At 58.8% G+C, this 55,113-nt stretch carries 37 protein-coding genes and 1 pseudogene (1 of these 38 cut by a window edge); 31 read left to right on the forward strand and 7 right to left on the reverse strand.

Translation table 11 applies throughout. The features are described 5' to 3' along the window. A protein-coding gene (locus KVT38_RS00250; RefSeq protein ID WP_217591672.1) for a stalk domain-containing protein crosses the window boundary here: on the forward strand, positions 1 to 5,220 show its 3' portion. Its footprint begins 555 nt before the window's first position; 5,220 of the gene's 5,775 nt are visible here — the last part of the coding sequence; its start codon lies off the left edge, out of view; its stop codon occupies positions 5,218 to 5,220. A 96-nt stretch (positions 5,221 to 5,316) separates the two neighbouring features. Further along, complete coding sequence (locus KVT38_RS00255; RefSeq protein ID WP_217591673.1) at positions 5,317 to 7,932, forward strand: beta-mannosidase; 2,616 nt, start codon at positions 5,317 to 5,319, stop codon at positions 7,930 to 7,932. A gap of 66 nt (positions 7,933 to 7,998) precedes the next feature. Here KVT38_RS00255 and KVT38_RS00260 read toward each other — a convergent pair whose 3' ends face one another. Genes KVT38_RS00260 through KVT38_RS00275 form a run of 4 tightly spaced genes read right to left on the reverse strand, consistent with a single transcriptional unit; the run spans position 7,999 to position 12,173 of the window. Beyond that, positions 7,999 to 9,111 carry an acyltransferase family protein gene (locus tag KVT38_RS00260; RefSeq protein ID WP_217591674.1) on the reverse strand — a complete coding sequence of 371 codons (1,113 nt, stop codon included), beginning with the start codon at positions 9,109 to 9,111 and terminating at the stop codon, positions 7,999 to 8,001. After that, the gene (locus tag KVT38_RS00265; protein WP_254638861.1) at positions 9,101 to 9,961 is read right to left on the reverse strand and encodes a D-alanyl-D-alanine carboxypeptidase family protein; all 861 of its coding nucleotides are present in this window, start codon (positions 9,959 to 9,961) and stop codon (positions 9,101 to 9,103) included. Before KVT38_RS00265 ends, KVT38_RS00260 begins: the two co-directional genes overlap by 11 nt. Further along, positions 9,910 to 11,088, reverse strand: a complete 1,179-nt coding sequence (gene alr / locus KVT38_RS00270) for an alanine racemase (RefSeq protein WP_217591675.1) — start codon at positions 11,086 to 11,088, stop codon at positions 9,910 to 9,912. Before alr ends, KVT38_RS00265 begins: the two co-directional genes overlap by 52 nt. After that, entirely contained in the window at positions 11,082 to 12,173 is a 1,092-nt protein-coding gene (locus tag KVT38_RS00275) for a D-alanine--D-alanine ligase family protein (protein WP_217591676.1), read from the reverse strand. The genes alr and KVT38_RS00275 overlap by 7 nt, the downstream gene beginning before the upstream one ends. 236 nt (positions 12,174 to 12,409) lie before the next feature. On the opposite strand from KVT38_RS00275, the gene KVT38_RS00280 reads away from it, so the two are divergent. The 10 genes and pseudogenes from KVT38_RS00280 (at position 12,410) to KVT38_RS00325 (ending at position 24,726) form a co-directional block, all read left to right on the forward strand. Next, on the forward strand, positions 12,410 to 13,573 hold the full coding sequence (locus KVT38_RS00280) for an iron-containing alcohol dehydrogenase (protein ID WP_217591677.1): 1,164 nt from the start codon (positions 12,410 to 12,412) through the stop codon (positions 13,571 to 13,573). Positions 13,574 to 13,585: 12 nt separating this feature from the next. Next, complete coding sequence (hisJ, locus tag KVT38_RS00285) at positions 13,586 to 14,425, forward strand: histidinol-phosphatase HisJ (protein WP_217591678.1); 840 nt, start codon at positions 13,586 to 13,588, stop codon at positions 14,423 to 14,425. 157 nt (positions 14,426 to 14,582) lie between these two features. Continuing rightward, positions 14,583 to 15,533: a DNA-binding transcriptional repressor DeoR gene (locus KVT38_RS00290; protein WP_217591679.1), complete on the forward strand. Its 951-nt coding sequence runs from the start codon at positions 14,583 to 14,585 to the stop codon at positions 15,531 to 15,533. Between the two features lie 20 nt (positions 15,534 to 15,553). Next, positions 15,554 to 16,263 (forward strand): annotated as a pseudogene (gene deoC, locus KVT38_RS00295) (deoxyribose-phosphate aldolase). Between the two features lie 199 nt (positions 16,264 to 16,462). Continuing rightward, a complete protein-coding gene (locus KVT38_RS00300; RefSeq protein ID WP_217591680.1) occupies positions 16,463 to 17,530 on the forward strand; it encodes an Rpn family recombination-promoting nuclease/putative transposase in 1,068 nt (355 codons plus the stop codon). Positions 17,531 to 18,043: 513 nt separating this feature from the next. Beyond that, positions 18,044 to 19,840: a sensor histidine kinase gene (locus KVT38_RS00305; RefSeq protein ID WP_217591681.1), complete on the forward strand. Its 1,797-nt coding sequence runs from the start codon at positions 18,044 to 18,046 to the stop codon at positions 19,838 to 19,840. Positions 19,841 to 19,854: 14 nt separating this feature from the next. Further along, positions 19,855 to 21,171: a response regulator transcription factor gene (locus tag KVT38_RS00310; protein WP_217591682.1), complete on the forward strand. Its 1,317-nt coding sequence runs from the start codon at positions 19,855 to 19,857 to the stop codon at positions 21,169 to 21,171. A 93-nt stretch (positions 21,172 to 21,264) separates the two neighbouring features. Beyond that, positions 21,265 to 22,188, forward strand: coding sequence for a carbohydrate ABC transporter permease (locus tag KVT38_RS00315; protein WP_217591683.1), 924 nt, complete (start codon positions 21,265 to 21,267; stop codon positions 22,186 to 22,188). After that, entirely contained in the window at positions 22,185 to 23,054 is an 870-nt protein-coding gene (locus KVT38_RS00320; protein ID WP_217591684.1) for a carbohydrate ABC transporter permease, read from the forward strand. Before KVT38_RS00315 ends, KVT38_RS00320 begins: the two co-directional genes overlap by 4 nt. A 208-nt stretch (positions 23,055 to 23,262) precedes the next feature. Next, entirely contained in the window at positions 23,263 to 24,726 is a 1,464-nt protein-coding gene (locus tag KVT38_RS00325; protein WP_217591685.1) for an ABC transporter substrate-binding protein, read from the forward strand. 301 nt (positions 24,727 to 25,027) lie between these two features. On the opposite strand, the gene KVT38_RS00330 is transcribed toward KVT38_RS00325, so the two are convergent. Further along, positions 25,028 to 25,717: a hypothetical protein gene (locus KVT38_RS00330; RefSeq protein WP_217591686.1), complete on the reverse strand. Its 690-nt coding sequence runs from the start codon at positions 25,715 to 25,717 to the stop codon at positions 25,028 to 25,030. A gap of 973 nt (positions 25,718 to 26,690) precedes the next feature. Here KVT38_RS00330 and KVT38_RS00335 point away from each other — a divergent pair. From KVT38_RS00335 to KVT38_RS35475, 3 genes are all read left to right on the forward strand, one after another. Next, positions 26,691 to 29,147, forward strand: a complete 2,457-nt coding sequence (locus tag KVT38_RS00335) for a glycoside hydrolase family 31 protein (RefSeq protein WP_254638862.1) — start codon at positions 26,691 to 26,693, stop codon at positions 29,145 to 29,147. Between the two features lie 251 nt (positions 29,148 to 29,398). Next, positions 29,399 to 30,418, forward strand: coding sequence for a zinc-dependent alcohol dehydrogenase (locus KVT38_RS00340; RefSeq protein ID WP_217591687.1), 1,020 nt, complete (start codon positions 29,399 to 29,401; stop codon positions 30,416 to 30,418). 88 nt (positions 30,419 to 30,506) lie between these two features. Beyond that, a complete protein-coding gene (locus KVT38_RS35475) occupies positions 30,507 to 31,232 on the forward strand; it encodes a winged helix-turn-helix domain-containing protein (protein WP_217591688.1) in 726 nt (241 codons plus the stop codon). A 63-nt stretch (positions 31,233 to 31,295) separates the two neighbouring features. Here the strand turns inward: KVT38_RS35475 and KVT38_RS00350 are convergent, their stop codons facing one another. Continuing rightward, a complete protein-coding gene (locus KVT38_RS00350; protein ID WP_217591689.1) occupies positions 31,296 to 32,765 on the reverse strand; it encodes a glycoside hydrolase family 55 protein in 1,470 nt (489 codons plus the stop codon). 209 nt (positions 32,766 to 32,974) lie between these two features. Between KVT38_RS00350 and KVT38_RS00355 the strand changes: the two genes are divergently transcribed. The 15 genes from KVT38_RS00355 (at position 32,975) to KVT38_RS00425 (ending at position 52,342) form a co-directional block, all read left to right on the forward strand. Further along, a complete protein-coding gene (locus tag KVT38_RS00355; RefSeq protein ID WP_217591690.1) occupies positions 32,975 to 33,658 on the forward strand; it encodes a GntR family transcriptional regulator in 684 nt (227 codons plus the stop codon). 263 nt (positions 33,659 to 33,921) lie between these two features. Then, positions 33,922 to 35,631: an extracellular solute-binding protein gene (locus KVT38_RS00360; RefSeq protein ID WP_217591691.1), complete on the forward strand. Its 1,710-nt coding sequence runs from the start codon at positions 33,922 to 33,924 to the stop codon at positions 35,629 to 35,631. Between the two features lie 79 nt (positions 35,632 to 35,710). Next, entirely contained in the window at positions 35,711 to 36,610 is a 900-nt protein-coding gene (locus KVT38_RS00365) for an ABC transporter permease (RefSeq protein WP_217591692.1), read from the forward strand. Positions 36,611 to 36,683: 73 nt separating this feature from the next. Further along, positions 36,684 to 37,511, forward strand: a complete 828-nt coding sequence (locus KVT38_RS00370; RefSeq protein ID WP_217591803.1) for a carbohydrate ABC transporter permease — start codon at positions 36,684 to 36,686, stop codon at positions 37,509 to 37,511. A gap of 38 nt (positions 37,512 to 37,549) precedes the next feature. After that, positions 37,550 to 38,401, forward strand: coding sequence for a sugar phosphate isomerase/epimerase family protein (locus KVT38_RS00375; protein ID WP_217591693.1), 852 nt, complete (start codon positions 37,550 to 37,552; stop codon positions 38,399 to 38,401). Positions 38,402 to 38,414: 13 nt separating this feature from the next. Further along, entirely contained in the window at positions 38,415 to 39,440 is a 1,026-nt protein-coding gene (locus KVT38_RS00380) for a Gfo/Idh/MocA family protein (RefSeq protein WP_217591694.1), read from the forward strand. A 34-nt stretch (positions 39,441 to 39,474) separates the two neighbouring features. Then, complete coding sequence (locus KVT38_RS00385; protein ID WP_217591695.1) at positions 39,475 to 40,602, forward strand: aminotransferase class V-fold PLP-dependent enzyme; 1,128 nt, start codon at positions 39,475 to 39,477, stop codon at positions 40,600 to 40,602. 44 nt (positions 40,603 to 40,646) lie between these two features. Further along, complete coding sequence (locus tag KVT38_RS00390; RefSeq protein WP_217591696.1) at positions 40,647 to 43,694, forward strand: FlgD immunoglobulin-like domain containing protein; 3,048 nt, start codon at positions 40,647 to 40,649, stop codon at positions 43,692 to 43,694. Between the two features lie 42 nt (positions 43,695 to 43,736). Beyond that, positions 43,737 to 44,924 carry a M20 family metallopeptidase gene (locus KVT38_RS00395; protein WP_217591697.1) on the forward strand — a complete coding sequence of 396 codons (1,188 nt, stop codon included), beginning with the start codon at positions 43,737 to 43,739 and terminating at the stop codon, positions 44,922 to 44,924. Continuing rightward, a complete protein-coding gene (locus KVT38_RS00400; protein ID WP_217591698.1) occupies positions 44,921 to 45,310 on the forward strand; it encodes a RidA family protein in 390 nt (129 codons plus the stop codon). Before KVT38_RS00395 ends, KVT38_RS00400 begins: the two co-directional genes overlap by 4 nt. Continuing rightward, a complete protein-coding gene (locus KVT38_RS00405) occupies positions 45,286 to 46,050 on the forward strand; it encodes an MBL fold metallo-hydrolase (RefSeq protein ID WP_217591699.1) in 765 nt (254 codons plus the stop codon). Before KVT38_RS00400 ends, KVT38_RS00405 begins: the two co-directional genes overlap by 25 nt. Positions 46,051 to 46,069: 19 nt before the next feature. Then, positions 46,070 to 47,092 (forward strand): Gfo/Idh/MocA family protein, encoded by a 1,023-nt coding sequence (locus KVT38_RS00410; protein WP_217591700.1) that lies wholly within the window; start codon positions 46,070 to 46,072, stop codon positions 47,090 to 47,092. A gap of 24 nt (positions 47,093 to 47,116) precedes the next feature. Beyond that, the gene (locus KVT38_RS00415; protein ID WP_217591701.1) at positions 47,117 to 47,992 is read left to right on the forward strand and encodes a fumarylacetoacetate hydrolase family protein; all 876 of its coding nucleotides are present in this window, start codon (positions 47,117 to 47,119) and stop codon (positions 47,990 to 47,992) included. Positions 47,993 to 47,999: 7 nt separating this feature from the next. Next, a complete protein-coding gene (locus tag KVT38_RS00420) occupies positions 48,000 to 50,681 on the forward strand; it encodes a glycoside hydrolase family 20 zincin-like fold domain-containing protein (RefSeq protein WP_217591702.1) in 2,682 nt (893 codons plus the stop codon). Positions 50,682 to 50,866: 185 nt separating this feature from the next. Next, the gene (locus KVT38_RS00425; protein ID WP_217591703.1) at positions 50,867 to 52,342 is read left to right on the forward strand and encodes a stalk domain-containing protein; all 1,476 of its coding nucleotides are present in this window, start codon (positions 50,867 to 50,869) and stop codon (positions 52,340 to 52,342) included. A 73-nt stretch (positions 52,343 to 52,415) separates the two neighbouring features. Here the strand turns inward: KVT38_RS00425 and KVT38_RS00430 are convergent, their stop codons facing one another. Beyond that, positions 52,416 to 53,678 (reverse strand): TraB/GumN family protein, encoded by a 1,263-nt coding sequence (locus tag KVT38_RS00430; protein ID WP_217591704.1) that lies wholly within the window; start codon positions 53,676 to 53,678, stop codon positions 52,416 to 52,418. Positions 53,679 to 53,937: 259 nt separating this feature from the next. On the opposite strand from KVT38_RS00430, the gene ypfJ reads away from it, so the two are divergent. Beyond that, positions 53,938 to 54,768, forward strand: coding sequence for a KPN_02809 family neutral zinc metallopeptidase (ypfJ, locus tag KVT38_RS00435; RefSeq protein ID WP_217591705.1), 831 nt, complete (start codon positions 53,938 to 53,940; stop codon positions 54,766 to 54,768). Positions 54,769 to 55,113: the final 345 nt, after the last annotated feature.

A 55,113-nucleotide genomic window follows, 5' to 3' on the forward strand; every position in this document is an offset into this window, starting at 1 on the left:
GCGAGCGCCCAAAATTTCGCGAATACGGTGTCCTCGCTGAACCGCTTCCAGCTGACGACGGGCGTCGCTTCGACGGGCGACTTCTTCTTTACGCCGCTTCATATCTATAAAGGCTACGCGGTCAATGAAAGGCTGCTGTCGGTCATGCCGGCTTCGGGCAATCTGCCCCAGGATTGGACGGCCGTCCTGAACGGAGGCTCCATTAAGGTCGCCGAGATGCTCAGCGCCCCGAAGCCGGACGTCAACAGCCTGAAAATCGACGCATCCGCTTCGACCGGCAGCATGACATTGGCCAAGAGCTTCGCCGCGATCTCGGGCGATCTGACAGCGGAATACAAGATTTTCATTCCCGCGAAAACGGACGGCCTCGCGGCCGAGCTCAGAAGCGGAAGTACGACGGCGATCAAGCTGTTCACCTCGAACGGGAAGCTGTCGTACGAAGCCGCCGCGGGAACGCCCGTGGAGCTGTACGACTACAAGGCGAATCTGTGGTATCGCCTGAAGGTGGTTCTGAAGCCGGCCTCGCACAAGGCCGACCTGTACATCAACGGCAAATTGCAGGCAGCGGACGTGAACATCGCGGCAGGCATCGCTTCCGTCGACGGCATCCGGTTCTCCACCTCCGCCGCGAACAAGGGCCTGATGTGGCTCGACGATATACTTGTTTATGCGAATACGCCGGAGCCTGCGGATTATGTGCCCGCGCCGGCAGCCGTAAGCACCGGCAGCCAGCTCGTCGGCGTGCAGAGCTGCCCGATGTGGCGGGAGGGGCATCATCTGGGCTGGGACGTGATCAATCCGTTCCCCGACCGGACGCCGTATCTGGGCTTCTACGACGAGGGCAATCCGGAGACGGCGGACTGGGAGATCAAGTGGATGCTCGAGCACGGCATCGACTTCCAGATGTCCTGCTGGTTCAGGCCGATCGGGGGAGAAGGCGCGCCGATCAAGGACTCCTACTTGTCCGATGCGCTGGACGACGGCTACTTCAATGCCAAGTACAGCAATCTGGCGCACTTTGCCATCATGTGGGAGAACCTGAACTCCGCGGCGAAGGACATCGCCGATTTCCGCGACAATCTGGTCCCCTACTGGATCGAATATTACTTTAAGGACCCCCGGTATTTGAAGGTAGACAGCAAGCCGGTGTTCACCATCTACAACTACGATCAATTCGTCAAACTGGCGGGCGGCACCAAAGAGCTGGCCAAGGATTTGATGGATGATCTGCGGGACGCGGCGCGCGATGCCGGCGTCGGCGAGCTAACCATCCTGAACGTGTATAACGGCACGAGCGCCCAGGATCTGCAGAACCGCAAGGCCGCGGGCTTCGACGGCGTCTACGCCTATTCGTGGGGCTCCTTCGGCGGGCATCCCGAATTCCAGAAGCTCAAGCTGACGCTGGAAAACAACGCCGGCGTGCTGGACGTCATCCCGGGCCTCAGCATGGGCAGAGACGATACCGCCTGGGGGCTGAGCTCCGGGTATTATGCGACCCCGGCCGAATTCAAGTCGCTGGCGCAGTGGACGAAGGACACTTATATTCCGTCATTGTCGGCGGGCAATCTGGGCAAGAAGCTCGTCATGCTGGACAACTGGAACGAATACGGGGAAGGTCATTTCATCATGCCGGCAGGGCTCGCGGGCTTCGGCTACGTGGATGCGATCCGAGACGTATTCGCGGGCGTCAGTACCCACACGGATACCGTGCCGACCGCAACGCAGAAAGCGCGGATCAACGTCCTGTATCCGGAAGGGCGCGTCGTGCAGAACCGGACCCTGACACCCCCGGCGATATCGAGCAATTCAGTCGCCGCGTGGGAGTTCAACACGCCGGGCGACAGCGAGGGCTGGAGCGTGCTGAAGCAGATCGACGCGGTGAGCGTCGCGGACGGCACCTTCACCGGCACCACCAACAACACCGACCCGGGCATCATCTCGGCGGACCATCTGGGGATTAAGGCGGAGGACGCGCCTTATCTCAAGATCCGGATGAAGAACAGCGCCAACGATATCGACGGCCGCGTATTTTTCACGACGGAGCTGGACGGCGACTGGAACGAGACAAAAGCGATGGGCTTCTACGTAATCCCGCAAGACAACGGGTACACGGATTATTACGTGGAAATGTGGCGGAACAAGAGCTGGACCGGCAATATCCGGCAGATCCGGATCGATCCGATCTCGGCGATCGGCACGATCAGCATCGACTACATCCGGGCGGTCGCCGACGATTCGACGGACATCAAGCTGTATATCGACGGCAAGCGGAAAAACTTCAGCCAGCCGGCGCTCGTGCAGGACGGCGCCGTCATGGTGCCGATCAAGGACATCTGGCTGCAGCTTGGCGTCCGGTCCGAGTGGGACGCGGCCAATCAGAAGTTTATCGCCGTCAAGAGCGGCAGCGTCTACGAATTAACGGTCGGCAGTACGACGGCGCTCAAGGACAATCAGTCCATTACGCTCGAACATGCGCCGACGAAGCTGACCAACGGAACGGTGCTCGCGCCGCTCTCCTACCTCAAGCAAGCCTTCGGAGCGACCGTGAAGTGGGACACGTCCGCGCAGAAGATCCAGATCTATCCGTCGGGCGTCGTCTGGGACTTTGAATTCGGAGACGGCTGGACGGCGAACGGAAGCATCTCCGGCGGGCAGGCGCTGGGCGGCCGATTCAGCGGTACCTCCTTGGGCGTATCCGGCGGGGTAGAACCTGCGGTCGAATCGCCGGATCAGTTGGGGCTGGACGCGTCCACGATCAAGCGGGTTCGCGTGCAGCTCGGCAACCAGACGACCGGCTCGCAAGCGAAGCTCTATTATACGACGGACGCCGATCCCGTATGGAATGCGGCCAAGTCGTTCTCGACCTATATCCTGCCAAGCGATTCGACCCTCCGCGAGTACGTGTTCGATACGACTACCGCGGCCGCCTGGACGGGAACGATCAAGCAAATCCGCGTGGTGCCAACGCTGTCGGCCGGCAGCTTCAGCATCGATTCCGTGCAGCTGGATACGGCAACCTCGCTGCCGACGCTGGGCGCCAATCTGGTCGCGGATCCCGGCATGGAAGGAAGCACGATTCAGGCGCGCGTGCAGAACGGCGCGCTGGGACTGGACGTCACGCAATCCCACAGCGGCCATCAGTCGCTCAAGGTCGTCAAGGATAGCCGTTACGGCAGCGCTTCTTTTCCGATCGCCGTCACGCAAGGCCAGGAGTACCATTATTCGGTCTGGGCGAAGCTCGCGAAGGCGCCGACGCTCACCGAACCGCTGCGGCTTTGCTTGCAGTATACGGTCGACGGCAATGTCAAACAGATGATCATTTACACCAGTGTCGGGCTCTCAGCCGATCAATGGACGCAGCTGCAGGGCAACTACACGATCGCGGAGACCAGTCCCATCTCCAATGTGCTGCTTTACTTTTACACGGAGATCGACGGCACCAACCACGACTACTATCTCGACGATGTCGAAGCGAGGCTCGTGACCTACTCGTCCAGTCCGACATGGACCTATGCGACGGGACTGAGCATCAATCCGACGACGACGATGAACATGGGCGAGACGAAGGCGCTCGTTCCGATGTTCCAGCCCTCGAGCAGCGTCAATAACCAAGCGCTGATCTGGAACTCCGACAATCCGGACGTGGCCGTCGTGGACATCAGCGGCACGGTGTTCGCTAAGAAGACGGGAATCGCGAATATTACAGCCAAGGCTATCGACGGCGGATTCACGGCGACGACGGCGGTGACGGTGGCGCTTGGTTCCGGGCAGCCCGCCGGCGCGGTGCTGGGAAGCAATCTCATCCTCAACCCCGACATGGAGGGCGCCGCGATTCCTACGGCTTATTACGGCTCCAGCGCCGGCGTAGCCTTGACGACGTCGGAGCATCGCCTGGGGACGCAGTCTTTGCAGGTAGCGAAGCTGAACAACAACAAATATGCGTCGTTCTTCATGCCAACATTGATCGAGCAGGGGAAGACGTATTATTACTCGGCCTGGGCCAAACTGGATGCAGCACCCGCGCAGCCAGCGCTGTTCCGGATCTGCCTGCAATACAAGCTGGACGGCGTCGCGCAGCAGAAAATTTTGTTCACCAGCGCGCCGCTGCTCAGAGGAGGCTGGACGCAGGCATCGGGATTCTACAAGATCGAGGAGACGGGAGTCGTAACGGATGTCCGAGTATTCCTGTATACGGAACAGAGTGGTCCGGTGCAAACCTTTTACGTCGACGATGTCGAGGTTCGTCCGGTCATAGCGGACAGTTCGCCGCCGGTCACGACGGCTGCGCTTAATCCATCGGCGCCCGACGGTCCGGGCGGCGCATACAACGGCCCGGTTACGCTGACGCTTGCGGCAGCGGACAGCGTGTCCAGTGTCGCGCAGACCGTGTACAGCGTCGATAACGGAACGACCTGGAGCCCGTACACGGCGCCGCTGGCGTTCGGCAAACAGGGCTCGTATACGATTCTTTACAAGTCGACCGACCTGGCGGGCAATGCCGAGACGCAGCAGAGCGTCAGCTTCAGCCTGGCCGCCACGGTGACCACGGTCTCCCTGCAAGATAGCGCGGGACAGCCGCTGAGCGGCGGCACGGTCAAGTATTACGACGGCAGCTGGAAGGACTTGGGGACGACGGACGCCTCTGGGCAGGCGACGAAGGCGCTGCCGGAGCGGAGCTATATCTTCTCCGTAACCTATCTAGGCACGTCCAAGCAGCTGACGCAAAATACGGCGACAGATCCCGCGATCGTCGTCTTCCAGACGGTAAAGGCGAAGGTACAGCTCAAGGAAAGCCAGGGCAATCCGCTGAACGGCGCTGACGCGAAGGTGTACGCGGGCGGCAGCTGGCAGACGATGGGGACGACTGCGGGCGGCGAAACGACGAAGGAGCTGCTGCCGGGCACTTATACGTTCGGCATTACCTATGACGGCGTGTACAAGGAAAAGAGCCAGAACGTCGGCGACGATCCGGCCGTGGTATTCCAGACGGCGAGCGTTCTCATCCAACTGAAGGATGCCGGCGGCAACCCGGTGAACGGCGGCACGGCCAAGGTGTATGCGGGCGGCAGCTGGCGGACGATCGGCAGCACGGCTGGCGGCGAGATCCGAGTGGAACTGCTGCCCGGCTCCTACACTTTCGGCATGACGTACGGAACGGTGCTCGCGAACATCGTGAAGGATATCGGGACGGATCCGACCGTCGTGTTCCAACTGCCTTAATGTCATAAGAACGCAAGAGGATGCTCCCGCCGGACCCTGGCCATGCGCGTCGGTCCGCGTCGGAGAGCATCCTCTTTTTGGGGAGGAAGATTGCAAATGAAAAGATCGATAGCGTTGACAGGCGCTTGGCAGCTGAAAGGCGAAGGCATAGACTCTTCGGGAAAGGAAGCGAGTATCGCGATCGATGCGCAGATTCCCGGTCATGTGCACCAGGATCTGCTCGCGGCGGGCCTGATCGCGGATCCGGGTTACCGCAAGCAGGCGGACGATTGCCAGTGGGTGGAGCATTGGCGGTGGACATACAGCCGCACGTTCGAGCTTGAGCGCTTGGAGCCGGGGCGTCCCCTGCTGGAATTCGAAGGGCTGGATACGTACGCTGAAATCGAGGTGAACGGCGTCCGGCTCGCCCGGACCGACAACATGTTCGTCCGCTACCGCTTCGACGTGTCGGGGCTGCTGCGGGAGGGCACGAACGAGCTCGTGGTGCGGTTCCGGACGGTCGCGGAAGGGCTTGCGGGCAAGTCGTACGCCGGTCTCGGCGCAGCCTTCACGAACGAGCGGCTGTTCGTCAGGCGCATGCAATGCACGTTCGGCTGGGACTGGGTGGGGCGCCTCGTCAGCTACGGCATATGGCGGCCGGTTCGTCTCGTGTTCGAAGAGGTGGCGGCGATCGACGATCTCTTCGTTTACACGAAGGCTTTGGACGCGCGAGGCGCGTCCCTTACCGTTGCGGTCGAGACGCGCAGCCGCGCCGAAGAGCCGCTGCGGCTGTCGCTTGCGATAGAGGGTCCGTCCGGCGGAATCGTCTGGCAGGCCGAGCGCCGGCTGAACGGCGGCAAGCTGGAGCTGACGGCCGATCTGACGGAGCCGGAGCTATGGTGGCCGGCAGGATACGGCGGCCAGCCGCTGTATACGCTCGTCGCGAAGCTGTACGGCAAGTCGGGACTGCTCGACGAGCGTTCGCGCACGTTCGGCATCCGGACGGTGCGCATCGAGCAGCTCGCGGACCGGACTGGAAGCGAAGAAGCTCGGATGACCGAAAAGATTCGCTCGCAGGTGATGATAGGGGATGCGACCGCCGACAATCCGGACGGCATGGTCTGGGAGGCGAACGGCGACCGCCCCGGCAGCGGCTTCCGTCTGCTGGTCAACGGCGTTCCCGTCTTTTGCAAGGGAGCCAATTGGGTGCCGTGCGATCCCTTCCCCTCGCGCGTTCCGGACTCGCGGTACGAGCACCTGCTCCGGCTCGCCCGAGATGCCGGCATGACGATGCTCCGATGCTGGGGCGGGGGCATCTACGAGCCGGAGCCGTTCTGGGATTGGTGCGACCGGCTCGGCATCGTCGTCGTTCAGGACTTCATGATGGCATGCGGGACGTACCCAGAATCCGACCGGGATTGGTCGGTATCGCTGACCGCCGAGGCGGAGGGCGTGATTCGCGCGCTGCGGAATCACCCTAGTCTCGTTTGGTGGAATGGGGACAACGAGAACGGCATGTCCGCAGGCGAAGAAGACCCGGATTACCCGGGGCGGGCCATCGCCGAACGGATCACGGGCAGGCTGTGCGCGTCGCTGGATCCGTCCAGGCCATTTCAGCCCACGAGCCCTTACGGCGGCAGCACCAACAATTCGTTTACAATCGGCACCGCGCACTATACGGGAGCGTTATTCGAGTTGTTCGACGTGTTCCGCAACACGGATTTGCGCGACTACCGCTCCTACTTTGCCGGCCTGTTGAGTCGATTCTGTCCGGAGTTTCCGATGTTCGGCACGCCGGAGGTTCATACGCTGCAGCGGATGATGAACGACGAGGATCTGGCCGATCCGTCGTACGACATGCTCGAATACCACACGAAGAATCACCCGGGTCTGAAGGACTTCTCGCTCTTCCGTGCGCTCGCGACGCTGGCCGACAAGCTTGCCCCGCCCTCCGCGTCGACGCCCGAGCAGATCCGCCGCATGTCGTTTGTCCAGCACGAGCTTACCCGGCTGACCGTGGAGGCTTACAGGCGCAACCGGCATTACGCGGGCGGCATTCTGTTCTGGATGTACAACGATTGCTGGCCGGCGAGCGGCTGGAGCCTGGTCGATTATTACGGGTACCCTAAGGGCGGGTATTACGGCTTTCAAAAAGCGGCTCGGCCGGTGATCGCATCGATCGAAAAAAGCGCGGCAGTCGGGACGTACGAATGCTGGGTGTGCAGCGATAAGCCCGAGGAGATCCGGGGGACGGGGACGCTGCGCGTGATGAAGCTTGATGGCTTCGCCGAAGACGCCGAGGTCTGGTCCAGGACGTTCGACTTCGCGATCGGGGCGGGCGCTTCGGCCGTTGTGGCGGAGATTCCGGCAGCGGAGCTGGACGCGCTGCTGGACCATCGTCACGTGCTGGTCATGAATATCGCCTTAGCGGGCGGATTCGGCGAGGACCGCTGCATCTACTTCGCCGGGCTTCCGGCGGAGATGAAGCTCACGCCTTCCGGCCTTCGGATCGAGTCCCGTGCAGGCGGGCCTGAAGCGGGCAGCGTGACCGTGACCGCAGACCGCTATGCCAAAGCCGTACTCCTGCATGGCGCATACGTCTTTTCGGACAACTACTTCGATCTGCTGCCCGGGGAGCGCAGAACGATCGCCTACCGCAGCCAGGAGGCTGCGGCCTATGCCGGCGAGCAGGGAGATGAAGAGCCAGCGATCGAGCTGATCGCCTGGAACTGATTTTACCCGCAACACCCAAATACTCGCTGAAAGAGACGAGCTGCCGTGCACGTTTGCGCGATAGCATTAGCGCCGGGTCGATACCGATCCGGCTTCTTTGGCGCGAAGCGGCCAGGCGGTCCGAATCGTTCGAAGGGAAGGGAGGCGGACGGCGACGGCCGCCAACGCGACGGACAACAAGCAGACGGTGACGAAGTGAACAAGGCTGTTGCCGATCAGCCACGGCTGCAGCCCCGTCGCCTTAGCGGCGCCGCGCACGAGCACGATGGCGAGCGGATGCAGCACGTAGATCCACGCCCGGCCCTCCCGCAGCGTCCGGTTCGCCGGTCCTTTGTACGGGAGCGCCAGCAGCATCAGAAAATAGGCGGCGGGTACCGCGAAAATATACATGCTGTCATGCCGGGGGATGGCGCCTTCGCGCAGCCAGAGCGCCTCCGCCAGCATCGCGGACAGCGAGACGAGGAAAAGCGCCGCATGCGCGGCCGGACGGCTCGGACGCCGCTTCTCGCTTCGGGCGACGAACGCGCCAAGCGCCAGATAGATCGGCGCGAAAAACAGTCCGTTGCGCGTATAGTCGAAGACGTGGAACATCGCGTTATACCATCCCGTCAGGACGCCGCTGCCCGCGATCAAGCCATAGTAGCTGTCGCCGAACAGTCCGACTGCGTACAGCAAGCAGGCGACGGTCATGACGGCGGCCGGCTTCAGCGCGCGGTACAGTGCGTGCAGCATGGCGATGCCGATCATTAGCGCAGGCAAGTACCAGAGGTGGTAGAAGGTGCCGTCGAACGCCAGATCCCGCAGCAACGAAAGCGCGCCGAACTTTGGGGAGGAAAAGTAACCATTGTACACGTTAAGCGGCACATAGAGCAGGATGGCGATCGCGTACAGTTTGGCGATGCTGCCAAGATAGCGTAGAAGATGGCGCCGGTCGGCGAGCGGGGCGCCCGTCAGCTTGCGGAAGTAGAAGAAGCCGGAGGTTATGAAAAAGATCGGCACGGCGATGCGGGTGAGCGCACCGTCGACCAGGAAGTCCGCGGACGCGCCGAAGACGGCGAACGGGCCCGTATGGTTGGCGATGACGAGCAGGGCGGCTATGAATTTGAGCCAGGACAGGCCGAGGTAATCCATTTTAGCCGTTTGAGCCGTTTTAGCCGGCTTAGCGAGGTTACCCGACAAAGGACCGCCGCCTTTTGCCGGTCGAAGCCGTCACGATAATGCCGCCCGCGTTGTCGCCGGACAGGCGGTAATAATCGCAGGCCGGGATCGGTACGGCCGCAGAAGCGCCCGGGCCAACGGGCACATAATAGATCTCGACGCGCTCACGTTCGTCCTCCGCCATCAGCCGCTCGCCGTCGAACGCGAAGGAGCGCAGCCGCTCGACGTATTCCTCGAGGCACAGGTTCTCTTGCTCCATGATCTCGGCGTGCGGGGTTCCGACGTAGCGGAAATGCCACGGCTCGCAGGCGATGCCGGTGACGGCTTCCTTGCCCGCGCGATAGCGCTGGACGAAGCCGAACTGCGCGGCCAGCCGTTTGAAGGCGAGGCAGACGCCGCTGTCCGGAAAATCGGGCGCGATGAAGTCGAGCTCGCCATCGCCCGCCAGTCCGACGTCAATGGCAAGGCCCGTCTGATGCTCGCTGCAGCCGGGAAGGGCGACGTAGGCGGCCGTATATCGAGGTCCGTTTTCCCGCAGCGACGATTCATAAATTTCGGTCTGTTCGTCGGCCGACCGATACCCGCTCACGGCCACGATGTCGGACAATCCACCGCAAGCTGTGAGCAACTCCGCCAAACGGGAGAGCGCAGTCGCTTCCAGCAGCATGCCCGGCGAGAGAGCGCGCATCGCGGGATAATCGTCGAGCGCGGACAACTTATCCGCCGGGAACGGCTCCCGCACAGGATGCGTCTGGTTGACCAGGATGAGATGTCCCTCATGGACGGCGGATCGTGCGACGCGAATCGTGCGATGCGTGCTCAGATCACGGTCGGCTCCCGCCGCCGCGGTTGATAATAGGCGTTGTCCCATGCGTATTCAGCCTCCTTCTTTGCATTCGCGTAAACCTTGGCCAGCCGGTCCGTCAGCGCCGTCGTGATCTCCTGGGCCGCGCCGTCGATATGGGCGGCCAACTCGGCGAACGTGACGCGCTCGCCGCCCTGGCGGCCGATCAGCGTCACCCGGTCTCCCGGCGCGCAGGGACAGGGCAGCCTAAGCATCAGCTGATCCATGGAGATTCGGCCGACGATTACGGCGCGCTGTCCGCGCACGAGGACAGGGGCGCCTTGCATCCGCTGCGACCAGCCGTCCGCGTAGCCGATCGGCGCCGTGCCGATCCATTCGTCTGACTCGGCGCGGTAGGCGTTGTCGTATCCGATATACTCACCTTGCCGAACGCGCTTGACCTGCATCAGCGTGCTGTGCAGGCTGAGCGCAGGCTTAAGCGGCACGGGCGGCGTCAGCCGGGCCGGATAAAAGCCGTACATGGCGGCGCCGATCCGCACCATGTCGAGCGCAAGACCCGGGAAGCGCAGGGCGGCGGCGCTGCCGGCGCAGTGGTAGTGCCGGACGGCGATGCCGCTCTCCTTGCACCGCGTCATCAGCTCCGCAAACCGGCGGGCCTGCCGCTCCAGGTAGTCCGTGTCAGCTTGTCCTGCGGTCGCGAAGTGCGTATAGAAGCCGTCGACGTCGATATCCGGAGCGGCGAGCCACGGGACGAGCGCATCCCATTCCGCTTCCGTCCGGAAGCCGATCCGGCCAAGCCCGGTGTCGGCTTTGACGTGCACGCGCAGCTTGCGTCCGGCAAGCGTTGGCGAACGCCTCCGCAGCTCCCGGAACCAGTCCGCGCCGGTGACCGTCAGCGTCAGATCCCGTTCCATCGCCAGATCGACCTGGTCCGGCCGGATCGGCGTCAGAATCAGGATCGGGAGCCGTACGCCTCCCGCCCGCAGCCGCAGCGCCTCCTCGAGAAAAGCCACGGCCAAATAATCCGCTCCCGCTTGCCTTGCCGCTTCGGCCGCTTCCAGATCGCCGTGGCCGTAGCCGTTCGCCTTGACGACGGCCATCAGCTTGACGCCCGCGGGCAGCGTGCCTCGAACGGCGCGCAGATTGTCCGAGATCCGCCGGGGATCAATCTCCGCCCACGTCTCCCTCAGCATGGGGCCAGCCTCTCGTAACTGAGCGACTGCCTGACTTCGTGGCGGGCGAACGCGTAGTCGATCAGCCGCTCGATCAGCTTGGCGTACGTCGTACCGTCCGTTTTTTCCCACATGACCGGATACATGCTGGCGGACGTGAAGCCGGGCAGCGCGTTGATCTCGTTCAAGTACAGCAGCCCGTCCCGGTCCAGGAAAAAGTCCACCCGGGCGAGACCCTCGCAGCCAAGCGTCCGGTACGCCTGCAGGGCGAGCGCCCGGACTTGTCCGATCAGCGCTTCGCCGATCTCGGCAGGAATGGACATGCGCAGCCGCGGATCCGAATATTTCGAAGCAAAGTCGAAGAAACGGTTGTCGTGAATGAACTCGCCCGGCAGCGAAACGATCGGCTCTTCGTTGCCCATGACGGCGACCTGGATCTCCCGCCCGGGAAGCTCCCGTTCGACGACCAGCTTGGCGTCGTACCGCAGTGCCTCCGCGATGCCGGCCGCCAGCTCGCCGCGGTTCTCGCAGCGGCTGATGCCGATGCTTGAGCCGAGCGAAGACGGCTTGACGTAGCAAGGGTAGCCGATCGTATCCTCCAGCCACGCGACGCAGCCCCGCTCGTCAGCCAGCCATTGTTCGCGCCGGAGGGTGCGGTGCTCGACCTGCCGGATGCCGGCCTGCGCCAGCGCCAGCTTCGACATCGCCTTGTCCAGCGTCAGCGCCGCGGCGAGTACGCCGTTTCCTACGTAAGGCACGTTCAGCATCTCCAGCAGCCCCTGGAGCGTCCCGTCCTCCCCGTTGGAGCCGTGGATGAGCGGCAGGACGACCTTTTTGCCGGGCAGCGCCAGCTTGCGAAGCAGAATATCGCCGATGGAGGCGGCTTCGCTGTCGTGCGCCGGCTCGGCGACGAGTCGCTCCGCCGCTTCGCCGCTTGCCAGGCCTTGCGCGTCCGGCCCGCACCAGCGTCCATCCCTTGCGATATAGATCGGATGCAGCTCGAATTTGGATTCGTCGACCGCGCTGAGGACGGTGCGTGCGGTTTTCAGCGAGATGTCGTGCTCGACGGATTTGCCGCCGTACACGACGAACAATTTGGTTTTCATAGGGTGGGTACCTCCGGTTCGCGATTTGGCGTCTATGCATACAAGATAACCGCCAACTTTTAAAAAGGTTGAAACGAAAGTTTAAGGATTGCTTAAGATTGTTTGAAGGCTTGAAGGAGGATCGTTCCTTGCGTTGGATTCCCGGCGCGCGCGCGCTGTATAATAGAGGGGTTGGCACGGCTTGTCGTCATGAGGCCGCGTCCCCAAACTAATCGCTATCGGAGGTTTGCCGCTCCATGAACAACTTTGAATTGTACAACCCCACGAAGCTGGTGTTCGGCAAGGATACGGTCTCGAAGCTGGGCTCGCTGGTCGAGCCGTTCGGCAAGAAAATCCTGCTCGTCTACGGCGGCGGCAGCATCAAAAAGTCGGGACTTTACGACCGCGTGCTGTCCGAGCTTGCCGCGATCGGCGCGACGGTGCATGAGCTGCCGGGCGTCGAGCCCAATCCGCGGCTGTCCACGGTACATAAAGGCGTCGATATCGTACGCGCCGGAGGGATCGAGTTCATCCTCGCCGTCGGCGGCGGCAGCGTCATCGACGCGGCCAAGGCGGTGGCGGCGGGCGCGAAGTATGCGGGCGATCCGTGGGACTTCACGATCGGCAAAGCCAAGATAGAGGACGCGCTGCCGCTCGGCACGGTGCTGACGCTGGCGGCGACGGGCTCCGAGATGAACGGCAACGCCGTCATCTCGAACTGGGAGAAGAAGCAGAAGCGCGGACTGGGGAGCAAGCTCGTCTATCCTCGTTTCTCCATCCTGGATCCGCAGCTGACCTACTCGGTGCCGCGCGACCAGACTGTGAACGGCATTGTGGATATCATGTCGCACGTGTTCGAGCAGTACTTCACGCTGACCGACGGCGTGCCGCTTCAATCCCGCTTCGCGGAATCCGTCCTGCTGACGGTCATCGAGAACGGCGAGAAGGCGCTCGCCAACGGCGAAGATTACGAGGCGCGCGCGAACCTGCTGCTGGCCGGTACTTATGCGCTGAACGGCACGCTGCCTAACGGCGTCGTCACCGACTGGGCGACCCACGGCATCGAGCACGAGGTCAGCGCCATCTACGACATCGCGCACGGAGCCGGTCTCGCGATCATTTTCCCGAACTGGATGAAGTACGTGTACGATGCCAAGCCAGAGCGGTTCGCGCAGTTCGCCGAGCGGGTGTGGGGCATCGATCCGTCGGGCAAGTCGGCGGAGGAGCTCGCGCTCGCCGGTATCCAGGCGACCCGCGATTACTTCACACGCATCGGCGCGCCGGCTACGCTCGGGGAGCTCGGCATCGGAGCCGAGCAGCTGGACCGCATGGCGGACGAAGCGGTGCAGTTCGGGCCGATCGGTTCTTTCAAGAAGCTCGGGAAAGCGGACGTCAAGCGAATTCTCGAGATGAGTCTGTAGGAGGCTGCCGGCATGGCGTTGAAGTGGGACGGGCATACGCATACGAAATTTTGTTATCACGGCAGCCCGGCGGAATCGGAAGCTTACCTGGATCGCGCGATCGAGCTCGGCTTCGACCGATATACGCTGAGCGAGCATCCGCCGCTGCCCGAACGGTACGTGGACGACCCGAAGCTGATGGCGGAGCTCGCGATGCCCGAGCACGAACTGCCTGAATATATGGCGTACGCGGCCGCGGTCAAGGCGCGCTACGCGGGGCGCATCGAGGTTGCCGTCGGTCTCGAGATGGACTATCTGCCCGGGATGACGGACTATTCCGACCGGCTGCTCGCGCCTTGGCTCGGCGAGCTGGAGGACATCGTCGTGTCCGTGCATTATTTGCCTGGCAAAAGAGGCATGCGCTGCATCGACTTTACGCCGGCGGACTTCGCGGACGCGTTCCTGGACCACTACGGCTCCATGGATGCGGTAGCGGACGCCTATTACGACGCGGTGGAAGGCGCGATCGCCTGGGCGGCGACGCTGCCGAAGTCGATTCGCAGACGCATCGGTCACGTCAACCTGATCCGCAAGTTCCATCGCGAGCTGCCGCCGATGAACGAAGAGCGGGCGCGGGCGAGGCTTGAGGCGCTGCTGCCGAAGCTGAAGGCGGCCGATCTCGGCCTCGACGTGAACGTGGCGGGTTTCCGCAAGCCGACTTGCGGCGAGGCGTACGTGCCGGAGTGGCTCATCGACCGCTGCATCGCCGAGGGCATCGAGCTGGTGTACGGCTCGGATACGCACAAGCCGGGCGAAGTCGGCGCAGACTGGGACTGGTTCGAGCGGGTAGTCGCCAAGGGCGGCGCGCGCTGACCGGAATGAAGCGAGGACGCGAACGCCGCGAGGGTTCGCGTCTTTTTTTTACCTGAACGCTCGTAAAAATCCGAGGCCGATAAACCTGGCATCAACGGTTGAACTCAGGGCCGGGAATGCATTATGATGGTTCCAAATCCCGGACGGAGTGTTGCGCATGATCCCAGAGACAGGCGGAGACCGGCTGGCCCGCATGATCGACACGGCGAAGATGTATTACGAACTGAATTACAGTCAGCAGGAGATCGCCGAGCGGCTAGGGATCTCGCGGCCGACCGTGTCCCGCTTTCTTCAGCAGGCGAAGGACGAGGGCTACGTTCGCATCCAGATCGTTGACCCTCGGGAGAGCAACGACTCGCTCGCTTGCGGGCTGGAGCGCAAGTTCAAGCTGCGCAAGGCTGTCGTCGTGCCAGTGCCTCAATACGAGGATATCGTCGTCAAAAAGTATCTTGGCGAGGCGACCGCCGCGTATTTGCACGAGACGCTGGAGGACGGCGACATTATCGGCGTGACCTGGGGCACAACGCTCTACGAGGTCGCTTGCCGGCTGCGGGACCGGCAGCTCAAGGACGTGCGGGTCGTGCAGCTGAACGGCGGCGTCAGCCACTCGGAGACGAACACTTACGCATACGAGATCGTCCAGCTGTTCGGCAAGGCGTTTCACACGGTGCCGTATTTCATCCATCTGCCGGCCATCGTAGACCATGCGATCGTACGGCATACGATCGAGGCGGACCGGCACATCGGCAGAATACTGGAGCTCGGCCGGCGCGCGAACGTAGCCGTGATCACCGTTGGTTCGCCGACCGACGATTCGGTGCTGATCAAGGCGAACTATTTTACGGAAAACGACCTGGCGTTGATCAAGGAGCGAGGCGCCGGTGACCTGTGCTCTCGTTATATCGATCGCGAAGGCAAGCTCTGCTCGGAGGAGTTGAACCAGCGGACGATCGGGATCGAGCTCGACGATCTGAAGCACAAGGAGCGCTCGGTGCTTGTCGCGGGCGGACGCAAGAAGGCCGAGGGCATTTACGGTGCATTGCGGGGCGGTTATGCCAATGTGCTGATTACGGATCAGTATACGGCCCAATACTTGTTGGAGAGATGAATGGAAGGGGATGGACGAACATGACGACGAACGCGACAAACGGGACAAGCGGTACAAACCCATCTTCCGAATCGCTGGCCGCCTATATCGACCATACTGCGCTCAAGCCGGAGACGAGCCGCGACGATATCGTTCGTCTGTGCGAGGAAGCGAAGCAGTATCGATTTGCGACCGTCTGCGTCAACCCTTATTGGGTGAGTTCGGCAGCCTCTCTGCTAGCCGGATCCGGCGTGGGCATCACGACGGTGATCGGCTTTCCGCTAGGGGCGACAAGCACGTTCGCGAAGGCGGCGGAAGCCCGGGACGCGATCGCCGCGGGCGCGACCGAGATCGACATGGTGCTGAACGTCGGCGCGCTCAAGTCAGGGCTTACGAGGACGCCGAACGCGACATCGCGCGCGTAGCCGAGGCTTGCGTGGGCAAGGCGGTGCTTAAGGTTATTCTCGAGACAGGCCTGCTTACAGATGAGGAAAAGATAAAGGCATGCGAGCTGTGCGTCTCGGCCGGCGCGGACTTCGTCAAGACGTCGACGGGCTTCGGTCCGGGCGGCGCGACGGCGGACGATATCGCCTTGATGCGGCGCACCGTCGGGCCGGATATCGGCGTAAAGGCGTCAGGCGGCGTGCGCGATCCCGAGACGGCGCGGACGATGATCGCAGCCGGCGCCACGCGCATCGGGGCGAGCGCAAGCGTCGCGATCGTATCGGGCGGTGCGGGGGAAGGCTATTGAGCGAGGCGGGGCGTGGCGGGGAATTACGCTAGTCGTCTGTAATTAGCACGGAATGTCGGTTTTGCGGCCGATATTTCGTGTTTTTTTAGTTTCCAATTCCCCTGCCAAATGGTAAAATAAACAAGAACACCAGTTCTCATTTGATGGCGTATGGCTGCATCCGTGTGTTCAAATGGATTCGGGAAAGGGGATGGACGGGATGCGGCAAACGGTTATACTGAAGGAAGAGAAGGAAGTTTATTCGCCTCGAACATACGTGGACTTAAAAGCCGATTTTGCGTTCAAGCGCATGTTCGGGCAGCCTGACGGCCAGTCCGTGCTGGTCGCGTTCCTGAACGCGCTTCTGGGCGCGGATGCGGAGACGAAAATCACATCGGCGAGCATTTTAAACACGGATCTCGAACGGGAGCACGAAGGGGACAAGAAGGCGGTGCTGGATCTGCTGGCGAGAACAAATCGCGGAGATCTGGCACACGTCGAGATTCAAGTGACAGGCAATCCGCATCTGGCCAAGCGGCAGCTCTACTACTGGAGCCGTATTTATGCCAAGCAGATGGAAAAAGGACGGCCATACTCGGATCTGCGGCGCACGATTTCCATTCTTATTTCGAACGTGGACGTGCTGCCTCAGACTCAAAGGTATCATAGCGTGTTCGGTCTTTATGAAAGGCAGGAGCATTTTCCGCTCACCGACGTGATCGAGCTGCACGTCATCGAGCTGCAGAAGCTGCTAAAACGGGCCGCGAAAAGCGAAGCGGATCCATGGACCGAGCCGGAGATACGTTGGCTGCTGCTGCTCGGCGCCGTGCAAGGCGGGGAAGTGCAGACAAAGCTGATGGAAAAACTGGAGGCGATTGCGATGAGCGGTGATATCGAGCTGCTGGAGGCGTTCGGGCGATGGGAGGACATGAGCCGCGACCCGAAGGTTTGGGCCAAGTACGAGATGTGGCACAAAGCGATGATGGACGATGCAGCCTACAAGGCGGAGATGGAGCTGCTGTTGGCCGAGAGAGCGAGCCTGAAGTCGGAAACCGAGACCCTGAAGTCGGAAACCGAGACCCTGAAGTCGGAAACCGAGAGCCTGAAGTCGGAAGCGGAGAGCCTGAAGTCCGAAACCGAGAGCCTGAAGTCGGAAGCGGAGAGCCTGAAGACAGAAAATGAACAAATGCATGCCCGGCTGCTGGAAATGGGGCGGACGCTGCTGCTTAACGGCATGGATGCATCCGAGGTTGCGCGCTTGACAGGCTTGTCGCCGGAAGAGCTGTAAGCCTAATTTGTTAGGATCGCTTGTTATAGCGTCATTCGCACAGGCTGCTGAGGCAGCCTTTTTGCTGTGCTGCGCCATCGGCTATTTCTGTTTCAACCATGTATACCCCGTTGTCGGACCCAGGATCCGCTATTTTTCGGATTTATCCATTTACTCGATGCCCAACGGACCGTACGTCCGCTAACTAGCTCAAAACGACCGCCAATGCCCCGTTTATCTCAAATAGCGTCGCCTCAGTCCGCAATGACTGCCATTTGCCCGCATCCGGCGCAGATAGCGGCTACTCGGTCCGCCCGAAGCTGGAACCACTCGTACACGGCTTCATGGCTCGCCCCAACCTCGCGCTCAGCATAGACGTCCAGCCCAGCCTGCATATACAATGGCATCAGGCCGCTTTTGTGTGCGTTGCTACGCAAATCGTGCGTCGTCCCATGGATTTTTCGCAAACGCATACACGGGGACGAGGCCGATCCGCCATACTGGAGGAGCCGAAAGACGACGGGGGGGCCCGCATTGAAGCTTCATCTGACGAATCCGCTTACGAAAATGAAGGTCAAGCAGCAGCTCATCCTGCTGTTCCTGCTGCTCGTCAGCCCCGTGTTCGCGCTGAACTGGTATGCCAACGCGAGAGCCGAGGACATTCTCAAGCAGCATGTGACGAGCGCGTACGCGGAGCTGAGCAAGCAGAACCTCGCGCTCATGAACCGCGATATGGACACGGTCAGCCGCGTGATGACGACGCTGATCCAGCATTCGCTCATTCAATCGCTGAACCCGATGATCGGAGATACCGCTGACCGGGTGCGGCAGTACGCCGACGCCGACAAGCTGCTTTCATCCTATTCGATGGGGATGAACGGCGGCGAGGCCGTCTATTATTACTTGTACGCCTACGATCCGAACAACCGGTACGAATTCGCGCCGACGCCCTCCTCGAAGTTCAAGGCGGTGGGCGGCGTCTACTTTTACAACGACAAGCAGAAGCCCGAATGGATCGACGAGATATTGAGCAAGCGGGGCAAAGGATATCTTCGCATCATGAACGATCTGGGTTCTTCCTCCAGACCGGATACACTCGCATATGTGCGGGCCGTGTATAGTACCAGCCAAGGTAATCAGGTCGTCGGCGTACTGGTCGCCACGAACATCAACCGCAAGCTGGTCGAATCGATGCGAACGGTCTCGCTGCCCGATAAGGGCGAGATCTACTTGACCGATTACGAGGACAGAGTGCTGGCTTCATCGACCGGACCGATCGGGGACCGGCTCGAGCTGCCGGCGGAGCTGCGCGCGGGGGACGATGTCGAGGGACAGTCCAACGTCATTACAGACGGCTATATTTACGTGCAGAGCTATCAGTATCTGGCACAGCAGAAGCTGATCTACAAGATTCCGACCCGCTCGCTGCTCCAGCAGCAGAACGAGCTGAAGTTCGTGATTCAATTGATCTCCCTCGTCTACTTCTTTTTTTGCATCGTCGTCATGGCGTACTTCTGGCGCTCTCTGCTAACGCCGCTTCAGCGGCTCGCCGTGTTCACCAGATCGTACGTGCCGGGCAAAAAGGTGCCCGCGCAGGCGGCGATCGACCGCAACGACGAAGTAGGCGTGCTCATGCACTCGGTCTACGGGATGGCGGGACGGCTCAACTCGCTCATCGAGGACCGCTATCTGATGGAGATCAAGCAGAAGGAAGCGCAGCTGCAGCTGCTCTATCAACAGATCAATCCGCATTTGCTGTACAATACGCTCGAGAGCATTTATTGGAAAAGCACGCTCGAGGGGCCATCCGAATCCGGCGAGATGATCAAGGAGCTGGCCCAATTGATGCGGATCGGGCTGAGCCGCGGACGCGAACTGATCACGCTCGAGGAGGAGCTCGCGCACGCGAAGGCGTATACGAGCCTGCAGCAGAAGCGCTACGAGTACGGCTTTTCCGTTGCCTGGGATATTGACGAGCGGACGCTTGCCAACCTGATTCCGAAGATCGTCATTCAGCCGTTAATCGAGAATGCGATTCTTCATGGCGTGCGGAATATGGGAGAGGACGGCGAGATCGCCGTCATCGCGAGCATGTCCGAGAGCAGCGTCGAGATTCGTGTCGAGGACAACGGCTACAAGGAAACCGACTACGAGGCGATCGCCCGTCTGCTCGAAGACGACGACGGAAGCGCGGGCGCGGGTTACGGCATCCGCAATGTGCAGCAGCGTATTCGCCTGCAGTTCGGAGCCGAATACGGATTGACTTACCGGCCGCGCAAGGGCGGAGGTACGGTAGCGGGCATCGTGCTGCCCGTCAAGCGTGAATTGTAGAAGGGGGACCCACGATGTATAACATATTGATCGTCGACGACGAACCGCTCATCTGCAAAGGTCTGGGCAAGCTGCTCCAATCGTCGGGCCTCGACATCAAGGACATTTTTACGGCGGGCAGCGGCCACGAAGCGCTCGATTACTTGCGGATGGAAGACATCGACCTGCTGATCACGGACATTCAGATGGGCGCGATGAACGGCATCGAGCTCATGCATCAGGCGAAGATCATCAAGCCTTGGGTACAGGCGATCGTCATATCCGCGCACGAAACGTTCCAATACGCGCAGCTCGCGATCAAGCTCGGAGCCAAGGATTATATCATCAAGCCGATTAAAAGCGAGCAGTTCCTAGACTCCGTGCGCGAGGTGCTGCTTCATATGGATAAGCCGGCGCCGGCGGAGAACGATTTGCTGTCCCAGTTGCGCGAGCATTTCCGGATGGATACGCCGGCGCAGCCGCGCACGGATCGCCTGAACACTGTCTTGTCCGGCGCCTCCGAAGTGCCGGAAGAAGCGGAACTGGGCGCGCTAGGCCTCTCGGGGCCCTACTTCGCCGTCATTAAGGTGAATCTCGATCCCGATCGCGAACAATCCGGGAGCCGCTACGGCGAGGGGGACGAGGCGCTTCTTCAATACGCCGCGCTCAACATCGTCAGCGAGCTGCTGGGCAAGGACTGGCGCTACGACGCCTTTGATACGCCGGGACTCGAGGTCTCCGTGCTGCTGCAATGGGACGACGAGAGCTTCGGCGACTCCAGCGTCGACAAGATCAACCAGCTCGAGCTGATCGGCCGCAGCCTGCATCACAACATTTCCAAGTATCTCAATCTGCCCTGCGTCGTAGGCATCAGCCAGATTCTCAAGGGAGCCGCCTTCCTGCCCGCGCTCGGCGAACAGGCACGCAAGGCGATTCTGTGGAATCGCGAGCACAAGGACCATCATGTGTTTTACTACGGCGACTTCAAGTGGAGCCTGTTCGGCAAGGAGCCGACCGAGGAGGAGTGGACGGAGCAGAACAATCAGATCGTGGAGAAGGCGATGGCATACATCCAGCAAAATTTCGCGCAAAAAGGTCTGACCCTGCACGAGGTGGCGCAGCGGAATCACGTCAGTCCGAACTACTTAAGCTATCTTTTCAAAAAAAACACCGGCTTCAACCTGTGGGAGTACGTCATCAAGCTCCGGATGGAGGAGAGCAAACGTCTGCTGCAGCAGACCGATCTGCGCCGGTACGAGATCGCCGAGCGGGTCGGCTACGAATCGCCGGAACATTTTAGCAAAATATTCAAGAAATTCTACGGAATCTCGCCGAGCGAGCTGAAGAAGTAAGATCACTCACGATCCGAATAGATACGCACATATTCAGCGGAGGGCCCTTTTTCTACAATAAAGAGGAGGCAGAAAAAGAAAGAGGGAGACCGTATGAATCAGACCACCGCCGTAGCCAGTCCGCTTGGCGCGGAAGCGACCAAGCCGCGGAGCCGATGGACGAAGCACTTCTGGGGCTATGCCTTCGTGCTGCCGGCCGTCGCGATTTTCCTGCTGTTCCTGTGGCTGCCGATCGTCAAGGGGATCGTGTTCAGCTTTTACCACATCGACTTCGTGAAGGGCAATACCTATGTCGGACTCGACAACTACAAGCTGATCTTCAAGGATCCGGACGTCGGGACAGCCGTGAAGAACACCTTGTATTATATGTTTTTGTGTATCGTCATCGGATTCTGGGTGCCGATCCTGTTCGCCATCTCGATCTCCGAGCTGCGCCGCTTTCAAGGCTTTGCGCGCATCGCGGCGTACCTGCCGTACGTCGTGCCGGTCGTCGTGCTCTACGGCTTGTGGCGATGGCTGTACGATCCGGTCGGCCCGTTTAACGCGGCGCTGGAGAAGGTGGGCATCACCCCGATCAACTTCATGACCGACAAGAGCTGGTCGATGATCTCGATCGTCATCATGGAGACGTGGCAGCAGTTCGGATCCGCGATGCTCATCTATCTCGCCGCCATCCTCAGCATTCCCCGCGACTGGTACGAGGCCGCCGAGATCGACGGCGCCGGCGTCTGGCGCCGCATCTGGCACATCACGCTGCCGGCGATCCGCAATCAGATCGGCCTGCTGCTCCTCCTGCAACTGATCGGAACCTCGCAGGGCTACCAGTCCCAGCTAGCCATGCTCGACGGAGGCCCGAACAACGCAACGCTGACCTATGCGCTCTATATCGTCAAGTATGCGTTCAACAGCTTTAATTATGGCGTCGCTTCCGCCCTTGGAGTGCTTATGTTCCTTGTCCTCGGCGTGCTGGCCGTCATTCAGCACCGACTGTCAACCAGAGGAGGGAATGCGGCATGAAAAGTACGGAACGCGGCATCGTCTCCAGCTACGATATGAAAAAGCCGCTGAACAAGACGGTCTACGTCCTGATGTGCATCGTCGTCGCCGTCATGTGCGTCAGCATGCTGTACCCGATCGCAACGGCCTTGTTCAACGGGCTTAAGGCCAACGTCGAAGTGAACTCCTTTCCGCCGCACTTCCTGCCGCAGGAATGGCACTTCGACAATTACAAGAAGGGCTGGAGCTTTATCGACCTGCCTTTGTATCTGAGAAATACGCTGCTGATCTTCGTCGGCAATATGGTCGTCACCGTCGTCGTCATCGGGTTCGCGGCGTTCAGCCTGTCGCGGCTGGATTGGCCTTACCGCAAGGCCGTCTACTACTTCTTCCTGGCGACGCTGTTCATTCCGCCGACGACGTACATCATTCCGAACTTCATCAACCTGCGCGATTTGCACCTGATGAACACGTTCTGGGCGTTCTGGCTGCCAGCCGGGGCCAATGCGTTTTACCTGCTGCTGCTGAAGAGCTTCTTTGACGGCATCAACCAGGAGCTGTTCGAGGCGTTCCGCGTCGACGGCGCATCCGAGCCGCGCGTCTTCTGGCAGCTGGCTTTCCCGCTGTCCGTGCCGATCTTCGCCACGCTGGCTATTTTCGTCTTCGCAACGTCCTGGAACGACTGGTTCTGGCCGAGCATGGTCATGGGGGGCGAGCATTACCCGCTCGCGACCGCGATCAAGAAGTTCGTCATCGACGCGCGGCGGCTCGACCTGAACATCCGGTTCGCCATCCTGACGATGATTATGATTCCGCCGATCGTGATCTTCCTCATATTCCAGCGATTTATCGTGCGGGGATTGCATCTGGGCGGCGTTAAAGGATAGCGCAGCAACGACTTGGCTTAGGAGGCTGACTGCGCGGATTCGACAAGATTATGTGCGCTTCTACGCAAGGCAAATGTGCGATTTTACGCACATCGACGGATCGTAAACCTGCACACGATCGAAGTAGGAATGCACATCGCGCCGGTGCAAACGCCTCCATTATGATGAGCGTGTAACCAATTCATACCTATCGAAAAGGGGAGTTACCATGCGCAAGACTTCAATAACGCTGGCCACACTGACTGCTTCGGCACTGCTGCTGTCCGCGTGCGGAGGCAACAACAACAACAACGCTTCGAGTTCCTCGTCCGCCGCGCCGGCATCGTCCTCGGCCGCGCCGTCCACAGAAGCGAGCGGCAGCGCGAGCGCCGCGCCAGCCGACGACCTTACGCAAAAGAAAGTAACGATCAGCATCTACTACCCGACGCCGGACCTCGTGGAGAAGCGGGCGCTCGAAGACGACAAGATCAAGCGCTTTAACGAAGTGTACCCGAATGTCACGATCGTCAAGAGCGACTGGCAGTACAACCCCAACGAGATCGGCATGAAGATGGGCGCGGGCGAAGCGCCGACCTTGTTCAACACATACGCCACCGAAGGCAAATTCCTCGCGGAAAAAGGCTGGGCGGCCGACATTACGGACCTGTTCAACGCCTACCAGTACAAGGATCAGATGAACCCGATTCTGCAGGATCAGTTCATTCTCGGCGACAAGGTGTACGGCATCGCCCAGCAGGGCTACGTGACCGGCACCGTGGTCAACAAAAAGCTGCTGGACGACAAGGGCGTCGCCGTACCGGCTTACGACTGGACTTGGGACGACATGCTGAAAACGGCGCAAGCGGCCGCAGACCCGGGCAAAGGCATTGCCGGCATCGCGCCGATGGGCAAGGGCAACGAAGCCGGCTGGAACTGGACCAACTTCCTGTTCGAAGCGGGCGGCGAAATCCAAAATGTCGCGGACGGCAAAGTCACTTCGGCGTTCAATAGCGACGCGGGCGTCAAAGCGATGGAATTCTACAACAAGCTGGCATGGGAAGCCAAAGCCATTCCGAAAGATTGGGCGCTCGGCTGGGGCGACGCGGTAGGCGCATTCGCACAAGGACGCGCCGCCATGGTTATCGCCGGCCCGGACGGTCCCGTCGACCAGGCGCTGAACCAAGGCGGCATGAAGCCGGAGGACGTACTCGTGTACCCGATGCCGGCGGCCGAAGCCGGCGGCAAGCACACCGGCGTGCTCGGCGGCGACTTCCTCGTCATCAATCCGAACGCCACCAAGGACGAGCAAGCGATCGCATTCCAATACGCCGTGTTCGACTACTTCTCCGACAAGGGGCTCGCTTCCGTCGAAGAGAACATCCAGGCGCGCAAAAAAGACAACAAGTACTTCATCCCGCCGGTCATCCAGTACTTCAAGGACGACTCCGAATACGGTAAGAAGGTTCGCGACGTCTACGCCAAGTACGACAACGTCTACCAGTACAACGCCGACTCCCTGGCGCTGCTCGACGGCAAGCCGGAAGCGCAGTACAACACGCAGGACTACTACGCCACGATGACCAACGTCATCCAGGAAGTGTTCTCCAAGAAAGGCACCGACGTCAAGGCTCAACTCGACGCCGCCGCCAAGACGATGCAGTCCAAGTTCTACGACGCGATTAAAGTTGAATAGGTGAGACAGCGCGCCGTGCGGGTAAATGCCCGCGCGGCGTTTCTGTTTTTTCCGCTGCTCAAGAGACGTTTCACCATGAGTTTAGGCGAAATATTCTCGGTTAAGAACAACGATCCAACTCGCCCCGGCGCTTCGCCGCAGAAGTCTCGGTTAGGAACAAACCAGGTCTCATGTATTGTAGTACCACCGTCGAAGTCTCAGTTAGGAACAAACTAGCCATCTTGCGTTGACGTACCACCGCTGAAGTCTTGGTTAGGAATAAAATAATCGCTCCACTGTCGTACCTCCGTTGAGTTCCTGGTCACATTTGATGTTTATACAATCTCGGCAGCACAGCGTAACTCGTAATCCGTCCACTTGGCGATAGATTCGATTTAACGAATCCTTTGGCGTCCAGCGCCTGCAATCCTATGAAGGCTGCTTGATGGCCTATTTTGAGCGCGGACATAACCTCTTTAATCTTGATGGTGCTTCTTTGCTTGCCGCACCAGTGCAAAATGGCACGTTCATGCAGGCTTATTTCCATAGGAGGCGCTCCAGAGTTGCCATATCCCCAAGCTGACATTGCTACTAACAATGTTTGCTGACAGCGCTTAGGTCTCTCCAGCATATCGTCTCTACTAAATCGAAGAATGTGCCAGCCATCGATGAGGAGGAGATTTTGCCGCTCCAGATTATCCGCGAACCGATATCGGTTAACATCTCTGTAATGAGTTCCGTAAGCGTCCGACTCCACAAACATTCCTCTATAAGCGCCTGGCGGTACATAGGCATTGTCAACGAATCGAATGACTCCATTGTAGTCAGCCACTTCGTATTCGGGATGGATATAATCGAGATTGCCCACGGCTGGCCACCATACGTTTTCAAGCGCCAACTTTTCATTGAATCTGTCGACATCCTTCAATCTTCTTTTGCGCTCGCCTTTGCTGTTGCGAATCGCCCGTGCCATCATTTCTTGGTAAGCTGCCTCAAATAAACGGTCTCCCATAATTAGTGCCTCCCTCGGGTAACAAAATAAAAAGGCCGCCTGTCCGAATAACTTCGGAGCAGACGGCCTGTGCTTCAGGCTGTAAACTTGCTGATGTTTTTAGCTTACATGACTTTAAAGAAGTAGACAAGAGGGGATTCCTATCAAGACTTGGCGCGCAAGTGGCACGAAGAGCAGGCTGATTAGTTCCTATCCGGGACTTCTGAGGCGGTGAGGCGCAAAGGGGCCCCGAGTTAGTTTCTAACTGGGACTTCTGCGGCGTTGAGGCGTGGAGGGGATCCGAGTTAGTTTCTAACCGGGACTTCTGCGGCAGAGAGGTGCGGGGAGCAGGCTGATTAGTTCCTATCCGGGACTTCTGCGGCGGTGAGGCGCAAAGGGGCCCCGAGTTAGTTTCTAACTGGGACTTCTGCGGCAGAGAGGTGCGGGGAGCAGGCTGATTAGTTCCTATCCGGGACTTCTGCGGCGGTGAGGCGCGTAGGGGCCCCGAGTTAGTTTCTAACTGGGACTTCTGCGGCAGAGAGGTGCGGTGAGCAGGCTGATTAGTTCCTATCCGGGACTTCTGCGGCGGTGAGGCGTGGAGGGGATCCGAGTTAGTTTCTAACCGGGACTTCTGTGGCAGAGGGGCATGGGGAGCAGGCTGATTAGTTCCTATCCGGGACTTCTGCGGCGGTGAGGCGTGGAGGGGATCCGAGTTTGTTTCTAACCGGGACTTCTGTGGCAGAGGGGCATGGGGAGCAGGCTGATTAGTTCCTATCCGGGACTTCTGAGGCGATGAGGTACGGAGGGGATCCGAGTTAGTTTCTAACTGGGACTTCTGCGGCAGAGAGGTGCGGGGAGCAGGGGATCAGTGAAGAAAGTGAGCACGTTCAATCACTCAATTCCGTAATCCTGCACATACATTGCGTAGCCTGGGTAATATCAGTTCAATACGGCTCTTGATATGATGAATTCATCTTAGAGAGATAGAGGTGTCATGAGCATGTTGAATAGCGAAGAGATTCATCCCGATAACGTAGCGACGGAGGGGGACGCGGACAAGCCGGCGCTTGTGCGCATTGGCAAGCTGACCGCTGCCGAGCCGCTTGGCGAGCAAGGCGTCGTATTCCGTGGAGAAAATGCGAGTCTTGCCCTGGTTGGCGTCGCGGAGGGCATTTTAAGGCTGAAGTTGTTGATTGGCGAAGGAGACCCATTGCTGGACGCGACGCCTGCGATTCTACCTCAAGCGCCGACCGGCGGAATCGCACTGACCGAAGACGCGAGCGCTTACACGTTCAGGGCCGCAGGCCTGCGGGCTGTCGTCGCCAAGGCTCCGTTCGGCATCCAGCTATTCGACGGCGATAACCGGCCGCTCGCCAGCGTGCTCGGCATCGAATGGAACGGCAAACGCTCGCAAACGATCGCGCTGGCGATGGAGGAGAGTTCCCACTTTTACGGCCTGGGGGAAAAGACGGGTTTTCTCGATAAAAAGGGCGAGCGGTACGAAATGTGGAACAGCGACGTCTACGATCCGCACGTGCCGGATATCGAAGCTCTGTATCAATCGATTCCGTGGAGCATCCATTTCCGGTACGATCGCCCCGCTTACGGCGTACTGCTGGACAATCCGGGCCGCACGGCCTTCGACATGCGCACTCGCAACGACCGTTATCTGATCTCGGCGGAGACGGGCGCGCTGGACCTGTATGTGCTTGCCGGCCCGACGCTTAAAGACGTCGTCTCGAGGCTTGCCGGCCTGACCGGCCGCACGCCGCTGCCGCCGAAGTGGGCGATCGGCTATCAGCAGTCCCGCTACAGCTACATGAATCAAGAGGAAGTGCTGAAGGTAGCCAGGACGTTCCGGGAGAAAAAGATACCTTGTGATGTCCTCTACCTGGACATTCATTATATGGACGAGTACCGCGTATTCACCTGGGATCCCGTCGCGTTTCCGCGGGCGAAGGAGATGATGCGGGAGCTCACAGTAATGGGCTTCAACCTCGTTCCGATCGTCGATCCGGGCGTCAAAAAGGATCCGAGTTACCGGCCTTACCGCGAAGGCGTTCAGAACGGTTACTTTTGCCGGAAGCTGGAGGGAGAGATTTTTATCGGACCGGTGTGGCCGGGCCCGAGCGCTTTCCCGGACTTTACCGACGACCGCGCGTCGACATGGTGGGGCGACCTTCACGTCCATTATGTCGAACACGGCATCAAGGGCATCTGGAACGACATGAACGAGCCGTCCGTCTTCTGCGAATCGAAAACGATGGATCTGGACGTCGTCCACGCGAACAACGGCAGCCCCAAGACGCATGGCGAATGGCACAATCTATACGGCATGCTCATGTCGAAGGCTACGCATGAAGGCATGAAGCGCCATCTGCAAGGCGAACGGCCTTTCGTGCTGACGCGTGCGGGCTATACCGGCATCCAGCGTTATGCGACGGTGTGGACCGGCGATAACCGGGCATATTGGGAGCATCTCGCAATGAGCATTCCGATGGTGCTCAATCTGGGCCTGTCTGGCGTCGCGTTCGCGGGACCCGATATCGGCGGCTTCTCGCATCATACGACGGGCGAGCTGCTGGCGCGCTGGACGCAGGTAGGCGCGTTCACCCCGTTTTGCCGCAATCACAGCGCCATCGATACGATCCGGCAAGAACCGTGGCTGTTCGGTGAAAAGGTAGAAGACATCTGTCGCAGCTATATCGGTCTGCGGTACCGGCTCCTGCCGACGCTGTACGCGTTGTTCTACGAGACGTCCATATCGGGCCTCCCGATCGTGCGGTCGCTGCTCATGGAATACCCGGACGACGCGACCGTCTACAACCTGTGCGACCAGTTCCTCTTCGGGCCGGACCTGCTGATCGCGCCGATCCTGCGTCCGGGCACGTTCTCGCGCGCCGTCTATTTGCCGGCGGGCGTCTGGTTCGACTACTGGACGGGCGAGCGTCACGAAGGCGGCCGCTGGATCCTGGCCTCCGCGCCGCTTGAGACGATGCCGATGTTCGTCCGCGCGGGAGGGATCCTGGCCGAGCAGCCGCTTGCCATGTATGCGGACGACGCAGCCGCGCAGTCAGAGCCGCTCACGCTGAACGTTTACGCGGGAGGAGAAGGACAATTCCGTCTGTATGAAGACGACGGCAGCACGTATGCGTACGAGCAAGGGGCGTACCGGCTTCGCGAATTCAGATGGTTGGAGCAAAACGGCGCGGGCACGCTGCGCTGCGAGCTGGCGCACGACGGCTCGCTGCACGACCGCGAGACGGAAGAGGCGAGCAAGGACGCAGCTAAGCAGACGCTCCGGATCGTCGTGCGGCAGATGCCTTCGTCGCCTGCGCAGGCGACCGCTTCGGGCGCCTCGCTGCGCGAATGGACATACGATGCCGAATCACAGCAGCTTCACGTGATCGTCGAAGACGCGGCGGGCAGCTTCGAGCTGCGGTTTTTCTAACGAAACGCGGCTTCGAACATACTCGTCGGCGGCACGTTCGCTCGATCCGACGAAAACATGTTAACGAACAGGCGGTCTTCGGCGCTCCAGCCGGAGACCGCTTTTCTTAAGCTCGGGCGCACTTGCAGCGATCCAGCGACAATCCGACAGTAGCATTATTAAAATATAATATATAATATATTTTATTGAACTGTTCATGTTCATTATATATAATACATAATTATCACGCTGATTGAAGAAGGAGGAGAACCATGAAGGCTTTAGTTTGGACCGCAGCAGAACAAATGGCATGGGAAGACATAGAGCTCCCGGTACCACAAGCGCATGAAGTTCTCGCACGTGTGGTGGCGGTGGGCATTTGCGGCTCGGAGATCGAAGGTTTTCTCGGTCATAACAGTCTTCGCAAGCCCCCTTTGATTATGGGGCATGAGTTTTGCGGCGTGGTGGAGCGCGTAGGGAGCCAAGCGGATGAAGCGCTGATCGGCAAAAAAATCGTGGCGAATCCGCTGCTCTTTTGCGGGAAATGCGCGCGATGCCGCAAAGGAGCGACTCACTTGTGCGACAGCCGGAATATTATCGGCATTCATCGCCCCGGCGCGTTTGCGGAGCGGGTAATCGTGCCCGCCGCGTCGGTCGTCGAAGTGCCAGATTCGATAAGCGCGCATCGCGCGGCGCTCGCGGAGCCGCTTGCTTGTTCGCTTCGCGCGACCCGCAGGGCGATGGAGCGCCATCCCATCCCCAATGTCGTCGTATTCGGCGCCGGCGGCATCGGTTTGCTTAGCGCGATGACGGCTTCGCTGCTGGGGGCGGCCAAGGTGATGGTGGTCGATACCAACCCGGATCGGCTCGCGATGTGCCGGAAGATCGGCATCGAAGAGACAGTCAACGCCCGCGAGGACAAGCTGGAAGCGAAGGCGGAGCTTGCGTTCGGTTCGAAAGGGGTCGATGTCGTCATCGACGCTGCAGGTTTTCAACCGTCCAGAGAAGCGGCCATTCGGCTGCTCAATCCCGGCGGAACCTTGATGAATATCGGGCTTGGAATCGATGAGACGATACTGCCGATCAATTATGCCATCCGTCATGAAATCGAGATTCTGGGTTCCTTCTGTTACTCGCGCCAGGATTTCCAGGATGCGGTGGACTTATTGACCGCCGGAAAAATAACGGAGGCAGACTGGACGGAGATTCGCCCGCTTTCCGAAGGGTTCCAAGCCTTTAAACAATTAGTTGCAGGGCAAGTCACCAGCGGAAAGATCCTTCTAATCCCATAGTAAGCCCAGTTACTTCATTAAGATGGAGCATCCCCGTCTCGCTTGACGTCATTGTTATTCGCTATTCTTGAGCAAAGGATCGGATACTGTGAAACGGACAAAGACGGTATTAATTATTAAAGAAGAAGCGTGGGAAAGCCATTTGGCCGAACAAAGTCTTTGCAAGGACGGCTGGCGCACGATCGCCGTGAACTGGGGACCGCATGGCATGCGCCTATTCGAAGACGAGCCGCCGGATCTTGCCATTCTTAAACTAAAGGCGGATTCGGCATGCGCTGAAAATTTGTGCCAGAAAATCAGGGAGCGCTCCCACGTTCCGATTATCGTTGTCCTGCCGCTCATGTCCGACGCAAGCGCGCTCAGCGTTCTGTATCAAGGCGCGGACGCCTACTTGCTGTCCCCGGTAAACCCCGACGAGCTCGTAGCAAAGGCTCACGCGGCTTACAGACGTTCCGCGATTTACATGAATCAGGTCTCGCATTACGCAAGTTATGGTCGCGGCCGGCTGGTGATCGACTATCGAAAGTCGAATGTAGGAATCGATGGGCGGCAAGTGATGCTGACCAACACGGAATATGCGCTGCTGACGACGATCTGCGAGGGCATGAACCGGATATTGACGCGCTCCGAGTTGATGCGCCACATTCTGGGCTATCGCAGTGAAGTGGATACCCGATCGATTGACGTGCATATTAAAAATATTCGCAGAAAATTGGAGGCGAATCCAAGGGAGCCCGAAATCGTGCTGACCGTAAGAGGCCGGGGATATAAATTAGGCCTGTCGAAAGACGATATTAACGAAAGCGCGGTATAAGGACAAAGGAAAGCAAGCCCTTCAGGCGTTTGCCTGAAGGGCTTGCTGGCGTGGAACCGCCCGCTATTCGACGAGGAAGCTGACGCCGTTTAACGACAGATAGTCGTTGCCGCCGCTCATGAACAGCACTTGGCCCGTCGCGAGAACTTGAATCTCGCCGATTTGCGCGACGCCGCCTTCGAGCGTGCTTACGATGAATTTACGGGCTTTTGCAGGCCGGTAGCCTTCGGGAAGCTGGAAGATGACGCTGCCCGCAGTTGCGCTGCCGTCCTTGATCAAGCCGTCCAAACTCACTTTACCGTTCATGTCGCGGCTGAAGGAGGCTTGCCCGAAGTCGGTTGGGTCGTAATCCGTCCAACCGTTCGACAGCGTCGCCGGCTTCTCCACGCCCAGCGTCGTAACGCCGTCGTCGTCGATCGCGTCTGCGCGGGCGATAAATCCGGTGCTGCCCAGGAACTGGTTGTCGTAACCGATCTCGGTGAGCGTCGCATCGGGCTCCAGCTTGATCGTGCCTATCGTGCCGGTGGCCAACGTGTTGCCGCTTATTTTCGTGCTGACGGCATTCCCGATTTTAATCGCATAATCCACATGTCCCGCATATCCCCAGCCGTTTACGTTGTTGCCTACGATCTGGGAGAACACGACAGGATTGACTTCGCCGTCCAAGGAGATGGCGGCTTGATGCGCGCTGGTGTGCGGCACGTTTTGTTCGATTTGGTTGTACAAAATCTTGACCTGATTGCCTTCCGTCACGCGGATGGCTCCGCCGGCGGCCGTTATATTGTTGAACGCGACGACGACTTTGGCAGCGCCGACCACCTGGCTTAATTCGACGCCGATGTTGTCCCCGGTAATCGTATTGCCCAGGATGTTGATCGAATCGCCTGCGTTCAGCAGCGACAACCCGCCGTAGAAGACGTTATTCTCGAAGGAAGAAGTGAACAAGCTCGGGTCGCCTTTGGGGTTGGTCAGCTTAACGGCATTGCCGCCCAGTTGCCAGAAGTAATTGTTCTGCAGAAGCAGCTTGGACATGAATTGTGGATAGGTGGAGATGTCGATATTCAGCGCGTGTCGGGCAGGTTTGCTGCCTTCCTGGGGAATAATGTTGATGGAATCGATGCCGAATTGCCAGCCGATGCCAAGCTCCGGCGAAATTCGGATGACATCGGTCGTATTCGGAACGGTGGCGGCAACGACCAGGCGGCTAAAAAATCCGTCTCCCAAAATATGAATGGGGCGCGTAATGAGGAGCAGCTCGGTTCCGGTGCCATTGATCAGGTAGTCGCCGCCGGGAATGTATACGGTGCCGCCTTTTACGCCGGCCGCCGTGATCGCGTCTTGAATCGCTTGTCGATCGTTCGTCGTTCCGTCGCCCTTCGCCCCGTAATCCATGACGTTGAAGAACGTTCGGGCTGCATCCTTCTTCTTTTTCTCCGTGTCCTTGCCTGTGCTTGCGCTAGCGGAAACCCCGAATAGTGAGACGGCAAGACAAACGGCGAGTGCGGCCAAGCTCCATCTTCGTAATGCTTTCATCGTCCAACATCCTTTCAATTGGGGATTGTGTCTTCCGAAGTCAACGATAGCACAACCAATATGAAGGGAATGTAAAGATAACTCCGGCGCAAGAAGAGGGAGTTAACAGCGATTCACTGTGATATAATATATAATATTAAATTTATACTGTAGAGAGCGGGACAAGGATGAACAATATAACGAAGCAGTCTTTTTTGGAAAAGAAAAGCATGAGCCAAGATCTAGCTACGCTCATTAAGCAGCAAATTCTGAACGGAGAACTCAATCCGGGAGACAGAATCGTCGAAACGAAGGTCGCCAAGGAACTGGGAATCAGCCAAACGCCGGTTCGCGAAGCCGTGCGATTGCTATCGGGAGAGGGGATCATCAACATTGTCCCGAACCGGGGGCCGATTGTGAAGGACATGGAAGAAAAAGATATTTTTGAAATTTATTCGCTGCGCGCTTCCCTGGAGGGCTTGGCGATGCGGCTGACGACGTTAAACGCGACAAAGGAACAGCTTCAGCTCCTCGTGCAACTTTACGCGGAGATGGGCGAGAAGCTCAAAGATCCTGAAGTAGACTCGCTGCTTAAAGAATCGTTGAACCTCCACCAGAGCATCATTCAGTTCTCGCGCCATTCCAGGCTGATTCAAATTTACGATTCGATTTCTTTCCAGATCGAGCTGGCTAACCGGATCATCGGCATGAAGTCGACGAAGCAGAAGGAATACGACGAGCATAAGGAGCTGATCGACGCGCTTCAAAAAGGCGATCCCGACGAGTCGGAAAAGGTGATGAGAAGGCATATCCACCGGTCCTTCAAAGAGTGTATCCAAACGCTGCAGAACAACGGTTCCGCGGATCGTACGAGCATTTTGGAATTGTGGCCTGAAGAGAAGATGGATATATAAATGGGCATCCGTAGCGGCAGGGCTTTTGGCTTGCCGCTTCGGCGTTTTGGCGTTTTTTTGTAAGCGGTACCAAAGAAACGGGAGATTTCGTTTAATTGGTTGACAAATACATATTAAATATTATATATAATTTATTATATTTTAAATTTAACGAATGGGGGACGTTGGGTCAGAGAGACGCTTTAATAGGAGATGAGCGTACCAAGAGAGATTTTCCGATGAGAGCCATGCCATTCAAATGCGTAATTACGAGGAGGATGTCCATGAAACGGTTCGGTACTATGATAACGCTATCATCCATGCTCGCAATCTCCGCCCTGCTGCCTGCCTGCAGCAACAACGCGCCGTCGAACGAGGCGGGCAAGTCGTCGTCCGCAAGCACAGGCTCTAGCGAGAGCTCGGCGACCGCGACAGCAAGTAATGCTTCAAGCGAAACGGCTTCGGCCGGCTTACCGGCCAAGTTCGATCCCCCGGTCGAGATGAGCTATGTCAGCTATCAGTTCGCCACGCTGAAATACGACAAAGGCGACGACGTGAACAACAACAACTGGACGCGCATGCTGAAGGACGAATACGGCATCGTCGCCAAAAACGTCTGGGAAGTCCCCTACGCCCAATATCCTCAAAAAACGGATTTGATGATCGCCTCGGGCGACATTCCGGATTTCTTCCTCGCCAGCCCTACCCAGCTCAAACAACTGTACGAAGCCGACATGATCGAGGATTTGACCGACGTTTACAATAAATACGCGCCGGAACTGGTGCGCAAGGTGCAGGATGCCGCGGGCGAATACCCGAGAAAAGCCGCGACGATCGACGGCAAATTGATGGGTATCCCGTTTACGGGCGTTCTGCGCGAGAGCGTCAATGGTTTATGGGTGCGCATGGACTGGATCAAGAAGCTTGGCTTACCAGAACCCAAGACGTTTGAAGACTTCATGACAATCGCCGATGCTTTCGCCAACAAGGATCCGGATGGCAACAACAAGAAGGACACGATCGGCCTGGGGCTCGACAAGGATCTGGCCATGACGGCTCCGTTTATGAACATGCTGCACGCCTACAAATCGATCTGGACGAAAGACGCGGACGGCAAACTGGTTTACAGCAGTACGCAGCCTGCTATGAAAGAATCGCTGATCAAGCTGCATGATCTGTACGAGAAAGGCATTTTGGACAAGGAATTCGTAGTCAAAGACGTAACGAAGCTGTTCGAAGACGTAACCGCCAACAGGGTCGGCATGTTCTACTCGGCCGGCACGGCGGGCGCGTATCCGCTGCAGGGCAGCAAGGATAACGACCCGAATGTGGAGTGGAAGATGTTCCCGCTGCCGGCCTACGACGATCAGCCGGGCAAGTTCCAAACGGAGCTCGATATTTTCCACGGATTCTGGGTCGTGAAGAAGGGCTTCAAGCATCCGGAAGCGTTGCTGCGAATCCAGGAGCAATGGCTGGCGAACTTCTACTTCAACAACAGCGACGAGACGCATCAAAAGTTCGTGAGCAACGCGGACAACGATACGATCTGGATGGAATCTCCGGCCAAGCTCTATATGCCGACCCGGAACCGGGACTTCTATCTGCTCGTCAACGACGTCTTGTCGGGCAAGGCCGACAAATCCACGGTGCCTCCTGGCGTAAGAGATATTTTAGGCATGATCGAGAAGTACAAAGCCGGCGACAACCAGTTCTGGGGTCAAAATCTGATTTACGGCGAAGGCGGCTCCATGGGCGTGGCGGATCACTATATCAATGAAAATCTTTACGTGCAAAACGAATTTATTGCGGCACCGCTTCAAGTGATGGTGGACAAGGGCGTCAACCTGACCAAGCTGGAGCTGGACGCATTCACGAAGATCATCACCGGCAACGAACCGATCGAGTCGTTCGACAAGTTCGTGACGAATTGGAAGAAGCAGGGCGGAGACGACGTCACAAAAGCGATTAACGAGTGGTATACGGCTAACCAATAGCGCGACAGCGCGACGAAATGCCAGAGGAGCAAGTTTTCTCTTCTGGCATTTTACGAACGGGGCGAAACGAGGGATCGCAATGCTGAAAAAATCATGGAAACGCGAGCTGCCGCTTCACCTGCTGCTGCTGCCGGCAGCCGCGATCGTCTTTATTTTCAACTATATACCGATGGCCGGCATCCTGATGGCTTTCGAACGGTATATTCCGACGAAAGGCATCTGGGGCTCCAAATGGGTGGGCTTCGATAACTTCAGCTATATTTTTTCGCTGCCGGATACGTACACCGTGCTGTGGAATACCCTTTTCATCGCCTGCATGAAAATTGTCGTCGGGCAAGTGACGCCGATCGCCGTTGCCCTGCTGCTGAACGAGATGCGTTCGGCATTGATCAAGCGAGGCGTACAAACGCTCATCTATTTGCCTCACTTCCTGTCCTGGACGATATTGGGCGGCATTATGATCGACATTTTGTCCCCGTCGTCCGGCATCGTCAATCAAATGCTGACCGCGATCGGCGGCAAGCCGATTTTTTTCCTGGGGGACAACAACTGGTTTCCGTTCACGATCGTGATCTCCAACGAATGGAAGGAATTCGGCTTCAGTACGATCGTTTACCTGGCCGCGCTGACCGGCATCTCTCCCGCCCTGTACGAGGCCGCCGTCATGGACGGTGCGGGCAGATGGCGACAGACCTGGCATATTACGCTGCCGGGAATGAGACCCGTCATTATTCTGCTGGTCACGCTCAGCCTTGGACAAGTGTTAAATGCCGGCTTCGAGCAAATCTTCGTCCTGTACAGTCCGCAGGTGTACGAGAGCGGCGATATCATCGACACGATGGTGTACAGAATGGGGATGCTGAGCGCGCAGTACGGCCCGGCTACCGCGATCGGCCTGATGAAGTCCTTCGTTTCGTTAATCCTCATATCCGTTGCGTATTTCCTGGCCTACAGGCTTGCCAATTACCGAATATTTTAGCTGACGAGGAGGTGAGCTCTTGGTAAAAGAATCGCTTGGCCGCAAGCTGTTTCTGGGCTTCGACTATACGTTCATGATCTTGCTGTCCCTGCTCTGCATGTTCCCGCTGGTTCACGTGCTGGCCGTATCGTTCAGCTCCAATGCCGCATCGTCTGCGGGGCTGGTCACGTTGTGGCCCATCGGCTTTAATTTGAAGTCCTATGAATTCGTCATGCAAAACGCCGAGTTTTTGCGATCTCTTGGCGTCTCCGTTCAGCGCGTGCTGCTCGGAAGCCTCATTCAAATGCTGCTGATCGTCATCACAGCCTACCCGTTGTCCATGGAGGCCTCCAGATTCCGGTTTCGTACCGCGTATGCCTGGTATTTTCTCGTGACGATATTGTTCGGCGGCGGGCTGATTCCCACCTATATGGTCATCAAGGATCTGGGCATGCTGGACACCCTTTGGGCGCTCATCGTTCCATCGTCGGTGCCGGTATTCAGCGTCGTGCTGCTGCTTAACTTCTACAGAGGCCTCCCGCGAGAACTGGAAGAAGCCGCATTCATCGACGGCGCCAGCCTGCTGCGCACGTTGTTCAGCATTATCCTTCCGCTTTCTCTGCCTGCGATCGCTACGCTTCTCTTGTTCTCGATGGTCGGCCACTGGAATGCCTGGTTCGATGGACTGCTCTATATGAACCGGCCGGAAAATTATCCGCTGCAAAGCTACCTGCAGACGCTTATTATCAACAACGACTTCAAGGCGACGACGGCGGAGGAACTGCAAATGCTGAAATCGATCTCGAACCGCTCCGTTAAAGCCGCTCAAATATTTCTTGGCGCGCTCCCGATTTTGCTCGTTTACCCGTTTCTGCAAAAGTATTTCATGAAAGGCATCGTTCTTGGCAGCGTGAAGGAATGACGAAGGGTTGAACAAATAAGCAGCTCGGGGGTAGGGAAATGGCAGCTCTAGATTCGAAAATCGGCATCATTAATCCGCTTGAAAACGGGGGCGACTGCTTCGGGCCGGTCCTGCATTACGCATTGAGTGTATGTCAATTGGTCAGTTGGGACATAAGCCAGGCGACGGAGGAGATTGCATTTACCGTCAAGGCGGCTGCCGATAAGGCCGGCGTGCGCATCGCCGCCATGTGGGCTGGCGTACCCGGACCGCAAGTGTGGAATTTCGTAGAGGGCCCTCTCACCTTGGGCATCGTGCCGCAAGCCTACAGGGCGGAAAGAGTCGCCGCGCTGAAGCGATGGGCCGACTTTGCCGCCCGGATCGGGGCGCCGGCGATCATTACGCACTGCGGCTTCATACCGGAAAACATGACGGATCCCGAATATCCGGCCGTCGTCGAGGCGATCCGTGAAGTCGCGCAATACTGCTTGGATCGGGGACTCGAATTCTGGCTCGAGACGGGTCAGGAGACGCCGGTCGTCCTGTTGCGAACGATCGAACGCGTCGGAACGGGCAATCTCGGCCTCAACTTCGATCCGGCCAACCTGATTATGTATGGCAAGGGCAATCCGATCGATGCGCTGGATACGGTGGGCGATTACGTACGCAACATTCACGTGAAGGACGGATTGTATCCGGTCAGCGGCGATCTTCTTGGGGCGGAGGTGCGTCCGGGACTCGGCAGGGTGAGATTTCCGGAGTTCGTCGGAAAGCTGACGGAGCTTGGATTTGCCGGCGATTGGATCATCGAGCGGGAAATTCATGGGGAACAACAGGAGAAGGACATCCGCAGTACGATCGCCGATCTGAATCGGTGGGCGCAAGCAGCGGATTCGAAAAGCGGCGAATGAGGGGGAAGACGGCATGTTAAAGGTAGGACTTATCGGCATCGGCTTTATCGGAAGGGCGCATCTCGACCAGTATTTGCGGCTGGAGCAGGAGGACTATCCCATTCGCGTAACAGCGATTTGCGATACGGATCCCAAGAAGTTCGAAGGCGAATTTACCGAGGGCAATATCGGGGTGGGCAACGCCGAGTACGATTTTTCCAAATACCGTGTATACACGAATCTGGACGACATGCTCGCCTCGGAATCGTTCGATTACGTGGACATCGCGCTGCCGACGTTTTTGCATGACGCGGTCGCGATTCAGGTGTTGAAGAAGGGATTTAACGTCCTCTGCGAAAAACCGATGGCGCTCGATTCCAAGCGCTGCAAAGCGATGCTCGAGGCGGCGGGGAGAAGCGGCAAGCATTTGATGATTGGCCAATGTCTTCGCTTCTGGCCGGCCTACGAATACTTGAAGGATTGCGTAGACAAGAGCGCGTGGGGCGCCGTCAGGTCTGCGCGCTTCTACAGGGGCAGCAGCGCGCCGGTCTGGTCGAACCAGAACTGGCTGCTGGACGAATCGCGAAGCGGCGGGGCATTGGTCGATTTTCACGTGCACGATGCGGACATGATCCGGTGGCTGTTCGGAAATCCGGCTTCCGTCTCCGCGCTCGGACGCAATGTGTATCCGGGCAGCGGCTACGACATTCTGTCGGCGCAATACGTTTACCCCGACGGCAAGATCGTATCCGCCGAGGCGGACTGGTCGCTGCCGCCGAGCATTCCGTTCGAGATGTCGTACCGTGTGGGATTCGACGAAGCCGCCGTAGTGTTTACGGGAGGCAAGGTGACTGTATATCCCAAAGAAGGTTCTGCTTTTACGCCGGAGCTGTCTGCGGATACGGGGTTTTACCGGGAGATCGTCTACTTGGCCGATTGCTTGCTGAACGGGCGAGTTCCGTCCGTCTCGCAGGGAGACGACGTAGCGGCTTCGATTCGTCTGGTGGAAGCCGAGAAACGATCCGCCGACGGCGGAGGCAAGTGGATCAAACTCAAATAAATAGCGAAACGCAAAGATCGGGGAGTGAGAGAAGTTGGAATCCTTGCTGAACAAGCAGCTTTTTATCGGAATGGAGCAATGCGCCTGGTTTTATAGCGGGGCGGAGACGCCGCCGCTCAAGGGAAGCATGGATGCGATTAACGACTATTTGACCAGGCGGAGCGAAGGACCGGCAGGACGGGAAAACAATGCGGCGATCGAGGCGTCCTGCAAGGCGAATCTCGCGCTTCTGCTTGGAGGAAAGCCCGATCATATCAGCTTTCTGTCCAATTCTTCGGAGATCATCTCCACGATCGCGGGCGCCGTTGCGTTTCGCCCCGGAGACAATGTCGTCGTCAACCGGCTGGAATTTCCGTCGGGCGTCCTTCCGTGGCTCGTGCTGCAGGACCGGGGCATCGAAGTGAGGTTCGTGGAGCACGCGAATTGGCGCGTGACGCCGGACGATATTATGGCCGAGGTAGACGATCGGACCCGGCTCGTCATTACGAGCCATGTCAGTTATTTGTCGGGCGCGCGCCTCGATTATCGAGCGTTGTACCAACGACTGAAGGAGACGGACACGCTGCTTCTGCTCGATGCCACGCAATCGCTGGGCGCGGTGCCCGTCGATATGAACGAAACCGATTTTCTGGTGTGCAGCTCCTATAAATGGCTCCTCGGCATTCATGGCATCGGAATCCTGGGTGTCAATCCGGCCCGGCTTGAGGCGTTTATGCCGCGTTCGGTCGGCTGGCGCAGCGTTAAGGATATGTTTGCCCCGATCAGGCGGAGCAGTTATGAATTCCATCACGATGCCAAACGGTTCGAGACCGGCTATCCGAGCTATCCGACGATCTATGCGCTTAATTATTCGACAAAGCTGCTGCTGGATACCGGGATCGAACGTATCGAAAACCATATTTTGCGGCTGGGGGATGAATTGATCGGCAAGCTCGAAGCGATGGGCTTCACGATCATTACGCCGCAAGAGCCGCAGCTGCGGGCCGGCAACGTATGCGTCGCCTCCGACCGGGGGGAAGCGGTATCCGAGTATCTTCAGAAGCAAGGCATCTATTTATGGGGGGGCGACGGACGGTTCCGCGCTTCGATTCACTCCTTCAACGACAGCGCGGACGTGGACCGGTTGATCGGCGCCTTGTCCGGCGCGAGAGAAACCGCTTAACGGCAGTGCACGCATCCCAATCCGGATCATAAGGAGTCGTGGACATGAATCAAGCGAAAAAAGCGTTTGTTCTCCTGACGATTTGGCTGGCCGTTTTTATTTTTTGGGGAACCGGCAGGTCCTCGGCAGCCGACTCGGACTTCATCGTCGAGGAAAATCAGTTTCAATATTACAACGACGGCGTCACCGTGGCCGATGCAAGCGCGTTAAACGGATCGGCCGGCAAAATGCTGAATACGAGCGTCAATTGGAATATCACGCACGTTCGCTCGGACTTCAGCGCCCTGCAGCCGGGGAAATCCTACGACGTCTTTTTTCGCATAAAAGTGAACCATGTTCCGGCGGCTCCTTCGGGCAACGCATTCGAGTTCGGCGTTTGGGATAACACGTACGGCGACTATATTCTCCCTCAAAAGGCCGTGCCTGCCAGCGCGACGCAGGATATGACGTGGAAAGAATTCAGGGCGGGAACGTTCGTGCCGAATGCCGGCGTCAATCAGCTTGTTTTTTTCGTAACGGGAACCAATAACGCCAGTCAAATATCCGAGATCTACGTGGATCAAATCATACTCCGGCCGCACGCGGCTATCGACATTCAAGACAGCGACTTTATTTTGAGCGGCACGTCCGTCCTGACCGCAAGCCCGCTCGCTTCAAATAATAGCGCGGCGATTCTGTACAATGGTGCCGGCAGCAACTGGAACGTCCAGGCGCCGATTGACGGCACGAAGCTGCGAACCGACGAAACGTACGATGTTACGGCTATCGTACAAATCGATCGATCCGACTGGAGCGCTTCTACCGGCGATATATTCGGCGTTCTGCTGTACGACACGACGACGAGCACTTACGTCTTGCCGCCCAAGGTCTACACGACGGCCAGCCCGGAAACGCAAGACAAATTCAAGTTCTACATCGGAATCAAGATCAATGCCGCGCCGCTCGCCCTGAATCCGACGCACGTCTATCGCGTAGGCTTCTATCAAGTGAACAACGCATCCAACTTTCCTTCTATTAAAATCGACACCGTGACGGTTAGCGAAGCGCAGGTCAACGACAATCCCGCGCAGTCGATCACCGTGAAGCCTTATAAGATCTCTCCCGGCAACCAGGACGATCTGAACGATACCGCGGGTATTACGTATTCCCTGGCAGCGCCGCAAACGATCAGCGCCAAAATCGTCGATAGCAACGGCAGCCTGGTCAAAACGCTTGTGAGCGGCGCGAGTCAAAGCGGCACGGTGAAAATCTCGTGGGACGGCAGAAACAACGCCAACGCGATCGTAGCCAACGGGATGTATAAAGTCGTGGTCAGCAATGCGAGCGGGGAATTGTACCGGAAGAATATCCAGGTCATTACCGGCGTTACGTTAAGCGCGCCCGTGGCGCCCGCGCCTTTCGTGGCACGGGGAACCTGGTTCGAGGGAGGCGAGATCCCTTACCAATCCGCAGCCAGAATCTCGTATTTGAACAACAGCTTCCAGGATTTGAAGGATGCCAACATGAACGTGGTCAGCATTGCCAACTGGGTCGGCCCGGATGCGGTATATACGGATACGTTGGACCGGGCGGCGGTTTACGGAATTAAAGTCATGGCCTTTCCGATGGCGTACGCCACATTCAGCAACCCGGCGCTCGAGAACGATGAGATCGCGTTATACAACGAGATCAACGACAGAATCGCTCCGATCAAAAATCACGCGGCCCTGTACGCGTACGTTTTGAAAGACGAGCCCATGAATCTGGACGCGGAAAATGCGATTTTCCTGAGAAACGCCAAACGAATAACGGAAACGATCGATCCCAATCATCAGGCGCTGATCGACTACGTAGCCCCGGAATATACGGAGTTCCATTACGACATCCAGAAAACGCAGACGCTGTTAACGGATCCTTACGGGGCGGCGCTGGGATATCCGGTTGGGGATTTTACCCATTACATGAATCACCCCTACTATTCGAATATCGATTATATCCCTTATCTGGATTTCCTCCATATGCTTACCAAAAAGGACATTCAGAACAAGGCGCCGTGGTGGACCGTCGTTCAGAACTACGGGCATGAGCCGACTGGCTTAAGAGATCCGATCCCGGCCGAAACGAGGGCCATGACGTATCTGAACATCGGCCACGGCTCCAAGGGATTCCTGTACTTTATCTATCAAACCGAAAGCTCGTGGAAAGGCATGGTCGACGAGAATTACGTTCGGGGGCCCAAGTTCACGACCGTGCAAACCTTGCTTAGCGAAATAAAGACGCTCGAGCCGACCCTTTTGTCGATGACCCGGATCGCGAACGTCGCGACGACGATCGGCGGCGGCAACACGACAAGCGCTGCGCATCCCAGCGCGGACGTGACGACGCACGAGAATCTGGCAACCGGAGACAAGTACCTGGTCGTCGTCAATCACGACGCTTTGAACAGCGCCAACGTCACGATTAAGATCGATCGGGCCAAACTCGGCATGGATATTACGAATATCGAAAACGTCCTTACCGGCGCGGCCGTCAGCTATACGACGTATCCGGATCGTTATGAAATCAGCGCCTTAAACTTTGCCGCGGGGGACGGAAAGATTCTCAAGCTGACGAAGAGTACCGTCCAAACGGTATACGTCGGCCAGGACAACGACCTGACGATGTTCGGCGGAGCCACGAAAAACAATCCGGACGTGTCGGCTTCGGACGGGAAAACAACGCTGAAGACCGTAGTCGCCGCAAACGGATGGGACATCCAGTGGTTCTGGGATAAAACGAAACTCGTTCCGGGCGCAACTTACGATCTGTACGCGGTCGTTAAAATCAAATACGCCGACGACCTGTATTTCGACGCGAACGGGAAGCCCAAATTCGTAACGCCGACCGGGAATGCGTTCTCTTACGGCGTCTACGATGCGACGACGTCGTCGTATCCGTTCGGAACGACGGCCGTGCCCGCCTCCAATATGGAAAATATGCTGTGGCGCACGATCAAGATCGGCTCGTTTATCCCTTCCCAGACGAATAACCAATATGCCTATATCTGGCCGGCGGATAATGCCGCCAACGTGAAGGCGGTTTACGTAGACAAAATGTATTTCGTAAAACAGTAGGCGGAGAAATTCGGACGGTTGCAGGGGCGAGGAGCGAGGAAGATGGAAGTGCAGGAATTCGACGAAAAGGCTCACCCCGCGGTGCGGATCTTGGACGATTTGGTGCGCATTCAAAGCGTGAACCCGCATTACGGAGAGGGCGCGCGCGGAGAGCGGGACGTGGCCGATTATATCGAAGCGCGCATGCGCAAAGCGGGGTTAAAGGTGACCAGACAGCCGGTCGCCGAAGGCCGCGACAATATAATCGCCGAGCTTCGGGTAGGCAAGCCGGAATCCGCGCTGCTGTTCGAGGCGCATATGGACACCGTATCGATCGGGAGCATGGACGACGCACTGACGCCGATTTATCGCGACGGCAAAATGTACGGCAGGGGCGCTTGCGACACGAAAGGCGCACTGGCCGGCATGATCCATATGATGGAGCGCTGCGCCGCCCATCCGGAGCGCTTGAACGCGGACATCGTCTTCTGCGCGTCGGTCGACGAGGAGTACGCCTATCAGGGCCTTAGGGCGTTTATATCGCTTGACATGCCGCTCACTGGCGCCGTCGTCGGCGAGCCGACCGAGCTTGGCATCGTGGTCGAACACAAGGGATGCTCCCGGTTTTCCGTTCGGACGTTCGGCGTAGCCGCCCACAGCTCGGTGCCCCACGAGGGGACGAATGCCATCTATGCGATGATGGACGTCGTCCGGCACGTGAGAGAGAAGGGTGAGCCGGAGCTGGAGCAGACGAGCAGCGCGTTATGCGGGAATCCGACGATCGTCGTCAGTACGGTGAGCGGAGGCAGTCAGATCAATATCGTGCCGGAAGCCTGCGAGATTCGGATCGACCGGCGCATCGTTCCCGGAGAAGATCCCGAGCGCGTGCTGGCCGAGTTCGAGCGGGAACTCAGAGCTTCGCTTCCAGGCGTTCGACTGTCGGTCGAGCCGCTGCTGCTCGATCCTGCGCTCCACACGCCGCACAATGCAGCGGTCGTCCATACGGCGCGGCGTATCGCCGAATCGCTCGCCTTGAGCCCGGTTCTGCGCGGCGTATCTTACGGCAGCAACGCAAGCAAGCTGCAGGCCTGGAAGGGGATCCCGTCCATCGTGTACGGTCCGGGATCAATCGCGCAGGCGCACTCCGCGCAGGAATGGGTTTCCGTTGCGGAGGTCGTGCAGGCGGCCGAATTTTATTATCAGCTGGCTTGCAGCTACAAAATCGAACAAGAGGAGAGCATGCGACGATGAAGAAAGAAATCATACGCACCGATAAAGCGCCGAAGCCCAGCGGCTCCTATTCGCAGGCCGTCAAGCTGGGCGACATGGTCTACGTAGCGGGCACGTGTCCGTTCGATCTCGTGACCGGCGAAGTGCTGTTTCCCGGAGACATGGCGCGGCAAACGCAAATCGTGCTCGAATATATGGCGCAAATCCTGATCGCGGCGGGCACTTCGATGGAGCATGTCGTCAAAGTGACTTCCTTCATTGACGAGCTGAACGACTTTGCGGCATATAACGACGTTTACGCGCAGTTTTTCCAAGCGGATCCGCCCGCACGCAGCACGGTCGAAATCGTTAAGTTTCCTCCCGGCATGCGCGTCGAGATCGAGTGCATCGCCTACATTCCGTCATGATTCAGGTCGATGAAGGCATCTATCTGGTCGGCAGCGGTAAATACGGCTTTCGGCTCAGCGATCCGATGGATTGCAACGTTTATTTGCTGGACGGTGGAAACGGCAAATACGCGATGGTCGATGCCGGCGGAGGTTTGGAGCCCGAGCGGATCGCGGCGAATATCGAGCGCTTGGGCGTCTCGCCGACGCAAATCCAGGTGCTGCTGCTCACGCACGGCCATGGCGACCATGCGGCCGGCGCCGCTTATTTTCAGCGACAATACGGCATGCAGGTGATGGCTTCCGAGGAAATCATGCCCTGGATCCAAAGCGGAGACCGGGAGAAGACGAGCATCGACGCGGCGGTCAGGGCGGGCGTATATCCGGCGGATTATGAATTTCCGCCTTGTTCGGTAGCCAGAGGCTTGCGGGAGAACGACGAGATCGCGATCGGCGATCTCGTGCTGAAGGCGATCGATACGCCCGGCCATGCGCGGGGGCATCTTTCCTTTCTGCTCGAACGAGACGGAAGAAAGCTGTTGTTCGGCGGCGACTCCGTATTCGCGGGAGGCAAGGTCGTCATTCAAAACGTCTGGGACTGCGTCATTTTCGAATACGCGTCTACGGTGGAAAAGCTGCACGGGCTCCGCATCGACAGCTTGTTCCCCGGGCATGGCGTCGTCTTGCTGACGGAAGCGTGGAGAGCCGTCGCCGAGGCGCAAGCCTGCTTCGGGCGGCTCGACGTACCGCCGAATTTATAGGTAGGAGTGTGAGAGCGGGATGGATAAAGTGAGAGTGGGGATCCTCGGCTTGGGCCGATGGGGCATGTGCCATCTGGAAGCGTTCAGCTCGCTGGGTACGGCGGAAGTCGTAGCGATATGCGACAGCTCCCCGGATCGCTTGGAGCAGGCCGGGAAGGCTTATGGCATCGCGAACGTGTACCAGAATGCCGATGACCTGATTAGGCGCGACGATATCGATCTCGTCAGCGTCGTCACCTTCGAAAGCCAGCATTTGGAACCGACTGTTAAAGCGTTGAAGTCGGGCAAACATGTCATCGTGGAAAAGCCGGTTACGACCCGGCCGGACGAGGCGAGGGCGATGCAAGAAGCGGCCGCCGCGAGCGGCAAGCTGCTGTTCCCGGGGCACCTGCTTCGCTTCGATCCGCGTTATGCCGCGATCAAGGAAGCCTTGCAGTCCGATCGGGTCGGCGCGCCGGTCAGCATGTACATGAAGCGTTCGCGGGAGCAGTTTTTGTTCCAGACGTTTCAGCGCGTGCACACCGTCTTCGAATTAATGATCCACGATATCGATCTGGCGATCTGGTACGTCGGATGCCGCGTCAGAAGCGTGAAGGCTTACGGAAGAACCGTCCGCCATCCCGGCGCCGCCGCTCCGGAAGTGCTGTGGGCGAACCTCGAATTCGAGAACGGGACGCTGGCCGTGCTGAACAGCAGCTGGACGACGCCCGACCAGGCCGGCGTCGAGATCGCGGACGCGATCGAAGTGATCGGACGGAGCGGCACTGCCCGTTTCGAGACGAGCGACGGGGGATTGCAGTTCTGGAACGACACGGGCAGACTGACGCCCGATACGGACATTCATGCCAGGCTGCATGGGCAATCGGTAGGCTGCCTGCGGGAGCAGCTGACGTATATATGCCGTTGTATCGGACGGGGCGAAGCGCCGGCCGTGATCTCTTTTAGCGATGCCGTTCACGGCGTCGAGGTCGCCGACGCGATCGTCGCCTCCTGCAAGTCGGGGCGCGAAGTGTCGTTAGGAGAGCCCGTCGTTCGTGAATGATAGAGAAGGGGGCGCAAACGCAAAATGAAATTGATGACTTATGCAACGGATGAAGGATTAAGGCTGGGCGTCCGGACCAAGGACGGTGTAGTGGAAATTCCGCTGGCGGGGGACTGGCCGCGGACGATGGAGGCGCTGATCGCCGGCGGCGAACCGGTCGTCGGACGGATCGAGGCGCATGTGCGCGAAGCGGTCGAGACAGGCGCCATCCTGCGCGAAGAAGACCTGACGTTCGGGCCCTGCGTGCCGAATCCGGGGAAAATCATTTGCGTCGGGTTGAATTATCGCGAGCATGCCGCGGAATCGAACATGAGCATCCCCGAATTCCCCGTGCTGTTCAACAAATTCAACAATGCCGTCGCCGCCCACGGACAGTCGATTCCATTGCCCGCATACGTAAAAGAAGGCGATTACGAAGTCGAGCTGGCCATCGTGATCGGCCGAACGGCGAGCGGCGTATCCAAAGACGAGGCGCTGGATTACGTTTTCGGCTACTGCATCGCCAACGACCTGTCGTCCAGGGACTTGCAGTTCAGGACGAATCAATGGCTGCTCGGCAAAAGCCTGGACCATTTCTGTCCGATCGGCCCCTACCTGGTGACGGCCGACGAGGTCGGGAATCCGAATGACCTCGAACTAAGCTGCCTCTTAAACGGTGAAGTCCGGCAGCATTCCAATACGTCGGACATGATCTTTTATTGCGACGAGCTGGTCAGCTACATTAGCGAATATATGACGCTCAGCCCGGGGGACATCATTCTTACGGGAACGCCCCAAGGCGTCATTTTCGGCTACCCGCCGGAGAAGCGCGAGTGGCTGAAGGATGGGGACGAGCTCGTGCTTGCGATCGACAAGCTGGGCAGGCTGGAAAATCGGATGTGCGCCAGGACAGGGGAGTGAGGCTGCCATGATGCTGGAGCTGCGGACGGATCCGGATCGAATAGCGCTTCCGACGCCTCATTTCCCTACGCGTATGCAGGCCGTCGTCTGGCGGAACTGGGGTTTGGTTCCGATCAAGCGACTGGCCTCGGTGCTCGGCGCTTCCGCAAAGCAGATCAAGGAAGTCGCTTCCGGCTTGGGACTCGAAATGTCGGCGACGGGAAACGAAGAGATATGGCTCAAGAGAGGCTACATTACGATCATTCGCGCCAATTGGCATCTGCTGCCGTTCGGACAGCTGCTCGAGCTGCTCGGCTGGACGGAGGCGCAGCTGGCTTTTACGCTGAAGGAGGACGATTTCCTCTGGATCAAGCTGGGCAGCTTCAAGCCGTGGACGGAGCCGGTCCGATACCGGCCGTTGAGTGCGGAGGAACAGGAGCTGACGCGGCAAATCCGGGAAACGGTCGCCGGTCTGCCGGATTTGCGGCGGGCCGGAACGGCGTCAGGAACAGGAACGGCGCCAGGAATAGGAACGGTGCCGGGAGCAAGGCTTGAAAAACCGTTCGCCTTTCTCGATTACGGTCGAAAACCGGATATGCGGCATCCCGTTCAGTATAGAGAGCCCGCTCCGGGGGAGATTCGGATGGACATCCCCTGGACAATTGAGGCGCCGGACGCCACTCCCATTCTCGAATCGGCGTTAGAGCGCTTCGCCACGAGGCATGAGCAGGTCTGGGGGACGAAGTGGATCGTTCGTCGAAGTTTCGGTCGAGCGCCAGGGGCGCCTGCGAATCCGGTCGTACGAATCGAGATCGCGGCCGATGCGTCCGCAGGCTCAGAGGATCATGCGGTTATCGTGGAGGAGGACCGAATCACGATCCGGGCGGCGGCGGAGACCGGCATCATGCGGGGGCTGCAATGGATTGCCGGGCAGACCGGTCAAGGCCGGGTTCCGTATCTGATGGCGGGAACGTACACGCGGACGACCAAATTCGATTTGCGTATCATCTATTCGTACAGCGCCGTGTATGGAGACCCGCTTTTGACGCCGGAATCGGATCCTTACCCGGAAGACCTGCTGGAACGGCTGTCCGAGGCGGGCGTCAACGGCATTTGGCTGCAGAGCGTGCTCTACAATCTCGTTCCCTTGAACGGTCTGCCGAAGGAGATGTCCGCGGACTGGGAGAAACGGATCGCCGGCTTGCGCCTGCTTGCGGCGCGCGCGGCGAAGTACGGCATCGGCGTTTATTTGTATTGCAACGAACCGCGTTCGATGCCCTTATCTTTTTTTGCCGACAAGCCCGATTGGCAGGGACATGCGGAGGACGGCTACGCGACGATGTGTACGTCCCACCCCGAGGTGCAGGCAATGTTGCGCGACGGGATATCCCGGCTCTTCGGCGAGGTTCCCGAACTGGCCGGTTTGTTTACGATTACGATGTCGGAAAATTGGACGCATTGCTATTCCCGCGCGGTGAACGGAATCACCAATTGCCCTCGCTGCGCGCAGCGGAGGCCGGGCGAGGTGGCGGCGGAAGTGAACGGCATCATTGCCGAAGGCGCATTCCGGGTCAAGCCCGATGCGCGCATTCTATGCTGGACTTGGGGATGGGCTTCCGGCTGGGGATGGACGGAAAAAGAGATCGAATTCGCCATCGAAAAGCTGCCCGATAACGTTATCGTGATGGCCACGAGCGAAGAAGCGATTCCGACGAGCGTCGCCGGCGTTCGGGGACAGGTCGCCGACTATTCGATGTCCGTCGTCGGGCCTGGCGACAAGTCGCTGCGAAGCTGGCAAGCGGCGCAGGCGCGGGGGCTGCGCACGGCGGCGAAGGTTCAATTCAATAATACATGGGAATGCTCGGCCGTGCCTTTCCTGCCCGTATTTCAACTGATCGAGGAGCATCTGGGCCGCTTGAAGGAATCCGGCGTCACGGGCTTGATGCTGAGCTGGACGCTGGGCGGTTATCCTTCCCTGAATCTCGCGCTGGCGGCCGACTATTACTGGGAAACCGATTCGCATGCCAGGCCGAGTATTCGCGAACGGATGGAAGACAAGTTCGGCAGCGCGGCGGGGCGGGCGATCGCCGATGCCTCGGCCGCCTTCGCCGGCGCGTTCCGGCAGTTTCCCTTCGATCTGGCCGTGCTGTATTTCGCGCCGCAAAACTTCGGACCTGCCAACCTGCTTCACTTGAACCCGACCGGCTTCGAGGCGACGATGATCGGCTATCCTTATGACGATCTGAAGAGTTGGCGGGGGATTTATTCGGCAGCGCAATTCGCCGGCCAATTCAAGAAATTGGCGGGTGGCTGGAAAAAAGGGCTGCGCTTGCTGGAAGCGGCGGGGGAGAAGCTGTCTCCCGGATCGGAGCGTGCGTATGACGAATTAATGACGGCTGCGACGGCTGCTTATCTTCATTTTTACAGCACGTTCCTGCAGATTGATTTCGTAAGGACGCGCGAAAAATATGCCACCGCGAGAAGCCTGTCCGTCCGATTGAAGGCTTGCCGCAGGCTGATCGATATCGCGCGCGCGGAAGCCGGCAACGCCGGGCAACTGCACGACCTTGTCTGCCGGGATTCCCGGATCGGATTCGAGGCCAGCAATCATTACTACTATACCGTTCAGGATTTACGGGAAAAAACGCTGAATTGCCGCGGCGTGATCGAAGCGCTTCAAAACATCGAGCGGCAGTTAACCGAGCTGTAAAGCGAGTCGGCGGGCGAAGTCGGCGGCCGATTGTTGTTCGTTTTTCATTGCCCGCCGCCTTCTGCTATCGCCCGCCAACGCCCGCCGCCATAACGCGACGGGCGTTTTTTACATTCCAGGAAACCTTTGAGCCATGCTTGGCGTCTAATGAAGAGTGATCCTCATCGACGAAAGGATGAATCAAATTGCCGATTTTAAATAAAAGACTTACGGCCCTGCTGACGGCCGCACTGCTGCTGCCGACCAGCGTGTCCGCCGCGGCGCCGGGCGGGACCGTATCCGCAGCCGCCGTTTCCCCGGCAGCCGAGGTCCGCGCCGTCGCTTCGACGGCCTTTGTCCAGGTCGTCGCCGGAGAATACTACTCGACCGCGCTGCGCGCAGACGGGACGGTATGGGCTTGGGGCCGCACGCTGTTCGGCGAGCTCGGCGTCCTGGAGTCCCGCCTGACGAGCAACATCGACAGGCCGGTCCGTCTCTTCGGGCTTCCGGCGATCGCCGCGATCTCGACGAACGGCGTCGGCAAGCAGACGGGCGTCGCGACGGACGGAACCGTCTGGGAGTGGGGTTCAAGAAGCGAGGCGCAAGGCGGCACGGCGCTGCCGATGCAAATCCCCGGCCTGCAGAACGTGAAGGCAGCCGTGCCCGGCTTCGCCCTCAAGAAAGACGGCACGCTATGGAAATGGACGTACGAACCGCAGGCAGAGGACAAGCCTAAGATCGTCGTTACGCAGATTGCAGGAATCCATCGCTTCGCGAGCATGATCGCCAAAGGCGACCTCGTGTACGCGATCGACGGCGCAGGCGCCGTTTGGGGTTTCGGGTCGATCCGCAAGCTCGACGGCAGCGGGCCCGCGTTTTTGGCTCCCGCGCGTCTTGCAGGCTTGCCTGCGATGAAGCAGCTGTCCGCGTACCAGGATCGTCTCGTCGGCGTCGATACGTCGGGCCGGGCATGGCAGGCGCAATTGGATTTCGATACGCTGTACCAGCAGGCCAAACCGGGGCCGGTTAGAGTAAAGGGCAAGCCGGTTCGAATCGCGACCTCGCTCAAGGCAGAGGAGGCGGAGATCGCGAGCTTCGACGCCGTGCTGATCCGAACGGCCGGCGGCGACGTATGGTCGACGAGCAAGTGGCTAACCGGCGCGGTAGGCAAGATCGGCGGCTGGTCCGGCATTCGCGAGATCGCGGCGGGCTATCATCACGGCTTGGCGATCGATTCTATGGGCAGGCTGTGGGGCGTTGGCGGAAATCAGTGGTTCGAGGCAGGTTCTCCTAACGTGAATGATGCCCGGATGCTTTACAAGCCTGCGCTCGTGCTGCCCGCGATCGGCGTCAAGGTCGACGGCAAGCCGCTCGCGTCGGGCTATCCGGCGGCGATGGCGGATAACCGCGTGTATGTGCCGCTTAAAGATACGGTTCGTTCGCTCGGCGGGACCTTCAAGGCGTCGCAGGACGGCGCCTATGAGATTGCGCTCGGCAAATCCACGTCCGTTTTCCGGTTCAACGACGCACAAGTGACGATCGACGGCTCGCCGGCGACACTGGCCGGCAAGCCGTATGTAGCCGCTGGTGCGGTTATGGTACCGGCCTCCATGTTCAAGCAACTGGGGATAACGGTTGTCTGGAACGCTAAGTCGGGCGAACTCAGCTTGAGCCAAGCATAACGCAAGGCAAAAGAAAGGATCGGGCACCTTAGAGGCCCGATCCTTTTTTGCGCCTGGGCGGCGTTCTTTCCGCTTACAGCTTCGTCACCGAATAGCCGTCATTTTTTAGATGCGTAACGATTCCGTCGTGGCCGAGCATGTGCGCCGCGCCGACGACGATCATGCGGGTGACGTTTTGGTCGTCGTTTAGGTAGCCCTCGATCTTGCTCGTCATTGTCAGGTTGCGGTCGATGATGAGGGCCTTGTAGTACTCTTGATTTTCCGCGGACGCCTTGGTCATCTCGACAAGTGCGTCCTCATCCCCCGTGACCCACATGCGCGTGAGCGCATCGATCCCCGCGCCGCCTTGGGCGCTTGGGAGATTGTAAGCGTCGATCGCTTCCTTGAGCTGCGCCTCCTGAAGGGCCGGAGAGAAGCGGTCGAACATGTCCAGCTGACTCTCCGCCGACTCCAGCGGGACGATCAGCTTGTTGTCCTGGGCGGCTTTTCCCATGAAATACACGTCGATGCCGAGATTCGCCTGATAGCCGTCGCTCTCGCTCTGCAGGGACGGAAGCGATTGCGCGACGACCCACGGCTCGTATTGGTCGAAAGCTGTGAGGGGCATTTTGTTCGCTATCAGGATGTCGACGAGCGACTGGTACGTTTCGGCGGAAATATGATCCTTCAGCGTCGTTCCGTCTTTATAGGTGCCTTTTTCCTCGACCAGCTTCTCCATCGCATCCGCGTCCACCTTCGTCATGTCGACTTCGACGCCGAGATAGCTCGAAGCCTTGTAGGCAGCCTCGATCTCCGCGCGAAGCGGGTACATTTTCGCTTGGGCGACGTGAATGGAGCCGAGCAGGTAGACGGTGTTGCCGTTTTTCTCCGCCTTCCATAGGAAACCCTTGCTCCCGCCCGGTAGACCGGCCGGCGCGAGAGCTACAGCGTTATTTTTCGCATCCCAGGTTACCTTGTAGCCGACCGCTTCGGCGACGAAGCGCAGCGGGACGTAGGTCGTGCCGCGAATGACGCGCGGGACAGCATCGAGCGACTCGACGACGCCGTTGACGACGGCCGTGTCGTTGCCGACCTGCAGGGCGAAGGACAATCCGCTTTTCGTTCCCGTTACGGTTTGGGTTTTGCCGTCCCAATAAAGATTGACGCCGAGCTTATCGGTCAGCGGCCGGAGCGGCACGAGCGTCGTGCCGTTTTCGACCATCGGCGCGCCTTGCTTGAACGAGACGGCTGCGCCGTCCATCCAGACGCTGACAGGCTTGGCGGCGGCTGAGGCCGCGCCGGAAAAGACGCTTACTGCCAGGAAGAGAGAGAGAAAAAGAGCACCGAGCTTTTTCAACTGTACAACACTCCTGTCCGTCGAATTTGGCGACCGTCGATTTGAAACGATCATGATAAATCTTTAATCCTATCTGAATGTATACAGAATTAGGAAATATGAAACAGAAAGAGTCGGAGGTGTCGGTCCTCGGACATGGTACGATTGTGCAGTTGCGCAGGCGGGGCCGCCGGGTAAGAGCTAGTAAGCAACTCGCTGGCAACGCGTCGAGAACGCGATAGCAGGCAACGACGTTAAAAGACGGCAGGAGGAAACCGATATGCAATGGCAGGGAAGACGAGGCAGCGCGAACGTGGAGGACCGGCGGGGCATGAGCGGCGGCGGCAAGCTCGTCGGCGGCGGCATCGGCGGCATTATCGTGCTGGTGATCGCGTTGTTGTTCGGCGGCGGCGACATCGGCAGCATCTTGAACAATATGACGGGCACGACGACGAGCTCCGTGAGCGATACGCCTTATCAGGGAAGTCAGCAGGAAGAGGAGCTGGCCCAGTTCGTATCGGTCGTTCTCGCGGATACCGAGGACGTATGGACGCAGATATTTGCGGAAAAAGGATTGACGTACGAGGATCCGAAGCTCGTCCTGTACAGCGGTAGCGTTCAGTCGGCCTGCGGGACGGCGGGCTCGTCCGTCGGACCGTTCTATTGTCCGGGCGACCACAAACTGTACATCGACCTCAGCTTCTATGACGAGCTGAAGACGAAGTTCCAGGCGCCGGGCGACTTCGCCATGGCGTACGTGATCGCGCACGAGGTCGGGCACCACGTGCAGACGCTGCTCGGCACGACCAACATGGGCGCGAAGCAGTCGAACGCCCAGTCCGTGCGCACCGAGCTGCAGGCGGACTACTTCGCGGGCGTCTGGGCGCATCACGCGCAGGACATGAACGTACTCGAGCAGGGCGACCTGGAAGAAGCAATCACGGCGGCCAGCGCGGTCGGCGACGATACGCTACAGAAAAAGGCGCAAGGCCACGTCGTGCCCGAAAGCTTCACGCACGGCACGTCCGAGCAGCGCATGAGATGGTTTAAAAAAGGGTTCGATAGCGGCACGATCGAGGGCGGGGATACGTTCAGCGCGAGAAATTTGTAAGTCGATGACTCATGGCATGCGAATCTATCGCGCAAACATCCGAAGCGAGCTAGAATTGGCCGGGACTGGCGGGCTATCGTGCACGTTTGCATAAAAGTCGATCATCAGAATAGTAAGAGCCGCCGGGGTCCGGCGGCTTCTTGGCGCTGTGGGGATGCAGGAATATTGCCAATGCTGAGGTGCTCCGGGCCGGTCGGATAGTGCCAAAAAGCACTATCTCCGCTGCAGAGGCGCTCCGAACCGGGCGGATAAGTGCAATAAGTCACTATCTCCGCCCCCAAGGTGCCTTGGACCATGCTGATAAGTTCCAAAAAGCACTATCTCCGCTGTAAAGGCGCTCCGAAC

Source organism: Cohnella sp. GbtcB17 (genome assembly GCF_019091135.1).
In the GTDB taxonomy this organism is placed as follows: domain Bacteria; phylum Bacillota; class Bacilli; order Paenibacillales; family Paenibacillaceae; genus Cohnella.

Coding starts and splice junctions, on each gene's coding strand:
- KVT38_RS00255 (WP_217591673.1), top strand. CDS start 5,317: ATGAAAAGATCGATAGCGTTGACAGGCGCTTGGCAGCTGAAAGGCGAA.
- KVT38_RS00265 (WP_254638861.1), bottom strand. CDS start 9,961: ATGGGACAACGCCTATTATCAACCGCGGCGGCGGGAGCCGACCGTGAT.
- alr (WP_217591675.1), bottom strand. CDS start 11,088: ATGCTGAGGGAGACGTGGGCGGAGATTGATCCCCGGCGGATCTCGGAC.
- KVT38_RS00275 (WP_217591676.1), bottom strand. CDS start 12,173: ATGAAAACCAAATTGTTCGTCGTGTACGGCGGCAAATCCGTCGAGCAC.
- KVT38_RS00280 (WP_217591677.1), top strand. CDS start 12,410: ATGAACAACTTTGAATTGTACAACCCCACGAAGCTGGTGTTCGGCAAG.
- hisJ (WP_217591678.1), top strand. CDS start 13,586: ATGGCGTTGAAGTGGGACGGGCATACGCATACGAAATTTTGTTATCAC.
- KVT38_RS00290 (WP_217591679.1), top strand. CDS start 14,583: ATGATCCCAGAGACAGGCGGAGACCGGCTGGCCCGCATGATCGACACG.
- KVT38_RS00300 (WP_217591680.1), top strand. CDS start 16,463: ATGCGGCAAACGGTTATACTGAAGGAAGAGAAGGAAGTTTATTCGCCT.
- KVT38_RS00310 (WP_217591682.1), top strand. CDS start 19,855: ATGTATAACATATTGATCGTCGACGACGAACCGCTCATCTGCAAAGGT.
- KVT38_RS00315 (WP_217591683.1), top strand. CDS start 21,265: ATGAATCAGACCACCGCCGTAGCCAGTCCGCTTGGCGCGGAAGCGACC.
- KVT38_RS00320 (WP_217591684.1), top strand. CDS start 22,185: ATGAAAAGTACGGAACGCGGCATCGTCTCCAGCTACGATATGAAAAAG.
- KVT38_RS00325 (WP_217591685.1), top strand. CDS start 23,263: ATGCGCAAGACTTCAATAACGCTGGCCACACTGACTGCTTCGGCACTG.
- KVT38_RS00330 (WP_217591686.1), bottom strand. CDS start 25,717: ATGGGAGACCGTTTATTTGAGGCAGCTTACCAAGAAATGATGGCACGG.
- KVT38_RS00335 (WP_254638862.1), top strand. CDS start 26,691: ATGAGCATGTTGAATAGCGAAGAGATTCATCCCGATAACGTAGCGACG.
- KVT38_RS00340 (WP_217591687.1), top strand. CDS start 29,399: ATGAAGGCTTTAGTTTGGACCGCAGCAGAACAAATGGCATGGGAAGAC.
- KVT38_RS00350 (WP_217591689.1), bottom strand. CDS start 32,765: ATGAAAGCATTACGAAGATGGAGCTTGGCCGCACTCGCCGTTTGTCTT.
- KVT38_RS00355 (WP_217591690.1), top strand. CDS start 32,975: ATGAGCCAAGATCTAGCTACGCTCATTAAGCAGCAAATTCTGAACGGA.
- KVT38_RS00360 (WP_217591691.1), top strand. CDS start 33,922: ATGAAACGGTTCGGTACTATGATAACGCTATCATCCATGCTCGCAATC.
- KVT38_RS00365 (WP_217591692.1), top strand. CDS start 35,711: ATGCTGAAAAAATCATGGAAACGCGAGCTGCCGCTTCACCTGCTGCTG.
- KVT38_RS00370 (WP_217591803.1), top strand. CDS start 36,684: ATGATCTTGCTGTCCCTGCTCTGCATGTTCCCGCTGGTTCACGTGCTG.
- KVT38_RS00375 (WP_217591693.1), top strand. CDS start 37,550: ATGGCAGCTCTAGATTCGAAAATCGGCATCATTAATCCGCTTGAAAAC.
- KVT38_RS00380 (WP_217591694.1), top strand. CDS start 38,415: ATGTTAAAGGTAGGACTTATCGGCATCGGCTTTATCGGAAGGGCGCAT.
- KVT38_RS00390 (WP_217591696.1), top strand. CDS start 40,647: ATGAATCAAGCGAAAAAAGCGTTTGTTCTCCTGACGATTTGGCTGGCC.
- KVT38_RS00395 (WP_217591697.1), top strand. CDS start 43,737: ATGGAAGTGCAGGAATTCGACGAAAAGGCTCACCCCGCGGTGCGGATC.
- KVT38_RS00400 (WP_217591698.1), top strand. CDS start 44,921: ATGAAGAAAGAAATCATACGCACCGATAAAGCGCCGAAGCCCAGCGGC.
- KVT38_RS00410 (WP_217591700.1), top strand. CDS start 46,070: ATGGATAAAGTGAGAGTGGGGATCCTCGGCTTGGGCCGATGGGGCATG.
- KVT38_RS00415 (WP_217591701.1), top strand. CDS start 47,117: ATGAAATTGATGACTTATGCAACGGATGAAGGATTAAGGCTGGGCGTC.
- KVT38_RS00420 (WP_217591702.1), top strand. CDS start 48,000: ATGATGCTGGAGCTGCGGACGGATCCGGATCGAATAGCGCTTCCGACG.
- ypfJ (WP_217591705.1), top strand. CDS start 53,938: ATGCAATGGCAGGGAAGACGAGGCAGCGCGAACGTGGAGGACCGGCGG.